The sequence below is a fragment of the Veillonella seminalis genome, assembly GCF_003992065.1.
Classification (GTDB): Bacteria; Bacillota; Negativicutes; order Veillonellales; family Veillonellaceae; genus Veillonella_A; species Veillonella_A seminalis.
Genome location: NZ_RQUZ01000015.1, coordinates 1 through 44,918, shown reverse-complemented (window position 1 = coordinate 44,918; position 44,918 = coordinate 1). Strand labels below are relative to the sequence as shown.

General features: G+C 39.0%; 38 protein-coding genes, 1 tRNA gene, 1 pseudogene and 1 riboswitch. Of the genes and pseudogenes, 24 read left to right on the top strand and 16 right to left on the bottom strand.

The window, feature by feature from the left end; genetic code table 11:
• Positions 1-392: 392 nt before the first annotated feature.
• The 12 genes and pseudogenes from EO126_RS09740 to rpmH form a co-directional block, all read right to left on the bottom strand.
• Positions 393-1,259: a methylenetetrahydrofolate reductase gene (locus EO126_RS09740; protein WP_127008690.1), complete on the bottom strand. Its 867-nt coding sequence runs from the start codon at positions 1,257-1,259 to the stop codon at positions 393-395.
• 123 nt (positions 1,260-1,382) lie between these two features.
• Positions 1,383-3,809: a homocysteine S-methyltransferase family protein gene (locus EO126_RS09735; protein WP_127008688.1), complete on the bottom strand. Its 2,427-nt coding sequence runs from the start codon at positions 3,807-3,809 to the stop codon at positions 1,383-1,385.
• Between the two features lie 76 nt (positions 3,810-3,885).
• A complete protein-coding gene (locus EO126_RS09730) occupies positions 3,886-4,578 on the bottom strand; it encodes a methionine synthase (RefSeq protein ID WP_127008686.1) in 693 nt (230 codons plus the stop codon).
• 138 nt (positions 4,579-4,716) lie between these two features.
• A riboswitch (SAM riboswitch) is annotated at positions 4,717-4,819 on the bottom strand.
• Positions 4,820-5,036: 217 nt separating this feature from the next.
• Entirely contained in the window at positions 5,037-5,762 is a 726-nt protein-coding gene (rsmG, locus tag EO126_RS09725) for a 16S rRNA (guanine(527)-N(7))-methyltransferase RsmG (protein ID WP_127008684.1), read from the bottom strand.
• Between the two features lie 8 nt (positions 5,763-5,770).
• A complete protein-coding gene (gene mnmG, locus EO126_RS09720; RefSeq protein WP_127008682.1) occupies positions 5,771-7,648 on the bottom strand; it encodes a tRNA uridine-5-carboxymethylaminomethyl(34) synthesis enzyme MnmG in 1,878 nt (625 codons plus the stop codon).
• Positions 7,649-7,774: 126 nt separating this feature from the next.
• Positions 7,775-9,163, bottom strand: coding sequence for a tRNA uridine-5-carboxymethylaminomethyl(34) synthesis GTPase MnmE (gene mnmE / locus EO126_RS09715; RefSeq protein ID WP_127008680.1), 1,389 nt, complete (start codon positions 9,161-9,163; stop codon positions 7,775-7,777).
• Between the two features lie 65 nt (positions 9,164-9,228).
• Complete coding sequence (jag, locus tag EO126_RS10995) at positions 9,229-9,861, bottom strand: RNA-binding cell elongation regulator Jag/EloR (RefSeq protein WP_225723626.1); 633 nt, start codon at positions 9,859-9,861, stop codon at positions 9,229-9,231.
• A 333-nt stretch (positions 9,862-10,194) separates the two neighbouring features.
• Positions 10,195-10,347 (bottom strand): annotated as a pseudogene (locus tag EO126_RS10990) (Jag N-terminal domain-containing protein); the annotation flags it as partial.
• Between the two features lie 2 nt (positions 10,348-10,349).
• Positions 10,350-10,997 (bottom strand): YidC/Oxa1 family membrane protein insertase, encoded by a 648-nt coding sequence (locus EO126_RS09705; protein WP_127008676.1) that lies wholly within the window; start codon positions 10,995-10,997, stop codon positions 10,350-10,352.
• A gap of 120 nt (positions 10,998-11,117) precedes the next feature.
• Complete coding sequence (yidD, locus tag EO126_RS09700; RefSeq protein WP_127008674.1) at positions 11,118-11,360, bottom strand: membrane protein insertion efficiency factor YidD; 243 nt, start codon at positions 11,358-11,360, stop codon at positions 11,118-11,120.
• Between the two features lie 14 nt (positions 11,361-11,374).
• The gene (gene rnpA / locus EO126_RS09695; RefSeq protein ID WP_192496400.1) at positions 11,375-11,743 is read right to left on the bottom strand and encodes a ribonuclease P protein component; all 369 of its coding nucleotides are present in this window, start codon (positions 11,741-11,743) and stop codon (positions 11,375-11,377) included.
• A gap of 78 nt (positions 11,744-11,821) precedes the next feature.
• Positions 11,822-11,956: a 50S ribosomal protein L34 gene (gene rpmH / locus EO126_RS09690; protein WP_006555255.1), complete on the bottom strand. Its 135-nt coding sequence runs from the start codon at positions 11,954-11,956 to the stop codon at positions 11,822-11,824.
• A 449-nt stretch (positions 11,957-12,405) separates the two neighbouring features.
• On the opposite strand from rpmH, the gene dnaA reads away from it, so the two are divergent.
• The 15 genes from dnaA to EO126_RS09615 all read left to right on the top strand — a co-directional run bounded on the left by dnaA (position 12,406) and on the right by EO126_RS09615 (position 31,666).
• A complete protein-coding gene (gene dnaA, locus EO126_RS09685) occupies positions 12,406-14,250 on the top strand; it encodes a chromosomal replication initiator protein DnaA (RefSeq protein ID WP_127008672.1) in 1,845 nt (614 codons plus the stop codon).
• Between the two features lie 254 nt (positions 14,251-14,504).
• Positions 14,505-15,614 (top strand): DNA polymerase III subunit beta, encoded by a 1,110-nt coding sequence (gene dnaN / locus EO126_RS09680; RefSeq protein ID WP_127008670.1) that lies wholly within the window; start codon positions 14,505-14,507, stop codon positions 15,612-15,614.
• Between the two features lie 106 nt (positions 15,615-15,720).
• On the top strand, positions 15,721-15,963 hold the full coding sequence (locus tag EO126_RS09675) for an RNA-binding S4 domain-containing protein (RefSeq protein WP_006555252.1): 243 nt from the start codon (positions 15,721-15,723) through the stop codon (positions 15,961-15,963).
• Positions 15,960-17,036 (top strand): DNA replication/repair protein RecF, encoded by a 1,077-nt coding sequence (gene recF / locus EO126_RS09670; RefSeq protein WP_127008668.1) that lies wholly within the window; start codon positions 15,960-15,962, stop codon positions 17,034-17,036. The genes EO126_RS09675 and recF overlap by 4 nt, the downstream gene beginning before the upstream one ends.
• Positions 17,037-17,040: 4 nt before the next feature.
• Complete coding sequence (locus EO126_RS09665; RefSeq protein ID WP_127008666.1) at positions 17,041-18,219, top strand: DciA family protein; 1,179 nt, start codon at positions 17,041-17,043, stop codon at positions 18,217-18,219.
• A gap of 15 nt (positions 18,220-18,234) precedes the next feature.
• On the top strand, positions 18,235-18,516 hold the full coding sequence (locus tag EO126_RS09660) for a hypothetical protein (protein ID WP_006555249.1): 282 nt from the start codon (positions 18,235-18,237) through the stop codon (positions 18,514-18,516).
• An 85-nt stretch (positions 18,517-18,601) separates the two neighbouring features.
• Positions 18,602-20,503, top strand: coding sequence for a DNA topoisomerase (ATP-hydrolyzing) subunit B (gyrB, locus tag EO126_RS09655; protein ID WP_006555248.1), 1,902 nt, complete (start codon positions 18,602-18,604; stop codon positions 20,501-20,503).
• A gap of 16 nt (positions 20,504-20,519) precedes the next feature.
• Positions 20,520-21,971, top strand: a complete 1,452-nt coding sequence (locus EO126_RS09650; RefSeq protein ID WP_006555247.1) for an amino acid permease — start codon at positions 20,520-20,522, stop codon at positions 21,969-21,971.
• A 356-nt stretch (positions 21,972-22,327) separates the two neighbouring features.
• Entirely contained in the window at positions 22,328-24,079 is a 1,752-nt protein-coding gene (locus EO126_RS09645) for a 1-deoxy-D-xylulose-5-phosphate synthase (protein ID WP_127008664.1), read from the top strand.
• 359 nt (positions 24,080-24,438) lie between these two features.
• Positions 24,439-25,797: a hemolysin family protein gene (locus EO126_RS09640; protein ID WP_127008662.1), complete on the top strand. Its 1,359-nt coding sequence runs from the start codon at positions 24,439-24,441 to the stop codon at positions 25,795-25,797.
• 130 nt (positions 25,798-25,927) lie between these two features.
• Positions 25,928-26,479, top strand: a complete 552-nt coding sequence (locus tag EO126_RS09635; RefSeq protein ID WP_127008660.1) for a MarR family winged helix-turn-helix transcriptional regulator — start codon at positions 25,928-25,930, stop codon at positions 26,477-26,479.
• Between the two features lie 157 nt (positions 26,480-26,636).
• Complete coding sequence (locus EO126_RS09630) at positions 26,637-27,728, top strand: efflux RND transporter periplasmic adaptor subunit (RefSeq protein ID WP_127008658.1); 1,092 nt, start codon at positions 26,637-26,639, stop codon at positions 27,726-27,728.
• Positions 27,725-30,772 carry an efflux RND transporter permease subunit gene (locus tag EO126_RS09625; RefSeq protein WP_127008656.1) on the top strand — a complete coding sequence of 1,016 codons (3,048 nt, stop codon included), beginning with the start codon at positions 27,725-27,727 and terminating at the stop codon, positions 30,770-30,772. Before EO126_RS09630 ends, EO126_RS09625 begins: the two co-directional genes overlap by 4 nt.
• A 169-nt stretch (positions 30,773-30,941) precedes the next feature.
• Positions 30,942-31,259 (top strand): hypothetical protein, encoded by a 318-nt coding sequence (locus EO126_RS09620; protein ID WP_127008654.1) that lies wholly within the window; start codon positions 30,942-30,944, stop codon positions 31,257-31,259.
• A gap of 330 nt (positions 31,260-31,589) precedes the next feature.
• Positions 31,590-31,666 (top strand) — tRNA-Arg (locus tag EO126_RS09615).
• A 58-nt stretch (positions 31,667-31,724) separates the two neighbouring features.
• On the opposite strand, the gene citX is transcribed toward EO126_RS09615, so the two are convergent.
• From citX to EO126_RS09600, 3 genes are read right to left on the bottom strand one after another with little or no spacing between them, the layout of a single operon-like run.
• Positions 31,725-32,285 (bottom strand): citrate lyase holo-[acyl-carrier protein] synthase, encoded by a 561-nt coding sequence (citX, locus tag EO126_RS09610; protein ID WP_006555240.1) that lies wholly within the window; start codon positions 32,283-32,285, stop codon positions 31,725-31,727.
• Positions 32,269-33,333, bottom strand: coding sequence for a [citrate (pro-3S)-lyase] ligase (gene citC / locus EO126_RS09605; RefSeq protein WP_127008652.1), 1,065 nt, complete (start codon positions 33,331-33,333; stop codon positions 32,269-32,271). The genes citX and citC overlap by 17 nt, the downstream gene beginning before the upstream one ends.
• On the bottom strand, positions 33,326-34,204 hold the full coding sequence (locus tag EO126_RS09600) for a LysR family transcriptional regulator (RefSeq protein WP_164726741.1): 879 nt from the start codon (positions 34,202-34,204) through the stop codon (positions 33,326-33,328). The genes citC and EO126_RS09600 overlap by 8 nt, the downstream gene beginning before the upstream one ends.
• A gap of 227 nt (positions 34,205-34,431) precedes the next feature.
• On the opposite strand from EO126_RS09600, the gene citD reads away from it, so the two are divergent.
• The 7 genes from citD (at position 34,432) to EO126_RS09565 (ending at position 40,864) form a co-directional block, all read left to right on the top strand.
• On the top strand, positions 34,432-34,728 hold the full coding sequence (gene citD / locus EO126_RS09595; protein WP_006555235.1) for a citrate lyase acyl carrier protein: 297 nt from the start codon (positions 34,432-34,434) through the stop codon (positions 34,726-34,728).
• On the top strand, positions 34,729-35,640 hold the full coding sequence (locus tag EO126_RS09590; protein ID WP_006555234.1) for an HpcH/HpaI aldolase/citrate lyase family protein: 912 nt from the start codon (positions 34,729-34,731) through the stop codon (positions 35,638-35,640).
• An 11-nt stretch (positions 35,641-35,651) separates the two neighbouring features.
• Entirely contained in the window at positions 35,652-37,214 is a 1,563-nt protein-coding gene (gene citF, locus EO126_RS09585; protein WP_127008648.1) for a citrate lyase subunit alpha, read from the top strand.
• A 25-nt stretch (positions 37,215-37,239) separates the two neighbouring features.
• Positions 37,240-38,124, top strand: a complete 885-nt coding sequence (citG, locus tag EO126_RS09580; protein ID WP_127008646.1) for a triphosphoribosyl-dephospho-CoA synthase CitG — start codon at positions 37,240-37,242, stop codon at positions 38,122-38,124.
• A gap of 1 nt (position 38,125) precedes the next feature.
• Positions 38,126-39,376 carry an SLC13 family permease gene (locus EO126_RS09575; RefSeq protein ID WP_164726740.1) on the top strand — a complete coding sequence of 417 codons (1,251 nt, stop codon included), beginning with the start codon at positions 38,126-38,128 and terminating at the stop codon, positions 39,374-39,376.
• Positions 39,377-39,417: 41 nt separating this feature from the next.
• Positions 39,418-40,458, top strand: a complete 1,041-nt coding sequence (locus EO126_RS09570) for a lactonase family protein (RefSeq protein WP_127008642.1) — start codon at positions 39,418-39,420, stop codon at positions 40,456-40,458.
• Positions 40,459-40,549: 91 nt separating this feature from the next.
• Positions 40,550-40,864 carry a DUF1904 family protein gene (locus EO126_RS09565; RefSeq protein ID WP_127008640.1) on the top strand — a complete coding sequence of 105 codons (315 nt, stop codon included), beginning with the start codon at positions 40,550-40,552 and terminating at the stop codon, positions 40,862-40,864.
• A 65-nt stretch (positions 40,865-40,929) separates the two neighbouring features.
• On the opposite strand, the gene EO126_RS10765 is transcribed toward EO126_RS09565, so the two are convergent.
• Positions 40,930-41,106: a hypothetical protein gene (locus EO126_RS10765; RefSeq protein WP_164726739.1), complete on the bottom strand. Its 177-nt coding sequence runs from the start codon at positions 41,104-41,106 to the stop codon at positions 40,930-40,932.
• Between the two features lie 636 nt (positions 41,107-41,742).
• On the opposite strand from EO126_RS10765, the gene EO126_RS09560 reads away from it, so the two are divergent.
• Positions 41,743-43,089: an SLC5/6 family protein gene (locus EO126_RS09560; protein ID WP_127008638.1), complete on the top strand. Its 1,347-nt coding sequence runs from the start codon at positions 41,743-41,745 to the stop codon at positions 43,087-43,089.
• Positions 43,090-43,352: 263 nt separating this feature from the next.
• On the top strand, positions 43,353-44,756 hold the full coding sequence (locus EO126_RS09555) for an NAD(P)-dependent oxidoreductase (protein WP_006555230.1): 1,404 nt from the start codon (positions 43,353-43,355) through the stop codon (positions 44,754-44,756).
• The last annotated feature ends 162 nt before the right edge of the window (positions 44,757-44,918 follow it).

Below are 44,918 nucleotides of genomic sequence, written 5' to 3'. Positions count from 1 at the left end.
GTGTTATGATTAATAGAGTCCATAGTGATATCGATACCTCGTGTATAAGATTTGTTTTAGCGACATTAATCATAATACAAATCGGTATTCACTATGGATTTTTTATATGTTCAATTTCAGTTTACAATTAACCGTTTTTTAAAAGAATGTTTCATGTGAAACATTCTTATTTTTCATTTCGGCCCAACAATTTCAGATTAAATTGTTTCACGTGAAACATCCCCCCTTTTATTCCGGCCCAACAGTTTCAGATTAAATTGTTTCACGTGAAACATCCTCCTTTTTATTCCGGCTCAACAGTTTTAGATCAAATTGTTTCACGTGAAACAAAATACGATTCACCACAACAAATATAGTATGCGATGAATCGTATGTAACATCTGTATTTAATTTTAACTTATATGATCAATCAGATACAACACAGTCTGAATATCATTGAGTGGCATGATATGAACACCGTGAGCAATTTGTTTTATTGCCAACAAAGTTTCAAGTGCAATTTCCAAACCTGCTTCCTTACCACCTTTTTCCATACGGTTTAGAATATCGTCAGTCAAGGAAATTCCGGGTACCTTCGTGTGAAGATACGTTGCCATTTTAAAACTTTTTAAAGGAATCAATCCGAGCATAACCGGAAGCCCTAAAGGTTCGACCATATCGACAAAGCGTTTTGCTTTTTCCAAATCATAAATAGGCTGTGTTTGGATAAAATTAGCACCCGCTTCAATTTTACGAATAATCTTAGCCTTTTCTGCATCTAAATCATCAGCCCCGGGATTACCGGTTGTACCTATATAAAAATTGGTAGATTCATCCAATGGATTACCGGCCAAATCAAAACCGTTATTTAATGTATTGGCTATTTTTAACAACCCGATTGAGTCTACTTCAAAAACAGGCTTGGCATCAGGATGATCACCACGGGATGGCTCATCACCGGTCAAAGTTAAAATATTATTTACGCCGAGAGCAGCCGCCCCCAATAATTCAGCCTGGAGCCCCAAAATATTTCTATCACGACAGGTAAGATGAAAAATAGTATCTATCTGTGCCCGAAATTTTATCAAATGAGCCAACGCAATAGGGCTCATACGTAATTTAGCCATCGGGCAATCGGCAATATTAATAGCATCAACCTTGTCTAAAAGTTGTGCCGCTTCTTTAAAGGTTTTATTTACCGAAGCACTCTTCGGCGGGTCTAATTCTACAGTAATAGTAAATTGACCGGCTTGATGTTTTTCACGTAATGATGTTACCATCCAATCCCCAACTCTCTCTAAATAATCCGACGACTTCTTTTTTAACTTAACTGTTCGGGAGCCTATTTCTACAGCTGACTGTTTAACAGTAACTATTCAGTCTGCTCAAAATAACTCATTCAATTAATCGTCGCCCAGTAAATGTTTTACAATATTAACAGCACTGATGCCGTCTTTGGCATACGAATCGGCTCCTGCTTTATCGGCGTATTCCTGTGTCAATACGGCTCCGCCTACAAGCACCTTAGCCGGTAAGCCAGCTTCACGAATCGCATCGATTGTTACGTCAATCATCGGCATAGTGGTCGTCATCAAAGAACAGATACCTACAACCGTTGCGTTTTCTCGTTTAACCGCTGCCACAATTTCTTCCGGTTCCACATCTTTACCTAAATCAATAACACGATAGCCGTTATTCTCAAGCAACGCGGCTACAATATTTTTACCCAAATCGTGAATATCACCTTTAACGGTAGCCACAATAACGGTATCACGTGTTATGCCGCCCGCATCAGGTAATACTCTTTTAATCGTCTGGAAAGCACCTTGCATGGCTTCGGCTGCCAGCATTACCTGTGGTAAAAAGACTTTACCGGCACCGAATTTTTCACCTACCACATTCATAGCCTCTGATAAAGCATGCTTGGTAATTTTAAGCGGATCCAGACCATCGGCTAATGCTTTTTCTACCAATTCAATAACTAATTCTTTTTCCCCTTGTTCAACGGCATGTTGGATATTTTCCAACGGATCATCACTATTAAATGAAACGGATGTTACATTTTTAGCCGCAGAACTAGTTACCGTATTTTCTTCATCCAGACCGTAATCGGCTATAAACTCGGTAGCGGCCGGATCAAAGCCGAGTAACGTGCGTCCTGCGATAAAGGCTTTTTTAACAGTTGCATTCAACGGATTTAAAATAGGTGCCGTTAACCCATGAGATAAAGCCATAGTTAAAAATTGGCTGTTCAAATATGGTCGTTGCGGTAAACCGAAGGACACATTGGAAAGACCCATAACCGTAGGGAAACCAAAAGTTTCTTTATACATAGCCAAAGTTCTCAAGGTCTGAACCGCACTATCCTGACCACTTGCCAAAGTTAACACGAGCGGATCCAACAATAAATCTTCGCTGCGCAAGCCTTTTTCATAAGCGGCCAACACAATTTCCTTGGCCAATTCTATTCTTTGTTCTGCCGTAGCCGGTAAATCACCCCGCCCCAATGGTAAGCATAGAACCGTAGCCCCATAGCGTTTAGCTAACGGTAACACTTGTGCCAATTGTTCCGGTTCCGCATTTACCGAGTTTATTAACGGACGACCCGGATAGGCTTTTAAGCCCGCTTCCATAGCGGCCGGGTCTAAAGTATCGATAGAGAGCGGTACATCAACGAGCATGGTTAATTCCATGATAGCTCGTTTCATAACAGCCGCTACATCGACATCGGGTACCCCCATATTCACATCAAGTACATCGGCGCCGGCCGCTACCTGTGCTAAAGCATCTCGCTTCACCATAGCAAAACTGCCTTCTTTAATCTCTTTAGCCAATACTTTACGGCCTGTCGGATTAATACGCTCACCGATAATAATCGGCTTTTCCGTATGACCTACTTTTACAAAACCGGTACGGCTCGTAAAAGCGGTAAACGGTACCACTTCTTTACGCTCTTTAGGTGTATGAGCCTTAGCCGCTTTGGCAATTTCCGCAATATGTTGCGGCGTACTGCCACAACAAGCACCTACGTAAGTAGCGCCCACATCAATCAAAGCCGGCACAAAAGAACCCATTTCTTCAGGGGACAAAGGGAATACCGTTTCACGACCAACCAGCATAGGCATGCCCGCATTCGGCTGCGCACTAATCGGCAAATTAGTAACCGAAGCTAAGCGTTCTACCAAAGGAATAAGTTGTTCAGGTCCCAAGGAACAATTAATGCCGACTACATCGGCTCCCATGGCCTCCATTAAGATAGCTGCAGCTTCAGGCGGTGTACCCGTAATGGTTCGACCGTCTTCACTAAAGGAAAACTGACAAATAATCTTAACATCCGTTTCGGTTTTAGCCGCTTTTTCACGAGCATCGCGAGCAGCCAATAAAGCGGCGCGCATTTCCTGAATGTCGATGATAGTTTCAATAATGATAAAATCAACGCCGGCTTCAATTAAAGCCGATGCCTGCTCATAATACGTAGCATATACTTCATCAAAGGAAATTTGGCCCAACGGTTCAATAAATTGACCGGTCGGCCCCATAGAACCTGCTACCTTGGCACTCGGTTTAACATCAGCAATCGCTTTTTTAGCCGCTTTAACAGCCGCTGAATTTATTTCGGCAACACGATCTGCCAAGCCGTAATCGGCTAATTTTAAACTGCAGGCACCAAATGTATTGGTTGTTACAATATCACTGCCGTTTTTTAAATAAGCCGCATGAATACCGGTCACTACTTCCGGATGTTCCACATTAAATAATTCCGGACACTCACCCTCGACTAACCCCGATTGTTGCAACATGGTCCCCATAGCACCATCAAATATATACATACCTATCGCCTCTCTCCGTATATTAAGTATATTAACCTTCTGTCTGCCAATGATTTACTATAATTTATATCATTTTCTAAATTTTACGTGATGCACAGTTTACTTGATTACAGGAACTGCACCCGCGTTTAATACCCGGACGCAAGTCTGCATTTTTTTCACAAGCAAGCTTTCCCTTAGGTATACAGCCTATAATAGCAGTCACCGATTTGCGCGGAAATAATAAAAATGTATCCGTCACCGTAAGACCGATATGGTTTGTCCCGATAATGGCAGCCAAATTCTTTTGGACATCCAAATTCCAATTACCGTAGCCGGGGCTAAAACGCCATGTAGTAGTATAACCCGCTTTAGCCGCTTCTTTTTCAATTAAATCATTAACCTGATCCGCTACCTGTTCTACCGCCGTTGTAGACGCCGCATCCACCAATAAACCGAGTGTATAGTTATTTTCTTTAAAAAGCTCAGCACTTCTAAGCTCTACGCCTTCCCCAATGGTAACTGCCATAACATACACTTTTTCAGCATCTTTTAAGTGTTTGCGAATGGACGTACCTTCTACCGTAAGCGATGGATTACTTTGAATTGTCCCCGTAACGGCATCATAATCATATATTTCATATACACCTTTTGGTTCTGCCACCAACTGTACTTCCAAACAGGCATCCGTTACATATTGTTTCGGAAAATCGGTAGCCTGGCGTAAGCCCGCATAACGAATTGTTTCTGCCACATCAATCTGCGGTAAACGCCCATTATAAATAGCCATACGCCTCACTCCTCTCTCATTATCTTTCGCAAATATTTTACGGCTTATCGCCATAATATTTTTCAACAGGTATTATAGAATTTACCTATAATGCTTATTTAACAAAAAAGCCTCTATCTTCAAAAGACAGAGGATCTGTCCTTATCTTTCAGTCACCTGACAAACTGTTGGATTTAGCACCATGCATTTGCCGGTTGCCGGATATCATAGGGCCAAGTCCCTCCATCACTCTTGATAAGGTCAATACATAAAAATATGTTACCTTTATTGCCTTATATTGTCAAGAAAAACCCCCTTGCCAAAGGCCTTCCAACCTATACATATCAAATGTACTTGGTTATAGGTAAAACCTAGAACAAGGGGGGTGAAATTCTATATGGTATTTTGCTTATATTTTTATGATGTCTCAGTATAAGCCTATAGTTTGGTATAAGTCTTTAATATATTTTTGTTTGAACTTATACTAACGGCTTAGTTTTTATATCCTTCGGCTTACGTGGATATAACTTAGGTGTTACGCCTGTTTTCTTAATATAAATAATCGCCCGTTTATCTGTAAGTGTCGGTAACTGAACCGGTTTAACCTGTTCAATATTGCCTTTTAAGATTGTAAGTGCTTTCGTTGCTTCATTGATTTCGTCTTCATAAGCAGCTCCTTTTAAAGCCACCATATAACCGTTTTGCTTCACATATGGCAACGCCCATTCGAGTAGCACCGGCAATCGTGCTACCGCACGACTTGTCACCAAATCATAGGCTTCACGATGCCTGTCATCATGGCTCATATCTTCAGCTCGACCATGTAAAGTCGTTACTTTACTCAAATCCAACTCTGAAATAACCGCACTCAAAAAATTAAGTCTTTTTTGCAAAGAATCAAATAAGACGATTTCTAAATCCGGTCTCATGATAGCAAGCGGTATACCGGGAAACCCGGCACCGGTTCCCAAATCAAGCAATTTAGCGCCTTGCTTGAATATATGAGCATCATCATCCAACGCAGTCAAAGAATCTACGAAATGCTTTACCGCAACTTCATGCGGATCCGTAATGGCCGTCAAATTTAACTGCTTATTTGTTTCAATGAGCATTTCATAATACGCAGTAAACTGAGCCAATTGATTGGTTGTAACCGTAAAACCGGCTGCCTTTAATTGAATCGCCAAATTATCGGTAAAGTTCATAAGACCTCCTACTTTTGCTGTTCACGACGATATTGTTCCAATTGAATTAATAAAACAGACACATCCGCCGGCGATACACCGGAAATACGGCTGGCTTGACCGATAGAATGGGGCTTAATTGCATTTAATTTTTGCTTGGCTTCCAAGGAAATACCTTTCATGGAATCATAATCCCAATCAGCCGGGATAATCTTTTCTTCAAGCTTTCTGACTTTTTCGACCTGTTCCATCTGCTTTTTAACATAGCCTTCATAGGTAATCATGATGTCAATTTCTTCTTCCACATCAGGGCTATAACGTTTTAAATCAAAAGCTTCGGCTACATCACCGTAACTTAATTCATTACGTTTTACCAAATCATAAGCTGTCATACCGGTTTTAATATGAGCTGTCCCCATAGATTCGAGCATAGCTTGTACTTCTTTAGTCGGGTTAATATTCTTAGCCCGTAAAGCCGCTACGCCTTCTTCAATCAAAGCTTTTTTATTCAAGAAACGTTGATAACGTTCATCTGATACCAGACCGATTTCACGACCTTTTTCAGTCAAACGAAGATCCGCATTATCCTGACGTAAGAGCAAACGATATTCGCTGCGACTCGTCATCATGCGATATGGTTCCTTAGTCCCTTTCGTTACCAAATCATCGATTAATACACCGATATAAGCTTCAGCTCGAGACAAAATAAACGGATCCTTGCCCTGTAAATACAAAGCTGCATTAATACCGGCCATAAGACCTTGAGCGGCCGCTTCTTCATAACCGGAAGTACCGTTAGCCTGACCGGCAGAATATAAACCTTTAATATGTTTTACTTGAAGAGCCGGTGTTAATTGCAACGGATTTAAGCAGTCATATTCAATCGCATAAGCAGGACGCATGATTTCAACATTTTCAAGACCGGGAATGGTGCGCAAGAATTTATACTGCACATCAATCGGTAAACTGGTACTCATACCCTGTACATACATTTCAGTAGTATGATTACCTTCCGGTTCTACAAAAAGCTGATGGCGATTTTTATCGCTGAATCGAACTACCTTATCTTCAATAGACGGACAATAACGAGGACCTGTACCTTCGATAATACCGGTATACATCGGCGCACGGTTCAAATTACCGCGAATAATATCATGTGTTTCTTCCGTCGTATAAGTTAACCAGCAAATTTGTTCATTGCGATTTGTCCAATCGGACATAAAGGAAAAGGCACGATATTTACCGTCACCCGGCTGTTCCGTCATATGATCCAAAGTAAGACTGCGTTTGTCGACACGAGCCGGAGTCCCCGTTTTAAAACGCATTAATTCAATACCGTTTTTACGAAGTGAATCCGATAATAATTCAGCTGTACGCTGACCGTTAGGTCCACCGGTATAGGTCAATTCACCGGTAATAATTTTACCTTTCAAATAAGTGCCGGTACAAAGAATGATGGCTTTCGCTTCATACACTTCACCGAGTTCACTTAAAATACCCTTTACTTCACCGTCTTCAATGAGAAGTTCATTGACCATCATCTGCTTTACATTAAGATTATCCGTATTTTCAAGCGTTTCTTTCATCAAGCGCTGATAGGCCACTTTATCCGATTGAGCACGCAAAGAATGCACCGCCGGGCCTTTACCCATATTGAGCATACGCATCTGAATCGCTGTTGCATCTGCATTAATGGCCATCTGACCGCCTAAAGCATCCAATTCATACACCAAATGGCTTTTACCCGGACCGCCTACAGCCGGATTACAAGGCATCAACGCAATATTATCTAAATTAAGAGTTGCCATAAGTGTCCGTTGACCCATACGAGCTGTGGCCAACGCAGCTTCACAACCGGCATGACCGCCACCGATGACAATGACGTCATAGGTATCTACTGTATACATACTATCTCCTATCCCTCTCTCGAGGCTACTTTTAGTAAATCATGTCAGACCTCATTCGAGATCATTAATTTATTCACCTATTTTAACAAATATATTCTTCCGGATACATGTTATTATTCAAATTAATTATTTGCCTAAGCAAAAACGACTGAATAATTCATCAACCATAGATTCACGCAAACTGTCCCCCGTAATATCTCCCAGTTGCTCCCAGGCACTGCGCACATCGGTTACTACAAAATCTACCGGCAAACCGGCTTCAATATTATTTAACGACTGCTCAATTTGAGATTTTGCCTGTTCCATTAACGTAATGTGACGCACATTGCTAAGCATAGCAGATGATTCGTTTTGAACTATACCGCCATACACTAATTCTTTAACCGCATCGGCTAAAACATCCATACCTTCACCGTTAGCGGCACTGATTGGGGCAATAGCGGCAAATTGACCGTACGCTTTTATTGTATCGGCCGTAATGACCGCCCCTTTATCGGCTTTATTTAAGAATACGATGGTATTCTTATGAGAGGCTTCGCGTAAAATCGCTTCTTCCTCAGCATTAATCGGTTCCGACGCATCAATCACGCACACTACGATTTGAGCTTTTTCCAAATAATCTTTGGCCCGATCTACCCCGAGTTTTTCTACAATATCATCAGTCTCACGAATACCGGCCGTATCAATCAAGCGAACCGGAATTCCTTCAATGGTAATTGCTTCTTCGATGCTGTCACGAGTTGTTCCCGGAATATCCGTAACAATGGCACGGTTTTCACGTAAAAAAGCGTTCATTAAACTGGATTTACCCGCATTAGGGCGTCCTACAATAGCCGTCATAATACCGTCACGCAATAAACGACCGCGGTTTGCCGTAGCCAATAATTTATTAATGTTGTCTAAAATCGGCTGCAATCTGTCAGCCGTTTCTTCCATGGTAAGTTCTTCAATATCTTCTTCCGGATAATCAATGGCCACTTCCAAGTGCGAAATTAATTCAATTAACTGCTCTCTGATGGCACGAATCATGCCGGCCAAAGTACCGTCCAGCTGTTTCACCGCCACCGCCAAAGACTGTTCCGATTTTGCCTCTATAATATCTATAACAGCTTCCGCCTGAGTAAGGTCGATACGACCGTTCAAAAACGCCCGTTTTGTAAATTCTCCCGGCTCGGCCAAGCGAGCCCCCTGACGAAGCAATACTTTCAAAATTTCACGTACCACGATAATCCCGCCGTGGCACTGTACTTCAATGACATCCTCGGCCGTGAAAGACTGAGGACCTCTCATAATTAAAACAAGCACCTCATCCAAGATTTCATCTTGTTTCTGAGGATCTATAATATGACCATACTGAATGGTTCGATTCGGCCGTTTTTCTAAAGGTACGGTTCCCTTCGCTTTGAAAACAGAATTTACTATTTCAAAACAACGAGTGCCACTGACGCGAATAATGCCAACCCCGCCGATGCCGGGTGGCGTCGCAATGGCAGCAATCGTATCTTCTGTGTACATGGTGTTCTCCCTTGTGTAAAAATAAAACCCGATCAATAGATCGGGTTTTATGACTCGCACATAGCTTATCGTTTATAAGCAATGACTACGTGACGATACGGTTCTTCACCTTCACTATCAGTCACAATATGTACTTCGTTTTGGAGCGTTAAATGAATAATTTTACGCTCAAATGCACTCATAGGTTCCAAGGAAATCTTTTGACGATTACGTTTTACCTTAGAGGCAAGACGTTTTGCCAAATTAACCAAGGTTTCTTCACGACGGGAACGGTAATTCTCCACATCCACTACGATATGGCAATGGCCTGCTACTTCTTTATTAGCCACCAAATTCGTTAAATATTGAATGGCATCCAAGGTCTGACCGTGTTTACCGATTAAAATACCTAACTCTTCACCATGAATCTGGAATGTGATTTTTTCCGCCGTCATCATTTTTTCGATTTGAACAGATAAGCCCATTTTGCTAAACATATCCTGCAAGAACTGTTTACCTTTATCGGCAATTTCTATCTGTTCTTCTTTGGAAACAGGTTCACGCTGTGGTTTTACAGTTGCCGCAGCCGTTACTACTGCATCTTTAACGGTTTCTTTAGCATCAGCTGCCGTATCCGCTACATTTTCTTTCACATCGTCTGCCACATCTTGAGCCTGTTCTTTAACTTTAGCAAATTTATCTTTAGCTGCTTCAGCCATTTCATCGGCTTTGTCTTTAACTTCACCGAATTTTTGCTGAGCGGCTTCAGCGGCTTCACCTAAGTGTTGCTGTGCTAAATCAGCCACTTCACCGGCTTTTTGTTGTCCCGCTTCCGCAACTTCATTGAATTTCTGCTGAGCTGTTTCAGCCGCTTCCATAGCTGTACTCTTCGCATCAGCTACTTTTTCCTGCACAAATTCAGATGCTTCGGCTACTGCCGTTTTTGCTTCCGCCACTTTATTCTGCGCTGCTTCTTGTACATCGGCAGCCACTTTTTCAGCCGCAAAGGCAACTTTTTCAGTTAACGGAGCTTCTTCAAAATATAAACGCACTAACGCATCGCGACGTCCGATACCCAAGAAACCGCTGGAAGGTTGTTCCAATACTTTTGTATCAGTCACAACTTTACCGTCAGCTTTAAGCTGTTCGGTGCCTTTGGCTACGGCGTCAGCAATGGTTCTTGCTGAAACTTCAATATAATCCATAATTAAGCCTCCTTATTATCGTTGCGATAGATAAAGAATTGCTGAATCATTTGGAATACGTTTGATACAACCCAGTAAATAACCAAACCGCTTGGGAAATTCAAGCTGATGTAGCCAATGAATAAAGGCATGAAAATCTGCATTACCTTCTGTTGGGCACCCGGCGTATCCTGTGCAGTTTGTTTGCTCATTACAAATGTAGAAAGAGCACTTAAAACAGGTAAAATATACAAATGATCCGCTTCACCTAAGCTTGGCAACCATAAGAAGCTTTCATGAGCAGGATCGTATGGATAACCTTGCAAGGCATAGAAAATAGCAATCAAGAATGGCATCTGTACCAATAAAGGTAAACATCCGGACAACGGATTAACGCCCAATTCTTTATACATCTTAGCAATTTCCTGTTGCGCACGCTGTGGATCATTCTTATATTTATTCTGAATTTCTTTCATCTTAGGCTGCAATTTCTGCATGCCCTTCATCGATTTGACCTGTTTAGCCGTCAATGGCGCAAGGATTGCTTTAATCCCAATGGTCATAATGATAATCGCTATACCATAGCTTGGGAACCCTAATGCTTCTGTAAAATTATAGCAATACGTAAGCAAGGTCCGCATAAAATCAACTAATACCTGAAAAATTTCCATTAGTTTGCTCCTATACGAGTATTAATGACGAATACAAATGGCCTTTGCGTGTCCATATACGTTATGGTATGGTCTATATTTCATCCATACAGACACTTTGACATTTCCAAATTTGTGTTATTAAGGAACCGGATCATAGCCGCCCGGATTAAACGGATGACAACGTAAAATTCGTCGAATTCCTAAATAACTGCCTTTAAAAGGTCCATATTTGCGTAATGCTTCCAAGGTATACGTCGAACATGAGGGATAAAATCGACAAGTTTTAGGCTTTAATGGAGAAATTCCATAGCGATAAAATTGTACCAAGCCGATGAATACCGCATTCAACAGTTTGGTTAAAAGAGTCAGACAGCGCTTCATGGATAGACCTCTTTCTAAGCTTCATTACTCTTAAGTAATTTGCTTTTTTTGAAAAGATACATCATTTCCTTGCACGCCTGGTCGTACGTCGCACTCGCCATGCGAGCCCGTCCTACAACTACAATAGCGTATCCTTCTCGAATAGCATGCTGATTGAGACGATAGACTTCTTTCATAAGCCGCCTGGCTCGATTGCGCTCTACTGCGCCGCCTACCTTTTTACCGGTTACAAAACCGATGCGGGTAGCCTGCTTGGCTACCGGCATACGGTAAACAACACAAAGACGACCTACTTCATAATTGCCATGTTTATAGACAAGGCGATATTCACTGTTTTTACGAATTCTTCGTTCCTTATCTAAGTTAAATGTCAATTCACTCATATCATCATCCCATGCCATTATGAATAGAAAAACTTGGCAGCAGCGCCAAGTTTTTTCTCCTGCCTAAAAGCTATTATATTATGCAGATAATTTCTTTCTGCCTTTAGCACGACGTCTTTTCAAAACAAGACGACCGCCAATAGTCTTCATACGTTCACGGAAACCATGAGTACGTTTTCTCCAAAGCGTATTTGGCTGATATGTACGTTTCATGTATAAAACACCTCCTCGAGATTGGTCTTGTAATTACTTATACCATAACAGCATAATTATAAATATAAAGACCTATAATGTCAATACTCACTCGATAGATTCAATCATTATTACCTATATTCTGTGGATATATATTATATACATTATACTTTAACTGATGAAATAAAGATATCCACAACTACGATGACAATTTTCTACATTTCTGATAAAATATAAGAGATGAAATATAAAAGGAATATCATATTGTGACTATTAAAATTAGGTTATCAACAAGATATACACAACTTATGCACTACTTATCCACAGCGGAGGCGATTACAGTATAAAGTCAGTGTATATCAGCTGTTCTAACCTATTTATTTTTTCTCTTTTTTAGAAAAATCAAGACTTATACACAGGTTGGGTATTTTTAGTTATTCACAGTATGACAACCCTGGGAAGGAAATGGTATGTCAAACATCAATCTTAATGATTTTTGGAATAAAGTACGCGAAGACATTGAAGCCACACTGCCGAAAGAGATCTTGGAAAGCACGATTATCCGCTTGCTCCCGTTAACATTGGACGAAATCAGCAAAACACTTACGTTAACTACGATGCAAACATATATCAGAGATTTTATTGAAAACGAACCAACGATAAAAAATGCTTTTCAAAATTCGGTAAATAATGTTTGGCAGCGTTTATCCAAAAGTAATTCTCCTCTTACAATTATTATTACAACGGTAGGTGAAAAAGAACCGGCTGTCCTCAATGCGGAGGATAAACCGACAATTACGCCGACGGAACCTGAAACACCGACGTTTTCAAATCATCCGGTAAACTATGACGATGTGCAAATTGCCACAAGCGCACCTACTCAATTGAGTAATGAATCCGGTTATGATATGAACGATTATGACAGCGTTCCTTATGAAACAGCAGCTCATGCCAATGAAACGGCAACACATGCACCAAACTATAACAATTATGAGCAAATAGCCAATCAATACGGTTTACCGCCGGTTACAGCGACACCACCGCAAACACCGCTACATACACCGACTTACGATGAACCGATTGTAGTGGATTCAATTCACAAAAATGAAAGTGCTAAATCAGGCCCGTTTATCCCAAGTACGTCACCAATGGAATCAGACAGTTTATTTCCTCCGAACAGCGGAGTTTCGGAACAGGATGCCATGCAGGCCAACAGCAGTCAAACGACCTTATATAAAAATAATGAGTCTATCTTAAAATTAAATCCCGATTATACATTTGCAACCTTTATTGCCGGCGGTTCCAGCCAAATGGCCTATGTGGCGGCTCAAAATATTGCTGAAAATCCGGCTAATCGTTATAATCCGTTCTTTATTTACGGTAAATCGGGACTGGGGAAAACACATTTGATGCATGCTATCGGCAATGAAATTCATCGTCGTTATCCGCATCTGCAAATCATGTGTATTACGAGCGAAAATTTTCTTAACCTTTTTGTTCAATCCATTCGTTACGGTCAGACTAATATGGATATTTTCCGCAGCACATTCCGTAAAGTCGACGTTCTCTTGATTGATGACATTCAGTTTATTCAAGAAAAACGCTATGCCGGCACTCAAATGGAGTTTTTCCATACATTTAATGCCTTAACGGACAGTAAAAAACAAATTGTCCTTACCAGTGATGTATTGCCGCAGGATATGGAACAAATGGAAGATCGCTTGCGTACACGATTCAGCTCGGGCCTCGTGGTTACCATCGATCCGCCAAACTCGGAAACATTGGAAGCGATTACCCGATCTTATGTAGATAAACAACGTGAATTATTGCCTAATCTGAATATTCCGAATGAAGTCATTCGCTTTTTCGGCAATACCTATTACAATCGCAGCGTCCGTGATTTGCAAGGCGCTCTTACCAAATTGATTACGGCAGCCGAATTGGATAATAAATTGAATCAAATTACCGTAGAATATACACGGTATATTTTGCGTGATTTAATTCCGGAAAGTAAAAAATCGGTATTATCCGTTGCTTATATTCAAGATTTTATTTCCGACTATTTCAAAATTAAGAAAGAATTTTTAGTCGGTCAAAAACGTAATAAGCAATACGCACATCCTCGCCAAATTGCCATGTATCTGTGTCGTGAACTCATTAACGAAAGTTTTCCACAAATTTCACAAGCTTTCGGTAAAAAGGATCACACTACGGCACTCCATGCATACAATAAAATCGGTGAAGATTTAGCTAAAAACTCTGATTTAAAGCGAACTATCGATGATATTATCAGCAAAATCAACGAACAAACCTAAGTAATCAAGGATGTGTATAACTCTGTGGACAAGTTGTGTATAATTTGTGATTAATTGACCACTTATTGACAATCACAGAATCAAAAGTTCATAAGTGGATAACTTTTTCTCGTTATTCACAAACTTATGCTCATGTGGAAAACCTATTCATTTTGCGACTTTTTACTACTTATCCACTTATACACCGCCCCTACTACTAAGACTACTAATAATTAAAAACTTAATCACATCCGTAATAGTAAAGGAGACACAGCATGAAAATTCAGTTTTCAAAAGATATGTTGCAAAAAGCAATTAATGCTTTAGCAAAAGTAAGTCAAAACAAAACCAGTTCCAATTTACCGGGTGCTATATATATAACAACTAAAAACGGTAAAGTAGAAATGCAGGCCAATGACTATGAAATCGGTATACGCATTACTATTGATGCCAATATTATCGAAGAAGGTACGATTGTATTAAGCACTCGTTATTTCCAAGAATGGGTTCGCAAAACACCGACCGATACCATTACATTAGAATCCAATGCGGAAACAAAACAATTATTGTTAAGTTCTGAAAGCTCTCAATTTAATCTCATTACTATGAATCCGGATGATTTCAATTTAGTAGAACAAATTCAAGATGAAAATCATATTGATGTTGACGGCGAACAATTTAAGCAAATGATTGATTTAACAAACTATGCAGCAGCCAGTGAAGAAGATCGTCCGATTTTTACAGGTGCTTTATTGGAAGGTGAAGATAAAAATTTAACTATGGTAGCTACCGATACACATCGTATGGCCGTTAAGAAAATTACCTTAGATACACCTATGCCGGTAGCTATGCGTATTTTGATTCCTACTAAAACATTGGCCGAAGTATCCCGTTTATTGCCAACCGATCAACCGACTGTAGTGCGCATTATTTGGAATCGCACGAATGTAGTATTCTTATTTGATACGATCTATTTATTCTCCCGTTTGATTGAAGGCCAGTATCCTGATTATGAAAAAGTAATTCCGTCTCAATTTGATTCCAGCGCGATTTTAAACTGCCGTGATTTTGCCGGTGCCGTAGATCGTGTATCTTTATTGGCTAAAGATGCAAGCTACAATTTTATTCGCTACGATTGGGATGAAAAAGAAGTAACTTTATCAACTCAAAATGCTGAAATCGGTATGGCTAAAGAAGAAGTTCTTTGTGAATTTAAAGGGACACCATTTACCATTTCCTTTAACGGACGTTACATCGGTGATATTTTGCGTCACAGCAGCGGCGACAGAATTCATTTATACTTAAAACAAAACGGACCGGTTGTTATTCGTCAGGATGACAATCCGAATTACACTTATGTAGTTACACCGGTTCGTACGAACTAATAAATACATAGAGCAGGTTGAGTTTACCGCGGTAGCGGTAAACTGTAAGCAGCTTTATTATATTAATAGTTGCGAATTGAACATCACAGCGTGTGAGGAGGCAATTATGAATACAAAAGAACCGATTCAAGTAGAAATTTACACACCGTACATTAAATTGGATCAATTATTAAAATTTGAACAAATTATCGGTACCGGCGGTCAGATTAAATTCTTACTTGATGATGAAAAAATTAAAGTAAATGGCGAAATTTGCCATGAAAAACGTAAAAAAATCTACCCCGATGATGTAATCGAAATACAGGGCATCGGTACCTTACTCGTTGTTAAAGAGGAGGCCGGCGAGTGAACATTCACTCCTTGGAACTCGTTAATTTCAGAAATTACGAGCATGCCAATTGGATCTTTCCGCCGCATATTATTGTGCTTTACGGACCGAACGGGGTGGGCAAAAGCAATTTATTGGAATCGCTGTATGTAAGCACCATCGGTCGCAGTTTTCGTACCAATGATACTCAGGATTTATTGCAGTTTGGTGCTGCCGAGGCGGGAATCATTGTGGAATTTACGAAACGTGACACCCGTCATAAAATCAATTTAAAACTCAGCGGTAAGGAAAAAAAAGATATCCGACTTAACGGTAACCGTATTCTGCAAAAAGAATTAGTAGGTACTTTAAATACGGTGTTGTTCAGCCCGGAAGATTTGCAACTTATCAAGGGCAGTCCGTCGTTGCGACGTCGTTTCTTAGATATTGAAATTTCACAGACCAGTGCTTTATATTATCAGCAATTGCGTTTATATAATAAGATTTTGCAACAACGTAATAAAGTGTTAAAGGATTCTTACGGGCAACGGAATATTTCTTTGGCCGAATGGGATACGCAGTTGGCGGAAACCGGTTCTTTTATCATAAAAAAGCGGCTTGATAGTTTACGTAAAATTAATTTATTGTTGGATTTAATGAATCGTAAACTTACTGGCGGTAAGGAAAATTTAAAACTTACATATGAACAACATCAAATAACAAACGGATTTTTAACGGAGCCGAAGGCTTTTTATGATCAATTGCAATCAAATCTTTCGGCAGACAGGCATCGTATGAGTACGTCATTCGGACCGCATCGCGATGATTTGGGATTTTTCTCCGGGGCCATGGATTTAAAACGATTCGGTTCACAGGGGCAGCAACGAACGGCTATTTTATCACTTAAACTTAGTGAATTGGAATATATTAAGTCGGAAGTGGGCGAATATCCTATATTGTTATTGGATGATGTGCTCAGTGAACTGGATAAAGAACGACGGCAAAATTTGTTGCAATTTATACATAAGAAAATTCAAACATTTATTACTACGACTGATTTGGAAGATGTAAAACAGTTGAGTGATGTGGCATTGATTGATTGTGAAAGGCGGTGATTACATGATGAGCGAAATGTTTGAACCTAAAAACGAATTTCAAACCAGAGACTCATCGGCTAAGACTGTTAAAGCTGTTGCCGGTTCGACAAAACCGGTAAAAACAGAAGCTGATAATACTGCCTTGGAAGATAGTTCAATACGTTATATTGAAGGTCTTTTAGATTCTAAGCGTACGCCGGGGCCAATCGATTATAAGCCTGATTCCTATGTACGACAATATGATTCACATATTAATAGCAAGTATAAGCCATTTAAAGTGTTTAAACAAATCGCCGTCATGCATCTTTACCATCATTGGCCAAAAGTTGCAGGTGCTGTATTAAGCAAACAGACGAAACTTCTTGAAATTCAGCCGCCGATTATTAAAGTGGCGGCTATGACATCGCCTTGTTTACAACAACTTCAGATGATGAAACGTCAGCTGTTGAAGAAGATTAATGATTTTTACGGTTCCGAGCTCATAACGGACCTGGAATGCACCATGTATCAGCAAAGTTATTTAAAAGCTATTCAGCCGGCCGGCGGTGAAATGGATTCGGCAAGCAGCAGTTTACAAAAAGGGGATACCTCAGCTTATATAGGCAAGGCAAAACACACTGATTCTTATGAGCGAGTATTGATAAATTTTAAGGCCATTCCTCTGCCGGCTGATGCGTTGGCTCAAATTGAAGCTTCCTTGGCGACTATACATAACGAAGAGCTTCGTAATGAACTGCGGGATGTGCAAATTAAACAGTACAAGAAGACTATATACTTAAAAGAGCATGGCTATCATACTTGTGAGCGCTGTGAAAACCTTGTTAAAAAGGAAGAAATACTTTGCTCTTCTTGTAAATTAAAAGAGCAAGAGCATAAGGCATTTTTATATCGACAGCATATTAATCGTATTAAAGATATATTAATGCAGGAGCCGTTTGCCGTGTATGAGGAAGTACGTCAGTATGTGCCGCAGTGTTCTATGGAGGATTATCAACTGGCTCATCGTGAATGTATATATTTTTTCAGAAATCGTGTAGTTCGCGAAGAGTCCAATGAGAACTATGATATATATATGCTGTTAATGCTGATTACTCATAAAAAATCAGACCAATTAAAACCGGAATTTATACGAAATTCGGTTTTAAAAATGCGGGCTCAATATGAGAAGGCTAAACAGGCTTATAACTTACAAAAAAATTGAAATATAGAGAAAGTGATGGTAAGATTTATGTTCGTTCATTTATCGGACACGTATAGCGTGTCTATTGAAGATATCGTGGCAATCGTTCAGGATATACCGCTCTTAAAAGGTCGACGCCGACGCAATAAACAGTGGCAAAATAAGGATGTTATTCATGTATTTCCGGATGAACCGATTGAAAGCTACTTAGTTACGGTAGATACTGTGTATGGCTTAAGTATGTCAATTTCCGGTGTAGGCCGCCGTTTACAGCGTGCCGCCATGGGGATTCCTGTAAACTTATACACAAAACGATAAAAATAGAGTATAATTAAGGATAATTGTTTTATAAAGCGAAATCCCAAAAGATATAGTTTATTACTGAAATTAGGGAGGATATGGAATGGCAGAACAGAATTACAGTGCCGATAATATACAAGTCTTAGAAGGCTTGGAAGCGGTACGTCGCCGCCCGGGGATGTACATAGGGAGTACATCGTCTAAAGGGTTGCACCATTTAGTATACGAAGTTGTTGATAACAGTGTGGACGAAGCCTTAGCCGGTTATTGTACTCATATTGAAGTCAGCATTAATGAAGATAATAGTATTACCGTTATCGACGATGGTCGCGGTATTCCTACAGGCATGCATGAAACCGGTGTGCCGGCTGTTGAATTGGTTTTGACCAAGTTACATGCAGGCGGTAAATTCGGCGGTGGCGGCTACAAAGTATCCGGCGGTTTGCACGGCGTAGGTATTTCCGTAGTTAACGCTTTGAGTGAATGGACTGTTGTCAAAGTTCGCCAAGATGGTAAAGAGCAGGAAATCAGCTTTGAACGCGGTCATTTACGGACACCGTTAAAAGTAATCGGCAGTGCCAATGACACCGGTACAACGGTTATTTTCAAACCGGATGCTGAAATTTTTGAAACCACTGTATTTGAATTCAATGTGTTATGTACTCGTTTACAGGAATTGGCTTTCTTAAATAAAGGTTTACGCATTACCCTTACGGATAAACGTCCGGAAGAAGATGTGGTGGAAAGTTTCATGTACGAAGGCGGTATCGTATCCTTCGTTGAATTCTTGAATGAAAATAAAGATCTCGTAAACCCTACTATTATCGATGTGGAAAATACCCGTGATGATGTAGTCGTTGATGTAGCTTTCCAATACAATGACAGCTACAGTGAAAATTTATTGTCTTTCGTTAATAATATCAATACGATTGACGGCGGTACTCATTTAAGCGGTTTCCGCAGTGCTTTGACTCGTACCTTAAATGATTACGGTCGTAAAGCAGGTCTTATTAAAGATAATGAAAGTAATTTATCCGGTGATGACGTGCGTGAAGGTTTAACTGCCGTTATCAGCGTTAAAGTATTGGATCCGCAGTTTGAAGGCCAGACAAAGGCAAAACTCGGCAACAGTGAAGTTAAAGGTATTACCGATACTGTTGTATCGGAAGGTCTAAAGACATTCCTTGAAGAACATCCGGCTGAAGCTAAACGAATTATTGATAAGGCAACTACGGCTAATCGTGCTCGTGAAGCAGCTCGTAAAGCTCGTGAATTGACTCGTCGTAAAAATGCGCTTGAAGTCAGCTCGTTACCGGGTAAATTGGCAGATTGCTCTGAAAAAGATCCTTTGATGACTGAAATTTATCTTGTCGAAGGTGACTCGGCGGGCGGTAGTGCCAAACAGGGCCGTGACCGTCGTTATCAAGCTATTTTACCGTTGCGCGGTAAGATTTTGAACGTAGAAAAAGCACGTTTGGATAAGATTTTGGCCAATAATGAAATTCGCTCCATGATTACCGCTTTCGGTACCGGTATTGGCGAAGATTTTGATCTCGATAAGAGTCGTTACCATAAAATTATTATCATGACCGATGCGGACGTAGACGGCGCCCACATTCGTACGCTTTTATTAACCTTCTTCTATCGTTATATGAAACCGCTCATCGAAGAAGGACGCGTATATATTGCGCAGCCGCCATTGTACCAAATCAAAAAAGGCAAAGGTCATTGGTATGTATACAGTGATGCGGAAATGGCCGCTAAGCTGGATGAAATCGGTCGCGACAATATTACGATTCAGCGTTACAAAGGTTTAGGTGAAATGAATCCGGAACAGCTTTGGGAAACAACCATGAATCCGGAAAATCGTACTATATTGCAGGTAAGTTTGGAAGATTCCATTGAGGCCGATAAGATCTTTAGCGTACTCATGGGGGATAAGGTAGAACCGCGTCGCAAATTTATTGAAGATAATGCTAAATTAGTTCGTAATTTAGACTTGTAGGGTGGGAGGATAGTGTATGAGTGATGCAGCGAATACTAAATTAAAAAGAAGTTTGAAATCGCGCCACATGAATATGATTGCCTTGGGCGGTTCCATAGGGACAGGCCTCTTTGTAGCGGGCGGTGAAGTAGTCAGCACCGCCGGCCCGGGCGGCGCTTTGGTAGCCTATGGTTTTATCGGTATTATGGTTTATTTCTTGATGACCAGTTTAGGTGAAATGGCTACCTATTTACCGGTACCGGGTTCATTCGGTACCTATGCATCCCGTTATGTGGATCCGGCTTTCGGTTTTGCATTGGGATGGAACTATTGGTTTAACTGGGCGATTACTTTGGCGGCTGAACTCGTAGCCGGTGCCTTGATTATGAAATACTGGTTTCCGGAAATTCCGGCTATTGTATGGTCAGCCTTGTTCTTGACGGCTTTATTCTTGATGAATTATTTATCGACTCGTTCCTTCGGGGAAAGTGAATACTTCTTCTCCAGTATGAAGGTTATTACCGTTTTCGTGTTTTTATTTGTAGGCACTATGCTTATTTTAGGCATTGGCGGTACTTCTCCGGGCTTTGAAAACTGGACACGCGGTGAAGCTCCGTTCGTAGGTGGGTTCGGTTCTATTATGGCTATTTTCATGGTAGCCGGTTTCTCCTTCCAAGGTACGGAATTAATCGGTGTTGCCGCCGGCGAATCGGAGGATCCTGAGAAAAATATACCAAAAGCGATTCATTCCATTTTCTGGCGTATTTTATTGTTCTATATCGGTGCTTTCGTAGTTATCGGTTTCTTGATTCCTTACGACGATCCTAATTTATTGAATTCCAGTGTTGAAAATGTAGCTATCAGTCCATTCACTTTGGTACTTGATCGTTTCGGATTTGCTTTTGCGGCCAGCTTCATCAATGCAATTATTTTAACGGCCGTATTATCTGCCGGTAACTCCGGTCTCTATGCATCTACCCGTATGCTGTATGCTATGGCTAAAGCAGGTGATGCACCTAAGATCTTTACTAAATTAAATTCTCGCGGTGTGCCGGTACCGGCTTTATTGGCTACGGCAGCTTTCGGTGTATTTGCTTTCTTAACTTCTTTGATTGGTGAAGGTACGGCATACAACTGGTTGATTAATATCAGTGGTATGAGTGGTTTTATTGCATGGCTTGGTATTGCCATCGCTCATTACCGTTTCCGTCGTGCATTCCATGCACAGGGCAAAAGCTTGGATGCCATTCCGTTTAAAGCTTTGTTCTATCCGTTTGGTCCTATTTTTGCTACTATTTTATGTCTTATCATTATTGCCGGTCAGAACTATACAGCTTTTACGGGCGATACGATTGACTGGTACGGTGCCAGCGTAGCTTATATCGGTATTCCGGTATTCTTGTTGGTATATGCGGCCTATAAGAGCAAATATAAAACTCACGTTATTCCGTTAAAAGAAGTTAATTTGGATCGCGATTACGAAAAATAATTCGCTAAGTTCTTAATTTTTTGAATTTCTAAAAATTTTTAAAACTATCGATATGGTCATAAATACTTATAATAGAGCTGTTTCTAGGGATATATGCATCATTCGTTGAACGAAAATTTTAAATTAAATTGAAAAAATTAAAAGTAGTTCTTGACTTGAAGTTAACTTCAAGATCTATAATGAGTTCTGTAATCACCGCTGATGACGACATAAAGTCAGTCACAGTGAGGATTACGGAACTTTTTTGTTTATAACCGATTGTTAGTAAGTCGTATTTATACAGTTTTGGAAAATCTTAAGTTGGATAACAAGTATGATATACGGATTATATATATGTTGTTTGGAAGGAAGAAATTATGAACTTATTAAGCAAAGTAAACAGCCCTAAAGATATTAAAGGTATGAGCATTGATGAATTAAAAACATTGGCTCAAGAAATTCGTGAAGTATTGATTACTCGTGTGAGTGAAACCGGTGGACATATGGCTCCGAATCTTGGTTTTGTAGAAGCTACTTTGGCCCTTCATTACGTATTTGATTCTCCGAAAGATAAATTCGTATTTGACGTATCCCATCAGTCCTACATTCACAAAATTTTGACCGGTCGTAAAGAAGGTTTTACCGACCCTGCTTCTTACAGTAAATATTCCGGTTATACCAACCCGAATGAAAGTGAACATGACTTCTTCACTGTAGGTCATACTTCTACTTCTGTAAGTTTGGCATCCGGTATGGCTAAAGCTCGTGACCTTAAAGGTGAAGACGGCAATGTAATCGCTATCATCGGTGACGGCTCCATGTCCGGCGGCGAAGCGTTGGAAGGCCTTAATGTAAGTGCTACTTTGGGCAGCAATTTCATCGTGTTGTTCAATGACAACGATATGTCCATTGCTCCGAACGAAGGCGGTTTCTACGCACACTTCAAAGCATTGCGTGACAGCAAAGGCAAAGCTGAAAACAACTTCTTCAAAGCTATGAATCTTGACTATGTATTCGTAGAAGACGGTCATGATTTGGAATCTTTAATTGAAACTTTCAAAGCAGTTAAAGATATTGATCATCCGATTGTAATCCATATGGTAACTGTTAAAGGTAAAGGTTTACCGGAAGCAGAAGCTGATAAAGAAACTTATCACTACATTATGGGCAAACATTTTGATGTGGATGCGTACATGAAAGAAGAACATTTTGATGACATCATCGCTACTCATTTACTCGAAAAAATGAAGCAAGATCCGAAAGTAGTCGGTTTAACAGCCGGTGTACCTAACATTGGCGGTTTTAATCCCGAACGTCGTGCTCAGGCCGGTAAACAATTTGTTGACGTAGGTATTGCGGAAGAACATATGGTGGCTATGGCTGCCGGTATTGCTAAAAATGGCGGTAAACCGGTTATCCTTGATGCGGCTACTTTCTTACAACGTACTTATGACCAATTGACTCAGGATATGGCTTTAAATAACAATGCCGTTACAATTTTATCCTTCCCATTGGGTGGCGGTATTTCTCAAATGGATGCTACTCACTCCAGTGCGTTTGATATGGCTATGATGAACACGATTCCAAACCTTCGCGTATTATCGCCGGCTACTAAAGAAGAATTATTGGCTATGCTTAACTGGTCTTTGGATCAAAGCGACTTCCCTGTAATGATTCGTGTACCGGGTGGTAAAGTTCAGACTTATGAAGCCGGCAGCGCATTTAACGGTGATTTGAGCAATCAGGTAACTGTTAAAGGCAATACGGTAGTTCTCTTGGGCTTAGGTGCCTTCTATGATTTGGCATTACGTACTAAAGACGCTTTAAAGGCTGAATTAGGCATTGATGCTACTGTTGTAAATCCTCGTTTATCCTCTGAAGTGGATGCTGATGTATTGGAAAGCTTAAAAGCTGATCACAGCCTCGTTATTACTTTGGAAGATGGTGTATTGGACGGCGGTTTCGGTGAAAAAGTATCCCGTTTCTACGGTTTAGCTGATATGAAAGTATTGAACATCGGTATGAAAAAAGAAGTAAATGACCGTGTTCCTATGGATGAATTGGTGGCTCGTTACCACTTATCCCCTGAATTAATCGTTAACGATGTAAAAGCGATTTTAAATAAATAATCTTGTTAATTAAATTAGGCTGTTCATAAGAAACAGCCTTCCGGGTCCCCGTTTTAATATATGATTAAAGCGTTTATATAAAAAGCTTGGCATTTTAGGCATAAATGCCAAGCAATAAGGGCTGACTGCCTTTCAAGATATTCTATAAAAACTCCCTGTCACAATACGCAGTGACGGGGAGTTTTTTATTATATATAAAGTTCGTAAAGCTTTTTATACGACTGAAAAATTCACTAATAAGTCTATAAAAGACTCAATATAGCGAAAATATTCAATTTTTGATATACTATACGGTAAGTACAGACTGAAATTGGTCTGACAAAAGTATCCACTGTAAGTAAGAGGAGAGTGATTCATTAGTGGATGGTGACGTGGGTCTGGAGATACTCATAATTTTCTTGCTCATTATAGCAAATGGTATTTTCTCCATGACAGAATTAGCCATAGTCAATGCCCGTAAGGGTTTATTGGAAGATAGTGCCGAAAAAGGCAGTACAGGGGCACAACGGGCGATTCAATTATCGGAAGACCCGAATCAGATGTTTTCAACTATACAAATCGGTATTACCTTAATCGGTATCGTAACCGGTTTATATTCAGGGGCCGCTTTGTCGACACCGATGGCAGATGCTATTAAGGAACATATTCCGGCCTTAGCGGATTATGCCGATTCGGTAAGCCCTATTATTATCGTATCGTTGACGACTTATTTATCGCTTGTTGTCGGTGAATTGGTACCGAAGCGTATCGCTTTAAACGCACCGGAACGTATTGCTATCATAATGGCGGTACCGATGCATTATTTCGCCTTGGTGGCCAAGCCGCTTGTGGCTTTATTAAGTTTTTCAACCAGCTTTTTATTAAAATTGATTGGTGTAAAAGAGAAGGAAGAAGCGCCGGTAACAGAGCTTGAAATCAACAAAATGTTGACGCAAGGCGTGGAATTAGGCGCTTTTGAAAAAGAAGAACCGATTCTCGTAGATAATGTGTTCCGTTTAGCCGACTTAAATGCCGGTGATGTTATGACACCGCGTACGCAGCTTAAGTGGCTTGATTTGAACAGTCCGGAAGAAGAAATTAAAGAACGTCTTTGCAATTCCACTCATTACCGTTTGCCGGTAGGTCGTGATTCTTTGGATGAACTGGAAGGTCTCGTTATCGTTGCCGATGTGTTTGCGGAACATATGAAAGCGGGCGGCCAAAAAACATTGAAACAATTGGTGGAAGAATGCACTAAGCAGCCTGTTATGGTACCGGAATCCATCAGTCTCATGAAGCTTTTGGAAGTATTCCGTACGGAAGGTATTCACGAAACAGTGGTACTCGACGAGTACGGCGGTTTCAGCGGTCTCGTAACACTTCATGATATCATGGAAAAATTAGTCGGTTTAATGCCGGCCAGTGAAGACGAGCTAAAAGAAGAAGAAAATCGTATTATGCAACGTACGGAAACAACATGGTTGGTTGACGGCTTACTTAGTATTGATGAATTTAAAGAATATTTCGGTATTACCAAAGAATTACCGGGTGAAGAAAAAGATTTATATAAAACGGTGGGCGGCTTTTTGATGTATTTGTTCGGTCGCATTCCTAAAGAGTTGGATCGCTATGTATGGGATACATATACCTTTGAAATTGTTGATATGGATAATGTTCGTATCGATAAAATCATGGTGGTTCATGAGCCGGTGGAAGAAGAGACCGAAGCTGACGAATAAGATAACTATCCTCATAGTGCAGGTTAAGACCGACGCTATGAGGATTTTTTTTAAATTGAAGTTAGAGTTGTAAAGCAAAAAACAAATATGTCATATATTGATTTGTAAGAATATGGAGATTAGAATCAGTATGGATAATAAGTACAAAGAATTAGTGGCAACAGCCTCAGTATTTGCCGTATATGTGCAGGAATTGCGCAAACGTTTATTAAAAGAGGCTATTGAAACCTATATAGATACAGTACCGTTCGAATCGGCGGAAAAACTGATGAATAAAAAATTTAATCATTCAGAGATGCAAATTTTAAATTATTTGGAAGCTAAACCTGATAAAACCGGTACTTACCAAGACTTATTGAAGGCTATGCCATTTTCACAAGGCCTATTATCTCGCTATGTAAAGCGTTTAGCAGCGAATGATTTACTTATCCGTTTTCATAATAAAGAGGATTTGAAAGCAGTTTTACTTCGTAATACAGAATTGGGCAATGCAGTGGCGCTTGTACATAATGATTTGCATGAGCGCGAAGAAGCATATTTTAAGATGGTTCTAAATAATGTGCCGGCTGAAAAGATTAAAGATACTTTAGAAACTTTGAAGCTTCTAATGGGAGGACCTAAGGCTATATCTGAGGAAGAGTTGAATACATTGAGCGGTATGAAACCAAAATCGGCATTTTAATTATATGTTGAAGTTGTAGAAGTCATAATTAAGCGATAATAGGAATCTTTTTATAGCATCGAAAGCTTGAATACTATATTGAAAATAATTGACAGTGAGGGGAATAACTTTTACAATTAAATATATATTACCGGTAATAAATAAGGAGGAGATTCATATGAACGTGCTGCGAAGTTGGCGCCGATATACGATAATTACAGCAATATTAACAGGTTTGTTACTTATAATCAGTGGCTGTGGTTCATCAGATGATACCAGTGATAAAGCACCTTTGGTTAAAACACAAGTTGTAGGTCAGGGCGGCGATGCCAGTGAAAACAGTTTAGCGGGTACTATTAAAAACCGCAATGAAACAGCATTGTCTTTTCAAATAGGTGGCCGTGTTATTCAAAAGAACTTTAATATTGGTGACCGCGTTAGTGCAGGCCAAATATTAGCTGTATTAGATCAAGGCGATACGAGTAGCCAAATGCAGAATGCAGAGGGTGCTTTGGCGGCCGCTCAATCTCAATATGATTTAGCGTCTACTAACGTACAGCGCTATCGTCAACTTTATGCTGAAGAAGCTATTAGCCAGTTGCAATTGGATCAAATGGAAAACTCATATAAAGTAGCAGCGGCGCAACTCGCTCAAGCACAGGCTAATGTGCAGACCAGCGCTAATCAGCAAAATTATACCCAATTAACAGCGCCAGCAGATGGTATTATTACGGCGGCCTCCATAGAAGTAGGCCAAGTTGTAGCAGCTGGTCAAACAGTGGGCACTATTGCGGTAGGCAATGAACCGGAAGCGGTTATTGCTTTGCCGGAACAAATGATGGCCTCCGTTTCCGTCGGCTCACCGGCTAATGTAACCTATTGGGCCTTACCAAATGTAACGACGGTCGGTGTAGTCCGTGAAATTTCACCGGTTCCGGATGCAACGGCTCGTACCTATACGGTTAAAATTTCCTTGCCTAATCCACCGGCTCAATTGCAGCTCGGTATGACGGCTAATGTAGTATTTAATCAATTAAATAGTAATGGGTTAATGATTCCGTTAACCGCTTTGGTAGGTACTCGTCAACCGGCACCGAACAGTCAGGGTCAAGTGTATGTAGTAACCAATAATACAGTTCATTTGCGAACAGTTACATTGGGGAACTTGGGGAATAATCAGGTAGCCGTAGTATCCGGTTTGAAGGCGGGCGAACGAATTGTAACAGCCGGTACGGATAAGTTGGAAGAAGGGGCTAAGGTACGCATATGAAACAGTTTAACTTAGCCGATTGGGCCTTACGCCACAAGTCGATAATTTACTTTTTCATGGCTATGCTCTTTGCTATCGGCAGTTTTTCCTTTATGAAAATCGGTCGCATGGAGGATCCAAATTTTACGATTCGAACCATGGTTGTAGCCGCCACTTGGCCGGGTGCTTCACCACAGCAAATGTCGGAGCAGGTTACGGATAAATTGGAAGAAAAAATCCGTGATTTACCAGGCCTTGATTATACGAAAAGTTTTACTGATAGTAGTAAAACTGTCATTTATATTAATTTAAAAGAGTCTGTTAAAAGCGATGATGTGAGGGCCGCTTGGACGGAAGTTCGTCATATGATTGAGGACGAATGGTCGAGCCTCCCTTCCGGCGTTCAGGGACCTGTTATTAATGACCGTTTTGACGATGTGTACGGTACGATTTACGCTCTTACGGGGGATGATTATTCCTATGAAGAGAAAAGAGCTTATGCGGAAGATATTAAGCGTTTTTTGCTAAGTGTACCTAATGTAAAACGCATCGATTTAAAGGGTGTACAGGAACAGACTCTCTATGTAGAAATGAATAAGGATAAATTGTCGGCCTATCAGATAAGTGCCGAGACGATTTTAAATGCCTTAAAACAACAGAGTTCTATGGCGCCGGCCGGTATGATTGATACGGACACCAATAATGTATATTTGCGCGTGAACGGTCTTTTTGATAGCGTTGATGCGGTTCGTGAAATGCCGCTACGCGTGAATAATCAAACTTTACGGCTCGGCGATATTGCTACGGTTCGCATGGATTATGAATCGCCACAGAGCCCGTTGTTCTACTATAATGGCAAACCGGCTATCGGTATCGCCGTTTCTATGGATGCGGGGGCTAATAATATTGAGTTCGGTAAGGCTTTGGATGCTAAAATGGCGTCCTATAAAGATGCCTTACCGGTGGGACTCGATGTGAGTCAGGTATCCAATCAGCCAAAAGTGGTCGATGAATCTATCAGTGAATTTACGCGCTCACTATTTGAAGCGATTGTCATCGTATTGATTGTCAGCTTTATATCCCTCGGTGTGCGCAGTGGTATTGTGGTAGCCCTTACTATACCGGTTGTAGTGGCCAGCACCTTTGTGGGCATGTACGCTGACGGGCTTGAGTTACATAAAGTTAGCCTTGGGGCTTTAATTATTTCACTGGGGCTCTTGGTGGACGACGCTATCATCGTTGTGGAAATGATGACCCTCAAAATGGAAGAAGGGCTCAATACTCATGATGCGGCCACTTTTGCCTATAAATCAACGGCCTTTCCTATGCTGAGCGGTACCTTAATTACCTGCTGTGGCTTCTTACCAATCTTTTTATCCGAAGGATCGGTTGCTGAATTTACCCATGCTTTATTTATCGTTGTAGCCATGGCACTTTTGTTATCCTGGTTTGCTTCAGTTTTGGTAAGTCCGGTATTGGGCAGTAAATTAATTCGTATCAAACCGGGCCATGAAGAAAGCAGAGCTATGCGAATTCAGAAGACCTTTTTAGTTCGTTTTGAAAAATTCCTCCATTGGGCACTTGGTCATCGACGTACAGTTCTTATAACGACTATTGTATTATTCCTGATTTCGTTAGTCAGTGTCCCTCTTATTAAAGTGGAGTTTTTCCCTGCCTCTACAAGACCTGAAATTATGGTGGCCGTTCAATTTCCGCAAAGTTCTTCATTACAATATACCAAAGAACAGGCGGAACAATTGGATAATTTACTCAGTGGCGATAAGCGTATTGAGCATTATTCAGCCTATATCGGTGAAGGAGCGCCGCGTTTTGTACTTACCTTGGAACCGGAAGTACAGCGTAACAACTACATGCAGTATGTGATTGTAGCTAAATCTTTGGACGACAGAAACAGTTTGTACAACGAATTAAATGAAAAGTTAAAGGACGAATTCCCATCGGCTTTAATCAACATGGACTTTATTCAAACTGGTCCGCCATCTAAATACCCGATTATGTTCCGTGTATCCGGTCCTGATATGGCAAAAGTAAAAGAAATAGCGGCTGATGTGAAAGATGTTTTCAAAGAATATCCGGATATTACGGATATTTCTGAAGATTGGCCGGATAATACACCGAATATTGAAGTTCATATCGACCCGTCTAAAGCGCGTTTGATGGGCGTTGATAGCTATACTGTAGCAACGGATTTACAAAGTAAAATATCTGGGGTAACCGTGGGTCAATATTATGTGGGCAATCAGACTATACCGATGAAATTTAAACTCAGTGGCAACGAAGACCACAATATGAGCGTTTTGCAAAATATTCCGATTCAGACCGGATCCGGTGCGTATGTGCCACTCAGTCAGATTGCCAATATATCCTTGGGTAACGAGGATGGTATTATTTGGCATCGTAATATGGCGCCTACCATTACAGTGCACGGTAATGTACCGCCTAATATAATGGCCGATTCTTTGGCAAATGAAATTAATAAAAAATTGGATACTATGAGAGCTGATTTACCTGCCGGTTATACCATTGAAGTAGATGGTTCAGCCGAACAGAGTAATATAGCTCTTAATAACTTAAAAGGGCCGATGCCGATTATGATCTGTCTGATTATGGTTATACTTATGTTCCAGCTTAAAAAGATTTCTCTTATGGTCATGGCTTTGTTAACGGCGCCGTTGGGACTTATCGGGGTTGTACTGACAATGCTCTTAACTAATACGCCGATGGGCTTTATGGTGGTATTGGGCGTTATATCCTTAAGTGGTATGATTATCCGAAACTCTATCATTTTAATTGACCAGATTGAGCTTCACCGTAAGGAAGGACAAACGACCTATGATGCTATCGTAAGTTCCACTATTTTGCGTTTCCGGCCGATTATGCTCACTGCTTTGGCGGCTATTTTAGGCATGGTACCGCTTATGCGCAGTGCCTTTTGGTCGCCTATGGCCATTGCCTTCAGCGGCGGCCTCTTTGTGGCTACCATTTTGACATTAATAGTGCTACCTGTCATGTATGCTCTATACTTTAAAGCGGAAGAGAAATAGGAGGAGTGAGTATTAAATGACGGTTGTTTATCAAAAGAAGTGATTTTTTGCTGGTAATTCTTTTATTATTACGATAAAATTTAATCAAAGCATATTGCGTAGATGATGTATTGTATGATTAAATAATAAAGAAAGAAATTGCCGATTACAGTGAAAAGGAGCTAATACGATGAGTAACGTAGCATATTATGCCATCCATTATGGGGTGGATGAAAAGGGATATATTGCCTTTAATAAAGACAATAAAGAAATGACAGTAGTATTGCCTGATGAAACTTGGCAAAAAAAGGTTTGGGATTATTTGCATACGCCACAGACTCTTGAAAAAGCGGTAAGTCTTGATGTGTATGAAACAGTAACAGTAAACCCTGCTGAATCCTTGGAAAACTTAAAATTAGCTTTAACTGTTATGTGGGAACGTACGGACGTTCAAGTTGATTGGAGCCGTCCGGTTGAAATTGACGGTGAATTTAAGTTCCCTGAATAAGTGATTGAACAATCGCTAGTATTAGTAAAAATTGACAGATAATGTTATTTTTGAGCGAACAAATTAAAAGTTATACACCGGTTATAAACTAAAAATAGTACATATTAACGAACATATCCACAGATTATACACATAAATCTGTGGATATGTTGTGTATAGCTTGTGTGTAAGTAGTAAAAATTGGTGCATAAGTGAACGAAATAGTGTATAACTCTGTGTATAAATTGGAGATAACTTATTGATGAGTGCTTAAGAATTTAGGTATATTGCGAGATGTGAACATTCCGTTTATAATAGAGTTTGTAAAGTTGTAAAAAATAATACATACATGCGTCTATAGCTCAGTAGGATAGAGCAGCAGTTTCCTAAACTGCGTGTCGGTGGTTCGATTCCGCCTAGGCGCACCAAATAAAAACAGCCATGAAGCGCGATCTTCGTGGCTGTTTTTTTATGTTTAATAGCATCTTATTTAAATGCTATTAAATTAGATTCTTTGATTAGTTTTAAAATAGCTAACTGCATTTCTTCGATAGAATGTGTTCTATTACGTGCACAATCTTGTGCCTGTTTATTACAAATAAGGCAAGAGCGATATTGTTGACGAGATAGTTTTTGTCCTTTTGCATCGAGGATATCAATATCAAATAAACGACCCAAGGGATGTGTATTTTCTAAGGTAATCGCTTCGTTTTTTACGTCATCGGCATTACCGTCAAAGGCACAGATATATTCATTCCCGGTTATTTCATTACTATAATGTTCCTGTAAAATATGAATTTGATGATTGTTGAAAATTGCTTTAATGGATTTCATGCCTATATAAAATATATCAGATAAAAGACTGTTGTTTTTTATAGGGCCCGGAATATTTAAAGTAAATGAAAGTAACGGTGCGTGATATTTTTCTAATAGAACGTTTTGTAACATAGCCCTATGCTCACGACAACGCATCATGTCATTCAGCTCTACTTGTGTGCCCTCATTTAAGCGAGTCAGTAAAGTTTTAAAATCAATAGTGTATGACATTTTGGTTCTCCTTTATTTTCTGTATAATAGGTTGTGCCTCTTTACGTTGCAGGAATGAAAATGTCGATACAGGAGTTAAATTTTTAACTAATTCCCAATTATCCTGTTTAATAGCTTCGCGAACATGAGAAGCACTGACGATTATGTTATCTTTGGCAAAACGGGGAACTATATGGTGTTCAATATGGGCTTTTTTTAATTCTTGAGACATCGTTTCATTATACAGTTTTGTTACTTGGCTAAACGGCTCCTCGCCAACATAACGTGACGTTATGTTTAGATATTTAGCGATTTTTACAAAAATATTTACGTCCAACATGGCTTGGCTGAGAATTACAGCTTCATTGTCTTTTTGAAAATAAGCCGGAAAAGTGGCACTGCTTATCATATAAGAATCACAGTCATGATAAATAACATTTTTAAAATCCTTGGTACCGTCTATAATGAGTTGTTTTCGAACGGTATAAGGAAATAAGCTGGAGTCGTCACTGACGATAAAGAGATGAACATAATCATTTAATTCACAAGCAGTCTTAATTAAATGCAAATGTCCCAAAGTAAAGGGATTGGCATTTAAAACAATAGCTGCTTGTTTTTTATTTTCAATATTAACTCCAATTTGTTCAATACTTTCTCTTCTTAATGTTTCCAAATATTCTTTGAAACCGAATGGTTGATTTTCCAAAAATGATACTAGATTTGAATCTTGATAGATTTCATAGAATCCTAAATCTTTAAAGTATTTGGCTGATTTGGGCTTTGTATAGATAAAAAGATGAGTATTACCTCGATTGTATTGAACTTCAACTAAATGTGAGAGTAAGGTATTTAACAGGCTTTGTCCCTGGTAATCAGAATTTATGGCAAAGCAACGTAATGAATTTTTGAATAAGCTGCCGGTAGCAACAATATTATTTTGATCATATATGGCTGCTATATAATCAAGGTTTTTATCCAGCGTTAAATGTTCTTTAGCTAGTAATGCTTTTACAGCCTCTATCCCCTTGGTATCGGAAGGATAGATTTGAGAAACTATAAAGTTATTCATGAAAGGCCTCCTTCCACTCCGCCATAAATTGAATAAAGGCATTAATTTGCGGTAGTTCTTTGAGATTTGGCTGATAAAGCAAGTAAGTAGAACGCTCTAAAGGCATGCCGTCATTAAAGAATAAAGGCCTTATGGTACCGTTAAAGTTTTCTAAACAAATTTCGGGAACAATCGCCCAGCCTAAATTTTCTTTTACCATATTGACTACTGTTTGAATGCCATCAACGGTAATATCAGATTTAATATTTTGACTTAAATTATTTTCGTTTAACCAGCGAATAACAGCATGTTCCATATTAATATCGGTTTCACGAGTAATATAAGGGAGATTATTTAATTCTGATAAATTTTGAATTTCACTGTTGTAAATTAAACATATTCTTTCTCGATAAAGAAATAGTTTATTGCCTGTCCAATCTTGGAAATCACCGCGCAATATAGCGGCATCCAGAGAATTTTTTAAAAGAAGTTTATATAAATCACGACTTTGATTGGTGTTAATATGGGTAGCTACTAAAGGATATTGCGTTTTAAAGTTTTTTAAAAATTGCGGTAATTTATAATGCGCAAAGTTAACGGAAACACCTAATTTTATAGTACCGCTTACTATATCTTTTAGTGAATCAATTTCTCGAGTCATTTGGTTTTTATGCTGCATAATAGCTTTAGCGTGTTTTAATATGATTTCGCCAGCCGGTGTAAAATGAACACCTTGACGAGAACGAATGAGTAATTCGCTTGATAATTCTTTTTCTATATTACGTATCCGTTTTGATAAGGTTGATTGTGAGATATACAATTGTTCAGCTGTATGAGTTATATTATTTGTTTTAGATAGTAATAATAGTAATTCATAATCCTTGTCATCCATGAAATATACCTCGTCCATTAAAATACTAAAATTTCATAAAATACTTATATTAACTATATTTTAATACCTTTTTATAAAAAAATACAAATTATTATCTATGAAAATATTTCGTATATAATTGGGAAAATAATGAATTTTACATAAAGAGACAATGGTGTTTAAATATATTTATAAAAGTTCTTATTGCTATGAATAAATTGCAATGTTTGTAATTAGGAGGTATGCAAATGGAAATTCTAAATAATGCAATTGCGGGTACACTGGAATCCAGTGATGCACAAGTACAAGTATTTCCACAAAAAGGTGAGTTAAATATTCATGTTGAAAGCAGTGTTATGAATCAATATGGCCGTCAAATTAAGTTAACTGCGGAAAATACATTAAAACAATTAGGGGTTACTGAAGGCAAGTTAATTATTATTGACAAGGGAGCGCTTGAATGTACTTTAAAAGCACGCATTGAATGTGCAGTTTTTAGAAGTTGTGGACAATCGGAAACAAATATTCCTTGGGAGGTGTTATAAATGATTAATCGTCCAAAACCGGAAAAATTTAGATTACGCAGAACTATGATGTTTATGAATGCACAGAAACCGGGCTTAATAAAAGATGCGTATATTTATGGCAGTGACAGCATTATTTTAGATTTGGAAGATGCGGTAGCGGAAAATCAAAAAGATGCAGCCCGTTTTTCTTTATACCAAGCATTAAAGAATGTTGATTATGGCGATACTGAAGTAATTGTTCGTATTAATGGTTTGGATACACCTCATTGGCAAGAGGATATTCGTGCTGTAGTAGCCGGCGGCGCTGACGGTATTCGAATTGCTAAATGTGAAAGTGCAGCTGATGTAAAGCTGGTTGAAGAGCATGTATTGGCTGCTGAAAAAGAATTCGGCGTAGAAGAAGGGCGTACATTATTAATGGCCGCTTTAGAAAGTCCTAAAGGCATTATGAATGCTTATGAGATTGTATCGGCATCGGATCGCATGTTTGGTTGTGCTATTTCAGGCGGTGATTTCCGTAAATCCATGCATGTACAGATTAATCGTGGCGGTATAGAAATGTTGGCGGCACGCAGTCAAATGTTATTAGCCGCTCGAGCAGCTAATGTTCAGTGTTTTGATACTATGTATCCTAATATTGATGATATGGAAGGCTTTGAAGCAGAAGTAAAACAAAACAGAGAAATGGGTTTTGATGGTAAGAGTATAGTAAATCCGCGTCAAATTGCTTTTGTACATGAAACATTTGCACCAACGCCGAAAGAAATTGCGTATGCCGAAAAATTGGTAAGATCGTTTAATGAACAAGCGGATTCCGGTGTTGGCGTTTATACTGTCGACGGTAAGATGGTAGATATTCCGTTTTTTGAAGATGCAAGACGTATTATTGCGTTAGCAAAAGCTTGCGGTGTGTATAAAGGTGACTTATAGAGGTGATATAAATGAAAAATGCAGTAGGCAGAGAGATTCCGGATGAGCTTTTAGTTAATAATAAGCGCGTATATTCCGGAAAAAATCAGATAGATGGTCAATATGAACAAAAAGTTGGACCGAAGCGTAGAATTGGTGAAAAACCGAGAGAAGATAAATTAGTGGCTACTCTTCGGGAAGCTTGTGAAAAGTGTGGTGTTCATGATGGTATGACCATTTCATTCCATTCTGTATTCCGCAATGGTGATTATGTAGCGGCAATGGCCGTGAAAACCTTAGTTGAAGAATTAGGTGTAAAAGATTTAAAAATTGCATCGACTTCCTTAGGTAGTGCTCATGATATCATTGCCGATTATATTGAAAAAGGGGTTGTGACGGGCATTCAAACATCTGGTGTGAGAGGTCGTATTGGTGAAGTAATTTCTGCCGGTAAATTAAAAACACCGGCTATTATTCGCAGTCATGGAGGTCGTCCACGTGCTATTGCCGCCGGCGAAGTAACCATTGATATTGCATTTATTGGTGCTTCCGCCTCCGATTATTATGGTAATGCAGCCGGTATTGGCGGTAAAAATAATAGCGGTGTTATTGGCTTTGCCGGACCGGACGCTAAATATGCCAATCACGTCATTGTAGTTACGGATACATTAGTACCGTTTCCTAATTTACCGGCTGCTATTAATGCTATGGATGTAGATTATGTAGTTACGGTTGATGAAGTCGGTAATCCGGATAAAATCGCAACGGCTGAAGCACGAATGACACAGGATCCGCGTGAATTGATGATGGCTCGTAACGTTGCGGATATTATTGCTAATACTCCATATTTTAAAGATGGTTTTTCATTCCAAACCTGTGTAGGTGGTCCGTCATTGGCTGTAAATCGGTTTTTAGAAGAACATATGGTTAAAAATAATATTCAAATGGGCTTTGCTTTGGGTGGTATCAGTAATGCTATGTGCCAATTGCAGGATAAAGGCTTGGTAAAGAAAATTCTGGATACTCAGTGTTTTGATAAACCAACAATTGAGCATTTAGCTAAAAATCCGGATAAACATATTGAAATTACGACGGATGAATATGCTAATCCTTCAAATCAAGGCGCTTATGTAAATAAGTTAGACTATGTAGTGTTGTCTGCTTTGGAAATTGATACAGATTTTAATGTTAATGTTATTACCGGTTCAGATGGTGTTTTACGAGGAGCACCGGGTGGTCATCCGGATACAGCGGCCGGCAGTAAATGTTGTATTATCGTTACGCCGTTAACACGCGGTCGTATGGCGACTGTTTGTGAAAAAGTAGTTACAGTTACTACTCCGGGCGATACAGTTGATGTATTGGTTACTGATTATGGTACGGCTGTAAATCCTTTACGCCAGGATATTATTGACTGTTTAGATAAGGCCGGTATTCCACATGTAACAATTGAATCTTTGAAGGAAAAAGCTTATTCATTAGTGGGACGGCCTGATGATTTGGAATGGGAAGAAAAGGTAATTGCTATTGTAGAAGCTCGTGATGGTAGCATTTTAGATGTAGTTCGTAGAATAAAAACGGTAACACTGGATTAAGGTATTAAAGCTGGGAGGGTGCAACATGAATATTTGGGAGAATATTCCCGAACCAATACAAAATATAGGCTGTTTAGCTTTAGAAGCTATGTTATTAGAGGCTAATTGTGCACCCGCTCCCGGTTTGGTAGACCGTTTTAACAGTGGTGCCCATAATGATATGGACATTTATACGTTTATAAAAAGTTCAGTAGCATTAAGCCCGTATATGCATAATTTTGTGTATATGGGCTATATGCATAAGGGTGCATTAGATACGTTATTAGCGTTTATTAGGCCTTTGGGTATTGAAGCGGAAGCTGCTATGTTTAAAGCTACAAAAGGAGTAAATACACAAAAAGGTTTAATTTTTCTTATGGGGATTCTTTGTGCTGCGGCCGGTTATGTATATCGAAAATATAATATTATCAAAAGTATTTTAGTTTTTGATGCAGTAAAAATCATGTGTCAGGGATTAGTAGCAAAAGAATTAGGTAATTTACCCCATGATAGAAAACTGACTTCCGGTGAACGGTTGTATCATCAATACGGCATCAGGGGTATTCGCGGTGAGCTGGAAGACGGGTTACCTATTATTAAAGACATTGCTTTGCCGGTTTATAAAAAGGCCATTACGTTAGGTGCCACTGATGATACATTATTGATTTACACTTTATTATCAATTATGACTGCTACGGAAGATACAACAATAATAAATCGGCATAATATGGAAACATTAGCTAGGGTACAAAGAGAAGCTAAAGCTTTATTAGAAAGCAATCAAGTTTTGGAATCAGGCGGGTTTGAAGAAATTAAAAAATTAGACAAAAAGTTTATTGAACAATGGATTAGTCCCGGAGGTTCAGCAGATTTATTGGCAGCCACTCATTTTTTGTACTCATTGGATGAAAAATATAGTGAGGAGGTTTAAAATGGAGGGTATTTCTTTAGTTTTTTTAATAGGATCAATTATATTTGGTATAGTTAATAAAATTAATGTGGGGATTGTTTCAATAGCTTTTTCATTGATATTGGCAATAATAGGAGGAATACCATTAAAACAAGTTTATTTGGGATTTCCTACACAACTATTTGTAACTTTATTAGGTACTATGTTTTTCTTTAGCATGTTACAGAATAATAAAACTTTGAACGTTTTTTCAGAATTTGTTGTATATCTAATTGGCAATAAATTATATTTACTCCCAATAGTTGTTTATATATTGGCGTATACATTAAGTGCTGTTGGTCCAGGTGCTATTCCGGTTTTACCTATTGCTATAATTATTGCGGTAACATTATCAAAACAAATGAATCTTTCTCCTGTTTTAATGGGTGGTTTGGCCACGTTAGGAGCCGTGGGTGGTACTTTGTCGCCAATTGCTTTAACCGGAATTATAGTAGAAGGGATTCTTTCAGAACAAGGTTTGTCGGGAATGGGACGTGCTTTATTTATAAAAGGTGCTGTAGTAAATTTAGCATGTGCTGCTATGTTATATTTCTTTTATAAAGGTTATAAGATAAACAATAAGACCGGCAACTTTACAGAAAATAAAGAATTTAGAGGTTTCAATAAGCAACAAAAGATTAGTCTTTTATTATTGGTAGTGTTAATTATATTGGTAATAGGTTTTAAGTTGGATGTAGGTTTGGTTAGTTTCTTAATGGCTCTGGGTTTACTAATTTTTAAGAGTGGTAATGAAAAAGAAAGCCTAACTAGTATCCCTTGGGGCGTTATGATTATGGTTTGTGGTGTTAATGTCCTTATGACATTAACACAAAAGTTGGGTGGCGTTAAATTACTGGCTAATTTTTTAGCTATGTTTATGTCAGAATCGACAGCTACACCGATAATGGCATTGACAGGCGGTATTATGTCGCAGTTTAGCTCAGCTAATGGTGTGGTTATTTCTACGCTGGTACCTACTGCGGTGGATATAGTGAATTCGATCGGGGGCATTACTAATGTTAATGAAATTACATTCGCTATTACATTTGCGGCCGTAGTTACCCTCAGTCCTCTTTCTACAGCCGGTTCTCTGATTATGGCAACATATATACAAGGGGAGGTTGAGGGTGAAAAGAAAGCAAATAAATTATTTGTTGATTTATTTATTTGGACATTTATTATGCTTTTGTTTTTTGCTGTATTGTGTTGGCTTGGCTATTATCGTTGGTTTTAAAATTATTAAAATGATAATAATTTTAGAAAGGAGTAACGATTATGTACGTGTACATTGGTTGCAGAACTACTGAAGAACGAAATGCAAGGGGAAAAGGTATTACCATTTATGAAATTAAAGATGACAAATGGGTTTATAAAGAAACTATTAATACTAAGGCGAACCCTTCTTACTTAACATTAGATAATAGTCAACAGTATTTATATACGGTTCATGGTGATTTTAACGATGTAAGTGCATTTAAAATCTTAAAAAATGGATCATTAGAATATTTAAACACGGTTAGCGCAACAGGTAAAAACCCTGTGTATTTAACCTGTAATAAAAATAATAAGTTTATTTTTGTTGCTACTTTGCAGGGCGGGACTATAGCTACATTACCTATAAAAGACGATGGGTCTTTGGGTGAGTCGGTACATGTATTTCATCTTGATGGTTTGACCTCTGAAGGTGTATCTCATGCTCATCAGTGTGAATTAGATAAGACAGGTGAATATCTATTTGTGCCAACGCAAGGTAGAAATATAGGGTATGAACGTATTTGGGTGTTTAAGGTTAACAATGATACCGGTGAGTTAACCTTAGTCAGTTTTGTTACTGCTCGTTCTTATGCTGAACCAAGACATATAGTAGTTTCTAATGATAATACTCGAGTTTATTTAATTAATGAAAAGGGAAATGATGTTACATATTATAACTTTGATTCTGAAGGCGGTATTTTAACTCCTTTACAAATTGTCAATACTCTGCCGGAAACATATGTTGGTGAAGGACAGGCTAGTGCTATAGCTTTACATCCAAATGAAAAGTTTTTATATGCGACGAATCGGATTCATGATAGCATAACTGCTTATAGAGTTAATAAGGAAACCGGATATATTAGTATTTTATCGTGGACTCCTTCTTTAGGAAAAACACCAAGATTTTTTAGATTTAGTCTTGATGGTTCCAAATTATTGGTAGCAAATGAAGATAGTGACACTATAAGAGTATTTTATGTGAGTCCTGAAAATGGCTCGTTGACATTTATGGATGAAACAATTAAAACCGGAAGTCCTACTTGTATTGCTATCAAAGATTAGGAAGGATTGTGCAAAAATTAAAAAGTAATTGAAAACAGGCTTTAAAACTCTTTATAATATAAATATATGTAATAAAAATAAGGAGTTCTTTATGCCTCAATTAATCTTTAAAGGTGTTACACCTGATATCGTTCAAAAGTTAAGTATTGCTTTACCTAAACAGTTAGCTGAATTGTCTGATACACCGGTAGACTATTTTACCTTAGAATGTCCGGAAACAAAGTATTTTCGTGATGGTAAAATCCATGACATGTATCCTTTAGTGGAAGTGTTACAGTATGCTCGTGGTGTTGCTATGGAAAAACAGATGGCACAGTGCATTGCTGATGCGGTGAAGGCCGAAGGCTATACTATGTGTGAAGTGTATTTTATACATATCGGTAGAGACGATTATTATGAATTTTAAGATCTAATTAAAAAATCCTTACAGAAATCAAATATCTGTGAGGATTTTCTTATGTATAATAAAGTTTACTTCTTCTTCACCACCGAAACAATGGTTACACCCTTACCGTAACTATGGGAAGCAATAACCTGATTCCTTGCATCAGATATACTGGTAGCAGTTACCGTTGTGGCATTGACACTGCCCTGCGAGGTCGGGCTGGTACTTTTATATCTAAATTTCACTTCATAGCGTCCACTCATACGTTAACATCTTCCTTTCATAAAAATACGGTAACATAGTAAGTCTGAAAAATACATTTATAGTAAAAAACAGTGACAAACCCTATAAATCTATTATATATGTAAATATGTATAATAGCAACGGATAGTATACATAATTGATATTAATTCACAAATAGGTTAGTAATTATACAGAATACTCATAAGACGAGTGATTAATGAACTATTTGAGTAATTTTTACAGAAACTAATCAAGAATAATAGATAAAAACCATAAAAATAAGTTGATTTTTACAATGTCTATTAGGAGTGAATACTATACCTTATTTTAATAAAAATAAAAGAAATAAAGAGTAAAATAACTAAATTATAAATTAACTTATATTAAAATATCATAATATGACAAAATTATTCTGTTTTATTCTGTAATTTTCGGTAACTTTTCAATAAAAAATAGATAATAAATAATTGAACACTCTAAAAGTATACTCTATGCAATATAATCATGATGATTAGTTGTCATTTTAAGCATGCTATGCTATCATACATACATGAAATGTCTTTTCTGAACGGATAGTTGGGGGCAGGGTTTTAGAAAAGCGTCGAAAAGTGTTGTTTTTAGGTTTTACAGGTTTTACTAGGTTAAGGAGTAAAGGTATGTTAGATGAAAGAACAGTAGTCCAAAAGGACATACCGGTTCAGGAGGAATTACCGGTATATGGCGAGCAAACAACAATTCGCGAAAGTATTACTAAGACATTAGATGCCTCCAAATGGAACAAAGCAGATACCACATGGATGTTAGGCTTATTCGGTACAGCCATTGGTGCCGGCGTATTATTCTTGCCGATTAATGCAGGTATCGGCGGTATTTGGCCATTGTTAATGATTACCTTATTTGCATTCCCGGTAACATTCTTGGCTCACCGTGCATTAGCTCGTTTCGTTATGTCCGCTTCTACAGTCGATAAAGGTATCATCGGTGCTGTTGAAGAATTCTGGGGCCCTACAGCTGCTCGTATCTTCAATGTAGTTTATTTTATTGGTATTTATACTATCTTGTTATTATATTCCGTAGCGATTACCAATACGACCGACAGTTTATTGCAGAATCAGATGGGGATTGCCGGTGTTGACCGTGCGTTAATCACAGTAGCCGTTATTGTCGGTTTATTGGCCATCGTTCGCATGGGTCAGGATATTATCGTACGCATCATGAGTTACTTGGTATATCCATTCATTGCTACCTTGTTAATTATCGGTTTGTATCTTATTCCTGAATGGAACACCGCTATTTTAACCTACCAGCCTGAAGGCGGTAGCAGCAGTGCTATGCTCATGACTTTGTGGATGACATTCCCGGTTCTTGTATTCTCGTTCAACCATTTCCCAATTATTTCCGCGTTTGTTATGAAAGAACGCCAGGAATATGGTGATGAACATGTAGATAAAAAATGCCATGACATTCAAAAATATGCTGTATTATTGATGTTTGGCGTAGTTATGTTCTTCGTTTACAGCTGTGTATTCGCTTTATCTCCTGCTGATTTACAGGCTGCCAAAGATCAGAACATCTCCATTTTATCTTATTTAGCTAACCATTTTAACACACCATTTATTGCTTGGTTGGCTCCAATCATTGCTTTCGTAGCAATCACTAAATCCTTCTTGGGCCACTATGTAGGTGCTTATGAAGGTTTACGCGATATCGTTATTGATTTGGGTCGTGTTAATAAAAAAGAATTAAATGCTAAAACAGTTGATCGTATTATCTTAGCATTCATGCTTATTACTTGCTGCTTGATTGCATACATCAACCCAAGCATTTTGGGTATTATCGAAACATTGAGTGGTCCGGCTATCGCCTTCATTCTCTTGTTAATGCCTATGGTTGCCATTTTCACAGTACCAAAAATGAAAAAATATCGCAGCGTAACGAACTACTTTATTATCACTATCGGTGTTATCACTGTAGCCGCTATGTTCTACGGTCTTATCCAGTAATTAGTTTTAAAAAGTTCATGATTAGGTTTGTAACCCGCCATTTGAGAATATCTTAGATGGCGGTTTTTTATTTTCTCGCAATTCTTACGATGATTGATATAAGATGATTTTTTCAATCATGTCTTATTTGGTCAACTATTTACTACCTACAGGCGTTATGGTATAGTAGAATTAGTTTTTCAATTGATTATAGGGAAAAGGAATAGTATAGATAGACTCATCAATAAAGTCATTGATAAGTGAGAATTAGAGGAGGGATTTCCATGGTTGGACCAAATGAAGCTGCCAATCAAAAAGCCGCCAATGCAGCGACAAATAATGCGGCAGCTGAAGCACGTCGTCATGCGTATTTGGACGATGCGGATTATACATTAGAGGAGGCACTCGCTGAGGCTAAACGTTGTTTGAATTGTGCGAAACCTTTATGTCGTACCGGTTGTCCGATTGAAAATGAGATTCCTCGTTTTATTCAAGCAATTGCTCGCGGTAACTTTGGCGAAGCTAACGATATTATCGGTGAACGCAGTAATTTACCGGCCGTTTGCGGTCGTGTTTGCCCTCGTGAAAAACAGTGCGAAGGGCATTGTATCTTGAATCGTGCCAATAAACCGATTAATATCGGTAAATTGGAACGTTTTGCAGCGGATTTTGAAAGTTTGCACGGCTTGCGTCGTATGAAACCGATTATTAAGGATCAAGGTAAAATCGGTATTATCGGTTCCGGCCCTGCCGGCCTTACTGTAGCCAGTGATATGGCAAAACTCGGTTATGAAGTGACGATTTTTGAAAAACAAGACGAACCGGGCGGTATTTTGCTTTATGGTATTCCGGCATTCCGTTTGAGTAAAGAAGTAGTACATCGTGAAATTAATCGTCTTAAAGCATTGGGCGTTAAATTTGAATGTAATACCGTTATCGGTCCGAATAAAACTATCGATTCTTTATTTGAAGAAGGCTATGATGCTATTTTCATCGCTACCGGTACTCATGTGCCGATGGAACTTCCTATGCGCGGTGATGAAAAGCCGGGCGTATTACAGGCTATGGCTTTATTAACAGCGGTTCAATTACATCAGAACGGCCGTGTCGGCGATGATGCAATTCCGGTTCAAAAAGGTGATCGTGTTGTTGTTATCGGTGCCGGTAATGTGGCTATGGATGCAGCCCGTACTTGTGTACGTTTAGGTGCTGAATCTGTAACGGTAGCGTATCGTCGCGGCGAAGCAAACATGAGCGCTAACCCATCTGAATACGAAGAAGCGAAAGAAGAAAATATTCACTTTAAATTCTATGCGGCTCCATCCAGCGTAGAAGGGGATGTTGTGGTAGAAGGCTTGCGTTGTGAAATTCAGGAACCGCAGGAAGACGGTTCTATTCAACCAACCGGTCACTATGAAGTAATCCCGGCCGATAAGATTATTATTGCTATCGGTCATAAACCGAATGCTCGTTTAGTAGGCCCGGGCAACGGTATTGAAGTTAATAAAGACGGTTATGTAGTAACCCGTGAAATGCCATATGGTATGACGAGCCGTAAAGGCGTGTTTGCCGGTGGTGATGTTGTACATAAACCGGCCACCGTAGTACTTGCTATGCGTGCTGCTAAAAAAGTAGTAGAAGGCATGGTTAATTATTGCGAAGCTAAACGCTATTTAGGCGATCTTTAATTAGATTTTATAGAAGAATTAAAATTGAAAGTTAAATTATAAAAGTAAATTGCAATATGAAATTGAACACTTTTAAAAACCCAGTAACTTATTAACTTCTTCAATGAATACTTCTTGTGGTGTCCGGTAATTCAGAATTTTGCGTGGCAGTGCATTACACCA

Excerpts from the sequence above, each read along its gene's own strand:
- EO126_RS09555 (WP_006555230.1), top strand. The coding sequence starts at position 43,353 with ATGGTTGGACCAAATGAAGCTGCCAATCAAAAAGCCGCCAATGCAGCG.
- citF (WP_127008648.1), top strand. The coding sequence starts at position 35,652 with ATGAAAAATGCAGTAGGCAGAGAGATTCCGGATGAGCTTTTAGTTAAT.
- EO126_RS09565 (WP_127008640.1), top strand. The coding sequence starts at position 40,550 with ATGCCTCAATTAATCTTTAAAGGTGTTACACCTGATATCGTTCAAAAG.
- mnmG (WP_127008682.1), bottom strand. The coding sequence starts at position 7,648 with ATGTATACAGTAGATACCTATGACGTCATTGTCATCGGTGGCGGTCAT.
- EO126_RS09560 (WP_127008638.1), top strand. The coding sequence starts at position 41,743 with ATGTTAGATGAAAGAACAGTAGTCCAAAAGGACATACCGGTTCAGGAG.
- rsmG (WP_127008684.1), bottom strand. The coding sequence starts at position 5,762 with ATGAACTTTACCGATAATTTGGCGATTCAATTAAAGGCAGCCGGTTTT.
- mnmE (WP_127008680.1), bottom strand. The coding sequence starts at position 9,163 with ATGTACACAGAAGATACGATTGCTGCCATTGCGACGCCACCCGGCATC.
- citC (WP_127008652.1), bottom strand. The coding sequence starts at position 33,333 with ATGAATAACTTTATAGTTTCTCAAATCTATCCTTCCGATACCAAGGGG.
- EO126_RS09665 (WP_127008666.1), top strand. The coding sequence starts at position 17,041 with ATGATGAGCGAAATGTTTGAACCTAAAAACGAATTTCAAACCAGAGAC.
- EO126_RS09620 (WP_127008654.1), top strand. The coding sequence starts at position 30,942 with ATGAGTAACGTAGCATATTATGCCATCCATTATGGGGTGGATGAAAAG.
- citX (WP_006555240.1), bottom strand. The coding sequence starts at position 32,285 with ATGTCATACACTATTGATTTTAAAACTTTACTGACTCGCTTAAATGAG.
- EO126_RS09645 (WP_127008664.1), top strand. The coding sequence starts at position 22,328 with ATGAACTTATTAAGCAAAGTAAACAGCCCTAAAGATATTAAAGGTATG.
- jag (WP_225723626.1), bottom strand. The coding sequence starts at position 9,861 with ATGGCTGAAGCAGCTAAAGATAAATTTGCTAAAGTTAAAGAACAGGCT.
- dnaA (WP_127008672.1), top strand. The coding sequence starts at position 12,406 with ATGTCAAACATCAATCTTAATGATTTTTGGAATAAAGTACGCGAAGAC.
- EO126_RS09730 (WP_127008686.1), bottom strand. The coding sequence starts at position 4,578 with ATGGCTATTTATAATGGGCGTTTACCGCAGATTGATGTGGCAGAAACA.
- EO126_RS09740 (WP_127008690.1), bottom strand. The coding sequence starts at position 1,259 with ATGGTAACATCATTACGTGAAAAACATCAAGCCGGTCAATTTACTATT.
- gyrB (WP_006555248.1), top strand. The coding sequence starts at position 18,602 with ATGGCAGAACAGAATTACAGTGCCGATAATATACAAGTCTTAGAAGGC.
- EO126_RS09625 (WP_127008656.1), top strand. The coding sequence starts at position 27,725 with ATGAAACAGTTTAACTTAGCCGATTGGGCCTTACGCCACAAGTCGATA.
- EO126_RS09705 (WP_127008676.1), bottom strand. The coding sequence starts at position 10,997 with ATGGAAATTTTTCAGGTATTAGTTGATTTTATGCGGACCTTGCTTACG.
- EO126_RS09650 (WP_006555247.1), top strand. The coding sequence starts at position 20,520 with ATGAGTGATGCAGCGAATACTAAATTAAAAAGAAGTTTGAAATCGCGC.
- EO126_RS09660 (WP_006555249.1), top strand. The coding sequence starts at position 18,235 with ATGGTAAGATTTATGTTCGTTCATTTATCGGACACGTATAGCGTGTCT.
- EO126_RS09735 (WP_127008688.1), bottom strand. The coding sequence starts at position 3,809 with ATGTATATATTTGATGGTGCTATGGGGACCATGTTGCAACAATCGGGG.
- EO126_RS09630 (WP_127008658.1), top strand. The coding sequence starts at position 26,637 with ATGAACGTGCTGCGAAGTTGGCGCCGATATACGATAATTACAGCAATA.
- citD (WP_006555235.1), top strand. The coding sequence starts at position 34,432 with ATGGAAATTCTAAATAATGCAATTGCGGGTACACTGGAATCCAGTGAT.
- citG (WP_127008646.1), top strand. The coding sequence starts at position 37,240 with ATGAATATTTGGGAGAATATTCCCGAACCAATACAAAATATAGGCTGT.
- dnaN (WP_127008670.1), top strand. The coding sequence starts at position 14,505 with ATGAAAATTCAGTTTTCAAAAGATATGTTGCAAAAAGCAATTAATGCT.
- EO126_RS09570 (WP_127008642.1), top strand. The coding sequence starts at position 39,418 with ATGTACGTGTACATTGGTTGCAGAACTACTGAAGAACGAAATGCAAGG.
- EO126_RS09575 (WP_164726740.1), top strand. The coding sequence starts at position 38,126 with ATGGAGGGTATTTCTTTAGTTTTTTTAATAGGATCAATTATATTTGGT.
- rnpA (WP_192496400.1), bottom strand. The coding sequence starts at position 11,743 with ATGAGTGAATTGACATTTAACTTAGATAAGGAACGAAGAATTCGTAAA.
- EO126_RS09675 (WP_006555252.1), top strand. The coding sequence starts at position 15,721 with ATGAATACAAAAGAACCGATTCAAGTAGAAATTTACACACCGTACATT.
- yidD (WP_127008674.1), bottom strand. The coding sequence starts at position 11,360 with ATGAAGCGCTGTCTGACTCTTTTAACCAAACTGTTGAATGCGGTATTC.
- EO126_RS10765 (WP_164726739.1), bottom strand. The coding sequence starts at position 41,106 with ATGAGTGGACGCTATGAAGTGAAATTTAGATATAAAAGTACCAGCCCG.
- EO126_RS09600 (WP_164726741.1), bottom strand. The coding sequence starts at position 34,204 with ATGGATGACAAGGATTATGAATTACTATTATTACTATCTAAAACAAAT.
- rpmH (WP_006555255.1), bottom strand. The coding sequence starts at position 11,956 with ATGAAACGTACATATCAGCCAAATACGCTTTGGAGAAAACGTACTCAT.
- EO126_RS09635 (WP_127008660.1), top strand. The coding sequence starts at position 25,928 with ATGGATAATAAGTACAAAGAATTAGTGGCAACAGCCTCAGTATTTGCC.
- EO126_RS09590 (WP_006555234.1), top strand. The coding sequence starts at position 34,729 with ATGATTAATCGTCCAAAACCGGAAAAATTTAGATTACGCAGAACTATG.